Origin of the sequence: Rathayibacter sp. Leaf296 (assembly GCF_001423045.1) — a bacterium.
GTDB classification, from domain to species: domain Bacteria; phylum Actinomycetota; class Actinomycetes; order Actinomycetales; family Microbacteriaceae; genus Rathayibacter; species Rathayibacter caricis.
This window is the reverse complement of the sequence record NZ_LMNR01000001.1, coordinates 655364-701851: the sequence shown is the minus strand read 5'-3', so window position 1 is coordinate 701851 and position 46488 is coordinate 655364. Positions and strand designations below refer to the sequence as shown.

Here is a 46488-nt window from a genome sequence, read left to right as displayed (position 1 = left end):
CTCGAGGATCGGGCTGCCGAGATCACCGGCCGAGCGGGCCGCGACGAGCTTGCGGATCGTGCCCCGATCGGCGCGGATCCACCCGATGCGGATCCCGCCCCACAGCGTCTTGCCGACGGACCCGATCGAGATGACCGTCCCCTCCGGGCCGTACGCCGCGAACGGGAGCGGCGCCATCCGCCGGTCGATGTCGAGCTCGGCGGTGGTCTCGTCGGCGATGATCACCGTGCCCTGGCGGGCGGCCGCGGCGATGGCGCGCTCGCGCAGCTCCGGAGCCATCGAGCGGCCGGTCGGGTTGTGGAAGTCGGGCATCAGGTACGCCAGCGTCGGGCTGGTGCCGCGGAGCGCGGAGATCAGGCCCTCGTCGTCCCAGCCGTCCGCGCCGTCGACGTTGACCGGCACGAGCCGGGCGCCGGCGAGCCGGAGCGCCTCGTACGCGTGGGGATAGGTCGGTGCCTCGATCAGGGCGCGATCGCCGCGCGAGAGGAGGGTGCGCGCGACGAGGGCGATCGCGTGCTGAGCACCGATGGTCACCATGATCTGGCCGGGCTCCGTGCGCAGGCCGCGCTTCGTGTACCGCTCGGCGATCGCGCGGCGCAGCATCGGCAGACCGACGGTGTCGTAGGAGCCGTCGTCGAAGTGCTCGGGCACTCGCTGCGCCGCTCGGGCGTAGGCCTCCCCCAGCTCGGGCACGGCGGGGAGCGCGGCCTTGGTGAAGTCGAGGAAGTCGGGCGCCAGGGTCGGCACGGCGTGCACCGCGGCGCCCGGGAGGCGCGTCACGCTGCCGGAGCCGCGGACGCTCACGAGGTAGCCGCTCTCGCGCAGCTCGCGGTAGGCGGCCGCGACGGTCGTGCGGCTGACACCCAGGCGGGCCGAGAGCTCGCGCTCGGCGGGCAGCCGGCTGTCGGCGGGGATGCGGCCGTCGATGACGAGCAGGCGGACGCGGTCGGCGAGCGCCAGGTACGCGGGGCGGGTGCCGCGCTGCTCGCGCCAGTCACCGAGGAGGGTCTGCAGGGCGCGCACGCCGAAGTGGACATCAGCCATGCGTCCAAGGTAGCGGGATTGGACCGCGCGCGGAAGGCCAATCCTGCGCTGTGATGTCCCTTGTGACCGTTTCGCCCACCTCCAGCACCCTCGCCGCCCCGGCGCCCCTCGACGCTCCCGTTCCGCTCGGACAATGGCGGATCCGAGCCGTTCCCCGGCTGATGGTCGGGCTCGTCCTCTACGGCGTCGCCGACGCGATGATGATCCGGGCAGCCCTCGGAGTGGATCCGTGGACCGTCTTCGCGCAGGGCCTCTCGCTCCGCACCGGACTGGGAATCGGACTGCTCACGAACATCATCGGCCTGCTCGTGCTGCTGCTCTGGATCCCCCTGCGGCAGCGACCGGGACTGGGAACCGTGCTGAACGTGCTGACGGTGGGGCCCGCGATCGAGCTCGGGATGTGGCTGATCCCGACGCCCCCGACGCTCTGGGGGCAGATCCTGCTCTTCACCGCGGGACTCGTGCTGCTCGCGGTCGCGAGCGGCGTCTACATCGGGGCGCACCTCGGACCCGGCCCGCGCGACGGACTGATGACGGGGCTGCACCGCCGCACCGGCCTGCCGATCTGGGTCGGCCGCTCGGGCGTCGAGGCCACGGTGCTGCTGATCGGCTGGGCGCTGGGCGGGAACGTCGGCGTCGGCACCCTCGCGTTCGCCGTGCTCATCGGCCCGCTGTGCACGGTGACGCTCCCGCTGCTGGGCGTGGGGCGGCGGCGCTGAGAGACAGCGCTGAGAGGACCGTGCGCACGTGGAACCGCCCCGCTCGAGGAACCCAGGGGGGTCGGTTCCTCGAACGGGGCGGTCGTCGTGGGGCGGGAGCGGCGCCTACCGCTTGCCGGCGAGCTCCGCGCGGTCGGCGGCGCTGATCGACGCGATGCCCTCGGTGATCGAGGTGCCCGACGCGACCGGGGCGCCGTGGTCGTCGGCGCCGAGCGAGGCCTCGTCGAACGGGACGCGGCCGGCGAGGACCTCGCGGACCTGGGACATGTCGACCTCCTTGGTCCAGGTGCCGACGAGGAGGGTGGCGACCGCGTTGCCGGTGAAGTTGGTGACCGCGCGGGCCTCCGACATGAACCGGTCGATGCCGACGATGACTCCGACGCCGTCGACCAGGTCGGGGCGGAAGGACTGCAGGCCGCCGGCGAGGGTGGCGAGGCCGGCGCCGGTGACGCCCGCCGCTCCCTTCGAGGCGATCATCATGAAGAGGAGGAGACCGATCTGCTCCGAGATCGACATGGGCGAGCCGGTGGCCGAGGCGATGAAGAGCGACGCCATGGTCAGGTAGATGGCGGTGCCGTCGAGGTTGAAGGAGTAGCCGGTCGGGACGGTGATGCCGACGACGGGCTTGGAGACGCCGAGGTGCTCCATCTTGGCGATCAGGCGGGGCAGAGCGGCCTCGGAGGAGGAGGTGCCGACGATGAGGAGGTACTCGCGGCCGAGGTACTTCATCAGCGAGAAGATGTTGACGCCGGTGACGATGCGCAGCAGGAGTCCGAGGATGACGACCACGAAGATCGCGCAGGTGACGTAGAAGCCGATCATCAGGGTGGCGAGGGCGACGACCGCGCCCCAGCCGGTCTCACCGACGACCGCGGCGATCGCGCCGAAGGCGCCGATGGGGGCGACCCAGAGGACCATCGAGAGGATGCGGAAGACGAGCACCTGGAGCTGCTTGATCGCTCCGAGGATCGGCTGGCCCTTGGCGCCCATCTTCTGCAGCGCGAAGCCGACGAGGAGGGCGACGAAGAGGGTCTGCAGGATGCTGCCGTCGACCAGCGACGAGAAGAGCGACACGGGGATGATGCCGAGGACGAACTCCGAGGTGGTCTCGGCCTTCAGGTCGGTCGTGTCGTAGGTGGCGCCCGAGATGTCGAGGCCCTCGCCCGGGTGCAGGATGTTGCCGACGACGAGGCCGATGGCCAGCGCGAAGGTCGACATGACGATGAAGTAGCCCAGGGCCAGTCCGCCGACCTTGCCGACCGTGGCGGCCTTGGCGATCGAGCCGATGCCGATCACGATCGTGCAGAAGATGATCGGCGCGATCATCATCTTGATGAGGCCCACGAAGGCCTTGCCGACGGGCGCGAGCGTCGCGGCGAACTCGGGGGCCACGAGGCCGACGATCACGCCGGCGACGACCGCGATGATGACCGCGATGTAGAGCCAGTGGTTGCGGTCGATCCGCTTGCGGGTCTTCGCGGGGGTGACCGAGGGGCTGAGCCTGTCGGTGCCGTTCCGGTCGGAGGGGCGTCCGGGCGTCTTCGCCATGAGCGTGTCCTGTCTCTTCGTCGAGGGGAGGGTGTTCGCGGGGTGCTGGTGCGACTGTTCGTCGTGCCGGTGAGGTGCGGGGCCGGAGCGGTGAGCGCTCCGGAACTCTCCGATGGTGGACCCGCCGACGTCCGGGGGCGCGGTTGCGTTCATACTGTTCACGCGGAACGGCCGGAGCCCGATCCGCCTGCCGCGAGAGGTGACGAGGAGGTCGCGATGCCCCGAGTGCGCGCCCCGCGTGTACGCCGCGACCGCGGCCCGCGCGGCAGCATCGCCGCGCGGCTCTTCGCGGTGCAGCTGTTCTGCATCCTCCTCATCGCCGCCGCCGCGGTCGCCGTGCTCGCCGTCGACGCCCGCGGGCGCGCCGGCGACGACGCCGCCGCGCGCAGCCTCGTCGTCGCCCGCACCGTCGCCGACAACCCGTTCGTCGTCGAGTCGACGCAGGAGGCGGATCCGTCGCGCCCGCTGCAGCCCTACGCCGAGGCGATCATGGCCGACACGGGCGTCGACTTCCTCACGATCATGAACCCCGACCGCACGCGGTACACGCACCGCGACCGCGAGCGGATCGGCGAGGCCTTCATCGGGACCATCGCCCCGGCGCTCGAGGGCCGCACCTTCACCGAGACCTACACGGGCACGCTCGGGCCGTCGGTGCGCGCGGTCGCTCCGATCCTCGATGAGAGCGGCGAGATCGTCGCGCTGGTCTCGGCCGGAGTCACGCTGCAGGCGGTCGACGCGTCCTTCGGCGCTCGGGTGCAGGTCGTCGCGTGGGGCGCGCTCGGCGCGGTCCTGCTCGGCGGGCTCGGCTCCTGGCTCCTCGCCCGCTACCTGCGGCGGGTGACCGGCGGGCGCGGTCCGGAGCAGATGAGCCAGGTGTTCGCCTACTACGAGTCGGTGCTGCACTCGGTGCGCGAGGGGCTGCTGCTGGTGGACGACCGGGGGCGCCTGGTGCTCGCGAACGACCACGCGCTCGAGCTCCTGGGCCTCGAGGGCGTCCGCACGCCCGTGCCGATCGCCGACCTCGACATCCCCGAGGCGCTGCGCGAGCTGCTCCGCTCGGACGAGCCGGTCACCGACCGCCTCGTCGTCGCCCGCGAGCGGATCCTCGTGGTCACGGAGCAGCCGGCCGCCTCGCCGGGAGCACGCCCGCTGGGCACGGTGACGACGCTGCGCGACCGCACCGAGCTGCAGCGGATGACCGGCGAGCTGGAGTCGATGCGCACCCTCTCGGACGCCCTGCGCTCGCAGACCCACGAGTTCTCGAACCGGCTGCACACCATCGCCTCGCTGATCGAGCTGGGCCGGCCCGAGCAGGCGCTGTCGTTCGCCGCCGGTGAGCTGACGCTCAGCCAGCGGCTCGCCGACCGGCTGATCACCTCGGTGCAGGAGCCGGTGATCGCCGCGCTGCTGCTGGGCAAGACGGCGCAGGCGCGCGAGCGCGGCGTCGAGCTGCACCTCGAGACGCACCTGGAGCCGGGCACGCAGGGCTTCGAGCCGGGCGATCTGGTGACACTGCTGGGCAACCTGATCGACAACGCGCTCGACGCGGCCGCGGCTCCCGAGGGTGCCGACGAGCCGTGGGTCGAGGTCTACCTCGGGCAGGCGGAGGGCGCGCGCGGCGAGCAGGAGCTGGTGATCCAGGTCTCCGACAGCGGCCCCGGAGTGGAGGAGACGGCGGACGTGTTCGCACGCGGCTACTCGACGAAGGAGCAGGACGCGTTCGGCCGCGGCATCGGACTGGCGCTGGTGCAGCAGGTGGTGCAGCGCCTCGGCGGCACGATCGAGGTGTCGCGGCATGTCGGCGCGGTGTTCACGGTGCAGCTCCCGCTGCCGGCGCGCGCCGACCTGGCCGCGGAGGCGGCGCGATGACCCCGATCCGCGTGCTCGTCGTCGAGGACGAGCCGCTCACCGCGAGCGCCCACGCCGACTACGTCCGCCGCGTCGAGGGGTTCGAGGTGGCGGCGGTCGCCGGCACCGGGGCCGAGGCCATCCGCGCGCTGCGGGCCGACTCCGGCATCGCGCTGATCCTGCTCGACATGAACCTGCCGGACATGGGCGGGCTCGACCTCTGCCGGGCCGTCCGAGCGGCCGGGCTCGACGTCGACGTGATCGCGATCACGGCCGTGCGCGACGCGGCGGTGGTGCGCGCCTCCGTCGCCGCGGGCATCGTGCAGTACCTGATCAAGCCGTTCGTCTTCAGCACGTTCGCCGCGAAGCTCGCCAGCTACCGCTCCTACCGCGGGCAGCTGCACGGCTCGGCCGTCGCGAGCCAGCACGAGGTCGACGGCGCGTTCGCGGCGCTGCGGACCTCGAACGCTCCGGGCCTGGCGAAGGGCCTGTCGGCCGAGACGCTCGAGTCCGTCACCGCGCTGCTCGGCGAGGTCGGGCTGTCGGCCGCCGAGCTCGCGACCCGCCTCGACGTCTCGCGGGTCACGGCTCGGCGCTACCTCGAGCATCTGGCCGACACCGGAGTCGCGGAGCGCGCTCCCCGCTACGGCTCGCCCGGGCGGCCGGAGCTGGAGTACCGGCGGCGCTAAGGCCTGGTGAGCACTAGGGCCTGGTGAGCACTAGGCGGCGTGCTCGCGCAGCGACGCGGCGATCTCCTCCTCGATCAGGTCGTAGTTGATCGCGGCGCCCACCCGCAGGCCGTCGGCGGCCGCCGCCATCACCTGCGCCATCGGCTCCACCAGCGAGCCGGCGGCGAACACGCGGGCGACTCCGGTGCGCCCCATCGGGTCGGCCGAGAGGTGCCGCGCGACGCCGGAAGGGTGGTCGACGAGCTCGAGACCGAGTCCGGTGGGCAGGCGCGCCGAGACGTCGGGGGCGACGACGAGCGCGTCGAGCGGGAGGAGCGTCCCGTCGATCACGACACCGACCAGGCGGTCGTCCTCGACGCGGACCTCCTCGACCGCGCCCTCGACGAGCGCGATGCCCCGGGCGGCGAGTCCGCGCGCCTCCTCCCCCGTCGGGGCGTCGACGCCGTTCAGCAGGATCGAGACGTGCGGGCTCAGCTGGCGGAACATCTGCGCCTGGTGCGGCGCGAATCCGCTGCCGAGCACGGCGATCCTCCGCCCGCGCACCTCGAAGCCGTGGCAGTACGGGCAGTGCAGCACGTCGCGTCCCCAGCGCGGAGCCAGTCCGGGGATCGCGGGGAGCCGGTCGGCGACTCCGGTCGCGAGCAGCAGCCGCCGGGCGTGCAGCACGGTGCCGTCGGCCAGGGTCGCCGAGACGGTCCCGCCGGTGCTGGACGCGCTGACGACGTGCCCGGTGACGACCCTGGCGCCGTAGCCCTCGGCCTCGAGGCGGGCCAGGCGGGCGAGCTCGGTCGGCGCGGTGCCGTCGCGGGTGAGGACGTTGTGCGCGCCGGGCGACGGGGCGTTGCGCGGAGGACCGCCGTCGACGACGAGGACGTCGCGGAGGCTGCGGCCGAGAGCGGTGGCGGCGGCGAGGCCGGCGAAGGAGGCGCCGAGGATCAGGACGTCGGCGGGAGCGGGGGTGCGTGTCATGGATCGAGAGTGCGCCGCGCGGGCGCCGGTGTCGCGGATCCGTGCTGTTCCGGCACGACGGCGCCGCCCTTCTGCCACTCTCGGAGCATGACCGACGACTCCCGACCGTCCGACGACGAGGTGCTGGCCGCCGTCGGACCGCGGCTGCGCCGACTCCGACTGCGCCGCGACCGCACCCTCGCCTCGCTCTCGGCCGAGACCGGGATCTCGGCGAGCACCCTCTCGCGGCTCGAGAGCGGGGGCCGGCGCGCGACGCTCGAGCTGCTGCTGCCGATCGCCCGCGCACTCGGCGCTCCACTCGACGAGCTGGTCGGAGCGGCGCCCGAGGATCCGCGCGTGCACGGGCGCCCGATGCGGCGGCACGGGATGCTCATCCAGCCGCTCACCCGCGACTCCGGCGGACTGCAGGCGTTCAAGCACACGATCGCGGGCGGCCCGCTGTCGCCGGACGTCGACGATCTCGAGCAGCGCACCCACGAGGGCTTCGAGTGGCTCTACGTGCTCAGCGGACGGCTCCGGCTGCGCCTCGGCGAGCACGACCTGGTGCTGCCCGCCGGCGAGGCGGCGGAATTCGACACGCGGGTGCCGCACTGGTTCGGCCGGGCCGACGAGAAGCCGGTCGAGTTCCTGTCGCTGTTCGGGCGCCAGGGCGAGCGGATGCACGTGCGCGCCTCCACTCGGCGCTGAGCGCCGCTCACTGCGTCGCGAGCACCTCGCGGACGAAGCCTGCGGACTTCGCGCGCAGCGTCTCGATCCGCTCGGTCTTCGCCTGCTCGACGTCGAAGCCGACGTAGGCGATCGGAGGCCGCGCCCGCACGTTCGCCGAGCACTGGAAATCGGCGCAGACGAGCGTGCCGAGCGAGTCGCCCGAGCGCCCGGCCGCGCCGGCCTTGCGCGCACCGAAGAAGACGACGTCGTTGGGCAGGCGCGTGTCGCGGCACCACGAGCACTGCGCCCGCGAGCGGGGCAGCGCGTCGGCCTGCCGCAGCAGGACCCCGACGACCCGGCCGTCGATCGGCACCACCACGTAGGCGCGGCGCCCGATCTTCTTGTCGCGCCAGCCGAGGAGGTCGATCGAGTCCCAGTCGAGGGAGTCGAAGCCCACCGGCAGCGAGACGTCGGCGACCTCCTTGCGGGAGGCGTTCACGAAGGAGGCGCGCACCGCGTCCTCGGTCAGAGGGAGCATCACAGCACCCTAACCCGAGGGCCGGACCGAGTGGGGGCCGACCGTGGTGAGGGATCGCCGCCGCCGCCTACTCCGCGGTGGTGAGCCGCTCGAGGTAGCCCGCGAACGCGAGCAGGTCCTCCTCGGGCCACGTGCGCAGGGCCCGGTGCATCCGCTGGCGCTGCTCGCCGCCGAGGTGCGCCATGCGCTCGCGGCCGAGGGCCGTCAGCGCGAGGAAGCGGGCGCGCCCGTCGTCGGGGTCGACGGTCATCTCGACCATGTCCAGCTCGGCGAGCTGGCGGACCTGCCGACTGATGGCGCTCCGATCGACGCCCAGCCGCTCGGCGGCGACGCTCGCGTGGATCGGGCCGCCGCGCTCGAGCATCCGCAGCAGCCGCAGGCCGAACGGAGGGAGCGACGGATCGATCGCGGCCGCCGCGTCGCGCACGGCGCTGCGCACCTGCACGGCGAGCGCGGTGATCTGCTCCTCGACCTCGGCGAGCGCGCGCGGGGACGCCGCGCCGGGAACGGATCCCGGCGCGGCGTCGAGGACTCCCGAGGGAGTCATCAGCGGCGCTCGACCACGTCGATCGAGCCGGTCGGCCTCGCCTGGCCCACGGGACGCAGTCCTGCCTGGCCGTCGGCCGTCGCGATGAGCGCGTCCTCCGCGTCCTCGACCACGCGGGTCGAGCCGGTGACGGGGGCACCGGGCTCCGACTTCAGCTGGATCGCGTTCTTGGTGCCGAGATCGACGTTCGGGAGCAGGATCACGGCGATCAGGGTGATGATCGCGAGCGGGATGCTGAAGAGGAACACGTCGCCGACGCCGATGCCGTAGGCGCTCTCGACGACGATGCGGAGCGGCTCCGGCAGGGTGGCGACCTGCGGGATCGTGCCGCTGCCCAGCGTCTGGGCGGCGAGCGCCTGATCCGCGGGCTCGAGGCCGGCCACGCCGCTGCCGATGCGGTCGGCGATCACGGTGCCGAGGATCGAACCCAGAACCGAGACGCCGATCGTGCCGCCGAGGCTGCGGAAGAACGTGACCGCGCTGGTCGCGACTCCGAGGTTCTTCACCTCGATCGAGTTCTGCACGACGAGGACGAGGTTCTGCATCAGCATGCCCAGGCCCGCGCCGAGCACGGCCATGTAGATCCCGACGAGCACCAGGTTCGTGTCGTAGCGCAGCGTGCTCAGGAGGTAGGTCCCGACGACCGCGAGGACGCCGCCCGAGACCATGATCGCCTTCCACTTGCCGGTGCGCGAGATGATGCCGCCGAAGATCGTCGAGGCGATCAGCAGGCCCGCCATCATCGGGATGGTGAGCAGACCCGACTGCGTCGGTGTCGCTCCGCGCGAGAGCTGCATGTACTGCGCGAGGAACACCGCGGTGCCGAACATCGAGACGCCGACCGAGACGCTCGCGACGACCGCGAGGCTGAAGGTGCGGTTCTTGAACATCCCCATCGGGATGATCGGCTCGTCGACCGTGAGCTCGACGATCACCGCGGCCACCAGCAGCACCACGGCGCCGCCGACCATGAGCGCGGTCTCCCATGAGGCCCACTCGAAGTTCTTGCCGGCGAGCGAGACCCAGATCAGGAGGAGCGAGACGCCCGCGGCGATCAGGACCGCGCCGAAGTAGTCGATCTTCACCGTGCGCTTGGGGTGCGCGGGGAGGCGGAGGGTCACCTGAAGCAGCACGATCGCGACGATGGCGACGGGCAGCGCGATGAAGAAGTTCCAGCGCCAGCCGAACGCGTCGGTGACGACGCCGCCCAGGAGGGGGCCGCCGACGGTGCCGACGGCCATCACTCCGCCGAAGAGGCCGGCGTACTTGCCGCGCTCCCGGGGGCTGATGATGTCGGCCATGATGATCTGGCTCAGCGCCGCGAGACCGCCGGCGCCCAGGCCCTGGAAGACGCGGAACACGATCAGCATGTTCGTGTCCTGCGAGAAGCCCGCGGCGGCGGATCCGAGGACGAAGACCGCGAGGGCGAGCTGGATCAGCAGCTTGCGGTTGAAGAGGTCGGCGAACTTGCCCCAGAGCGGGGTCGAGACGGTGGTCGCCAGGAGGGTCGCGGTGACGACCCAGGTGTAGGCGTTCTGGTCGCCCTTCAGGTCCGAGATGATCAGCGGCAGCGAGGTTGAGACGACCGTGCCCGCGAGGATCGAGACGAACATGCCCAGCAGCAGGCCGCTGAGCGACTCCAGCACCTGACGGTGCGACATGGCCCCGTCGGGGCCTGCGGGGGTGTGGCGGTCCGGGGCGGAGGCCTCCGGGACGGTGCGCTGTGCGCGGGACATACGGCTCCTCGAGTGTGATCTGCGGTTCTAGTTGATCGGGGTCAACTATTGACCAAGTGCAACTATATAGCCGAGCGCGGGTTTTCGCCAGAGGAGTCGAGGAACCGGTCGGAGGGGTCGCGCAGGGAGGCGGGCGCGCCGCCGACTGCGCCGGGAGGCGCTCAGCGCGACGAGCGGACGGAGCCCCGCCGACGCAGGAGCACCACGCTCACGACCACCGCCGCGACGAGCACCGCGAGCACGGCCACTCCTGCGGGCGATCCGGCCGCCGCGCCGATCACGGCCCAGAGCACGGCGAAGCCGACCGTGGCGTAGATCAGCGCCCAGGCGGCGCAGCCCGGGATCATCGCGAGGAGGTAGACGAGCCAGCGCATCCGCGCCGCCCCGGCCGCGGCGTTGACCACCGTCTGGAATCCGACCGTCAGGAAGCTCACCGTGACGGCGGGCGCTCCGTACCGGGCGAGCACCGCGGAGGCGCGCCGCATCGCCGGGGACTCCAGCCACCGGCCCCACCGGCGGGCGGCGACTCCCGCCGCGATCGCGCGCGCCAGCCAGTAGGTGGCCTGCGCACGGAGGAACACGATGGCGAAGAGGGCCGCCAGCAGCTCGGCGAACCCCAGCTCGTCGAGGAAAGCGGGCACGGGGGCCTCCTTCTGCTCGAGCGGGTGCGAAGGCAAGGCTACCCTTCCCCGGAGCGCCCGCTCCGTCCTCCCGCCCTAGGCTCGACGCATGGACAACATCGACCGGAAGATCCTCGATCTGCTGCGCCAGAACGCCCGGGCGGGGTACGGCGACATCGGAGGGGTGGTCGGGCTGTCCGCCTCCGCCGTGAAGCGCCGCGTCGACCGCCTCGTGGCCGACGGCGTGATCCGGGGCTTCACCATCAAGGTCGATCCCGCGGTCGACGGCATGGCGACGGAGGCGTACGTCGAGCTGTTCTGCCGCGGCACCGTCGCTCCCGACGAGCTGCGGCGGATCCTCTCGGCGGTGCCCGAGGTCGTCGACGCCGGCACCGTCACCGGATCCGCGGACGCCATCGTGCACATCCGCTCGCGCGACATCCCGAGCCTCGAACTCGCCCTCGAGAAGGTGCGCATCGCGCCGAACGTCGACCACACGCGCTCGGCGATCGTGCTGTCGCGCCTGATCCAGCGCGGCGAGGCGTAGCGGAGGCTCGGCTCAGTGCACCAGGAGCGGCGTGAATCACGTACTCGACAGTGACCGAACATGCGGCGCCAGAAGTGGACGAAACAGCATGCCGATAGCGAAACGGGGTTGGGAACGGCGCGCGTGAGCACTACCGTTCGACCATGACCCCGAGGACGCACCCGTTCATCACGTTCGACTTCCGGACCGCGACACTTCCGGCGGACATCTGGATGATGCTCGGCGAAGCGATGAGCAAGTGCCAGCATCTCGCCGGCGCGCCCCTCAAGCCGTCAGCGGCTTCAGCGATGTCCTCCGTCTACCTCGCGCGCGGCGTGGCCGCAACGACGGCCATCGAGGGCAACACGCTCTCGGTCGATGAGGTGAAGAGCATCGTCGACAACGGCTCCGCCGGGGTCTCCGCCTCTCGGAGCTATCTGGAGCTCGAGGTGCAGAACGTGCTCGCCGCCATCCGGGACATCGACGCTGCTCTCGAGGACGGGCTGCGACCTGCGATCACCGTCGACCGCCTCTGCATGCTCAACCTGCAGCTGCTCCGAGGCATCCCGGACAAGCCCGAGGTCGTTCCCGGCGTGATCCGTGAGCACGACGTCGCCGCGGGGAGCTACAAAGCCCCGCACTGGCCCGAGGTTCCCGAACTCCTCGATCAACTCGTGTCCTGGCTGGCTCAGCTGCGAGGCGCGATCACGCAGGAGTCGCGCGACGAGGAGAAGTTCGTCACTGCAGTACTGGCCGCGGTGCTGGCTCACCTGTACATCGCTTGGGTCCACCCGTTCGGCAACGGCAACGGTCGGCTCGCACGCCTGATTGAGGTGCAGATCCTCTCCGAATCGGGAGTAGTGCCCCTGGTCGCGACGAATCTCCTGTCGGATCACTACAACAAGACGCGGAATGCGTACTACCTCGCTCTCGACGCGGCGCAGCACGATGTCACGGCGTTCATCCGATACGCCCTTCGGGGCTTCGTCGACGAGCTGCGTGAACAGATTCAGGTCGTTCGTCGCGAGAACCTCGTCATCCACTGGGAGAGCTACGTCTACGAGCGCTTCCACGGGCTGCCGAGCACCAAGGCGCGCGACCGTCAGCGGGACGCCGCTCTTGCGATGAGAGCCGGAGAGGTCTACACGCCGGAGCAGGTGACGGACCTCACGACCAACCTGGCGCGTCAGTACGCCATTCAGGGCGAACGGACTCCAGCGCGCGACTTGAACGCTCTGGTGGCGATGAACCTGGTTCAAAAGGTCGGCAATCGGAAGTACCGTGCGCTCCGCGAGATCATCGAAGCCTTCATTCCCCCGACCGCGTCCTGAGTAGACGAGGTCTGAGGACGCCGAGGCGCATCTCGATCGGCTCAGTGCGAGCGGCCGGCGACCACGTCGGCCAGACTCGCGAGCGGCGAGGTGGTCGCCCTCCCCCGGGCCTCGGCGCCGTCGGCCAGTCCGTACGCGGTGTAGAGCGTCGTCACCGCGAGCCAGCGCAGCGGCTCCGGCTCCCACTGCCGCACGCGGTGGTCGACCCACGGCAGCTCGGTGAGCGGCGTGCGCTCGCCGAGCACCAGGTCCCGGAGGGTCCTCCCGGCCAGGTTGGTCGCCGTCACCCCCGTGCCGACGAAGCCGCCCGCCCGGCCGAGCCCCGTGGCGTGGTCGAGACCGACGGTCGCGTGCCAGTCGCGCGGCACTCCGAGAACGCCCGACCACACGTGGTCGATCCCCACTCCCTCCAGCACCGGGAAGAAGCGCTCGAGGATCCCGCGCAGCTTCGGGAGCGTGCGCGGGTCGGTCGCGCCGTCGACGTCGATCCGGGAGCCGTAGCGGTACGGCACTCCTCTGCCGCCGATCGCGATGCGGTCGTCGGCCGTGCGCTGGGCGTACATGTAGGCGTGCGCGAAGTCGCCGAGCGTCTCGCGCCCCGCCCAGCCGAGCTCGTCCCACACCGCGGCGGGCAGCGGCTCGGTGGCGACGAGCGAGGAGTTCATCGGCAGCCACTCCCGGCGGTGACCGGCGAGCTCGGCGGTGAAGCCCTCGGTGGCGCGCAGCACGATGTCGGCGCGGACGGTTCCGCGCGCCGTGACGGCGACTCCGGGGCGGATCTCGTCGACCCGGGTGTCCTCGTGGATCACGACGCCGAGCGCCTCGACGGTGCGCGCGAGTCCGGCCGCGAGCTTCGCGGGATGGATCCTGGCGCAGTGCGGGTGCCACATGCCGGCCGAGGTGCCGTTCACGGCGATCCGCGCCGACGCCTCCGCCGCGTCGAGCAGCTCGACGTCGGTGTGGGCACGCGCCCGAGCCGCCGCGACCGTCGCCTCGAGGCGGCGCTTCTGCGCCGGACCGCGGGCGACCTGGTACTCGCCGCCCTTGACGATGTCGGCGTCGATCCCCTCGGCCGCCGCGACCCGGATCACCTCGTCGACCGTCTCCTTCACCGCGAGCTGGAACCGGTCGACCGCCTCCCGGCCGTGGCTGCGGGCGTAGGAGGAGACGCCTCCGGTGATCTCGTTGGTCAGCCAGCCGCCGTTGCGGCCGGACGCGCCGAACCCGGCGAAGCGCTGCTCGAGCACCGCGATCCGCAGATCCGGAGCGGCCTTCTTCAGGTAGTAGGCCGTCCAGAGGCCCGTGTAGCCGGCACCCACGATGCAGACGTCGACGTCCAGCGGCCCCGGGAGCGCGGGCCGCGCCTCCGGTCGCCCCAGCGAGGACCACCAGAACGACACGTCGCCGTTGACCGGCCCCCGGGACGGCATCGGGTCAGTAGGCCATGCCGGGGAAGGCCGTCATCATCTCCGAGAAGAGCGCGCCGGTCCAAATGATCACGATGAGGAACGTCACCGCGACGACGCCGAGGAAGATCCAGAGCGGCAGGAGGCCGCCCGCGGTGACGCGCTTGACGACGACGCTGCGGCCGATGACGTACACGTACGGAGCCGCGAGGAACGCCCACGCCCAGTGGAACGGGCGCTGGATCCCGGCGCGCTTCAGCTGCCTCCAGTCGAGGAACGCGAAGACGACCTCGGCCGCGTAGATCAGGAACCCGATGACCTGCACCGCACCGAGGCCGAGGAGGTAGGCGGTGGACACGCCCATCGACGACGTCGTGCCGTAGGCCGAGCTCATCGCCGACTCGACGACGAGGCTCGGCGGGAGCAGCAGCACCGACAGGGCCGAGAGCAGCGGCAGCAGGACGACGACCCAGATCCAGGGTGTGGCGCTGACGATGCTCGTGTCGCGCGGCTGCGGCGCGGGGCGCGACGGCGCGGAGGCGTAGGGCTGGGCGGGAGTCTGCGCCGCGGAGGGGTTCTGCTGGGCGTAGGGGTTCTGCGGCGCGTACGGGTTCTGCTGCGCGGGCTGCTGCGCCGACGGCTCCTGCGGCACGGGAGCCTGCTGGCCGTACCGGGGCTGCTCCCCCGGCGCCTGCTGGCCGTACCGTGGCTGCTCCCCCGGCGCCTGCTGGCCGTAGCCACCGGTGGGGGCGACCGGGCCAGGAGCAGCGGGCCCCGTGGCCGACTGCCCCGACGCCGACTGCCCGTAGGTGGTCGTCTGCCCGCTCGACGTCTGGCCGTAGAGCGGCGCGGGCGGAGTCACGGGCGCGGCGGGCGGTGCGGGAGGCGTCGCCGCCGGGGCGTCGCGGAGCGAGTCCGTCCAGCCGGTCCCGTCCCACCAGCGCTGCCGCGGCGATCCGGCGGGGTCGGGGTACCAGCCGGCCCGCGGTCCGGACGAGGCCTGCGCCTCGCCGCCGCCCGCGGTCGACCCGGCCGCCGTGGTCTCGTTCTCGTCGGTCATGGCGTTCTCCGCATCCCCGTCGGGCTCCCTGCCCGCAGTCCTCCTGAAGGCTAGCGTCGCGGAGCCCGCGGCGGCCTGAGCGTGCCCGGCGAGCATCCGAGGAGAGGGCGATGAGGGCGGGCCTCATCAGGAGGGAGGAGATCGGGCCCCGGGCACGGCGCGACGCGGCGGTGCTCGCCTACGGTGAGGCCATGTCCACGCCGCGCCGCTCCCGCCCCCTGCTCGTCGCGCTCGCCCCGGTGCTGGCCGCGCTGTTCACCGCGTTCTGGATCACGGCCGAGATCGGCCGGCTCGCCGCTCCGGGCGCCGCGCTCGCGTTCGCGGTGCTCCTGGGCCCCGTCGCGCTCGCGATCGGGCTCAGCAGCGCCCGCCCGGCGGTCGCCCTCGCCCTCGTCCTGGCCGTCCCGGTCCTGCAGCTCGTCCGCCTGCCCGGCGCCGACTCCACCACCTGGCCGATCCTCGAGGGCTCGCTGGTCGTGGCGTTCGCGGTCGCCCGACGGGCCGGCACGCGGCTGCGCTGGGGCGCGCTGCTCGTCGGCCTCGCGTGGTCGACCGCCGTCGGCTTCTCGCTCGTCTTCTCGGCGGGCTGGCTCAGCTGGATCGGCATCGGCGAGACCTTCGAGCACCCGAAGCTGGCGCTCGGCTGGGCGCTCAGCCTCACCGCCGTGCATGCGCTGCTCTGGGCGGTCTGCTGGACGGCCGGCACGGCCCTCCAGTTCGCCGCGCGCACCGAGGCCGCGAGCGAGCGGATCGAGAGCACCGAGCGCGAGCTGCTCATCGCGGGCTACGAGCTGCGGGCACTGAAGGAGCGGAGCGAGATCGCGCAGGAGGTGCACGACGTGCTGGCGCACTCCCTCGCCGTCGTGATCGCGCTGGCGGACGGGTCGCGGTTCCTGCGGCGGTCCGAGTCGGACACGGCGGGCAGCGGATCGACCGACACCTCGCTCCTGCGCATCGCCGAGACGTCCCGGTCGGCGCTCGTCGACCTCCGCGGCCTGATCGAGGGGCTCACCGAGGAGACCGACCGACCGCAGCCCGGGCTGGCCGATCTGCCGGAGCTCGTCCGCCGCTTCGAGGGCACCGGCGTGCAGGTCGAGCTGCGCGAGAGCGGCGACCCCGCCGACCTGGCGCCCGCGCAGCAGCTCGCCGTCTACCGCATCGTCCAGGAGAGCCTGACCAACGTGCTCAAGCACGGCGGCACCGGACCGCACGCCTCCGTCTCGCTCACCTGGGACGGGCCGGGCCTCCTCCTCGCCGTCGCGAGCCGCCCGGGCGGCGAGGCCCCCGCCGCGCACCCGGCCCGTCGGGGCTTCGGCCTCGCCGGCATGGAGCACCGCGCCCGGCTGGCGGGCGGATGGCTCACGGCGGGCCCCGACCCGGACGGATCGTTCCTCGTCACCGCGTTCCTCCCGACCACCACCGCGGCCCTGCAGCGCCGGGAGGCCCACGCGTGAACGCGCCGATCCGCGTCGCGGTCGTCGACGACCAGGAGCTGTTCGTGCACGGCCTCCGCATGCTGCTCGAGTCGCAGCCCGACCTCGTCGTCGCGGGGACCGCCCACGACGGCGAGGCGGCGCTCGCGCTCGTGGACCGGGAGCCGCTCGACGTCGTGCTGATGGACATCCGCATGCCGTTGCTCGACGGGCTCGAGGCGACCCGGCGGATCACCGGGGGCGAAGGCGCCGAGCGCACGAGCGGCCCGCAGGTGATCGTCCTGACGACGTTCCGGCAGGAGGAGGCGGTGTTCCGCTCGCTGCGCGCCGGGGCGAGCGCGTTCCTCACGAAGGACGCGACGCCGGAGCAGCTGCTCGCGACGGTCCGCGCGGTGGCCGCGGGCGACGCTCCGCCGGTCGCCGCCGACGCCCTGGTGCGCCGGTTCGCGCACGTCCACGGCGAGCGCCGGCCGGAGGAGGTCCTCGCGGCCCTCTCGCCGCGGGAGCGCGAGATCTACGCCCTCGTGGCCAAGGGCCTGACCAACGCCGCCGTCGCCGGAGCGTCCTTCATCAGCGAGGCCACCGTCAAGACGCACGTGCGCAGCATCCTGGTGAAGCTGGGGCTCCGCAGCCGCGTGCAGATCGTGGTGCACGCCTACGAGAACCGGCTGGTCTGAGCCGCGCGCGCCTCCTCCGCCAGGATGGAGGCATGCCGCACCTGATCCGCGCCCGCGCCGCCCTCTTCGACATGGACGGGACGCTGGTCGACTCGACCGCGGTCGTCGAGACCATCTGGCGCTCCTTCGCCGACCGCTTCGGCCTCGACCGCGCGATGATCCTCGCCTCGGTGCACGGCGTGCGCGCCGAGGACAGCGTGCGCCGCTTCGCCCCGCCCGGCCGCGACGTCGCCGGCATCGTGGCCGAGCTGAACGCCTACGAGCTCGAGCACACGGAGGGGACGGTCGAGATCCCGGGCGCCGTCGCGTTCCTCGCGGCCCTGCCCCGCACCCGCGTCGCCCTCGTCACCTCAGCGAGCCCTGCCCTCGCCGCCGGCCGGCTCGCGGCCGCCGGCGTCCCCTCTCCCGACGTCGTCGTCACCGCCGACGACGTCCTGCACGGCAAGCCCGCCCCCGACTGCTATCTCGCCGCCGCGGAGCGCCTGGGCGTCCTCGCCGCCGACGCGGTCGTCTTCGAGGACGCCGAGGCGGGCGTCCGCGCCGGCCTCGCGGCCGGGATGCGCGTCGTCGTGGTCGGCGGGCACGAGAGCCCGAGCACCGCGGGTCTTCCCCGCATCGCGCACTACTCCGACGCCCGGGTGGTCGTCGACGGGGACGACCTGCTGATCGACCTCGGCTGACGGCAGCGGGCCCCCGCGATCCGAGGATCGCGAGGGCCCGCTACCGGGGAGGAGAGGATCAGAAGTCGAACTCGCCGATGTTCTCCGAGTCGAACACGAACGGGTCGCCGAGGAGCACGGTCGCGTCCTCGCCCACCTCGAACGTGCCCAGGTCGCCCGCCTCGAAGGAGTCGCCGGTCTCGCCGGTGATGTCGCCGTCGATCAGGGCCTTGGCCGCGTAGGCCGCGAGGTAGCCGAGGTCTCCCGGGTTCCACAGGGCGAACGCGGTGACGGTGCCGTCCTCGACGTACTCGCGCATCTGGTTCGGCGTGCCGAGACCGGTCAGCGCGACCTTGCCCTTGTAGTCCGAGGTCGAGAGGTAGCGCGCGGCCGCCGCGATGCCGACCGTGGTGGGCGAGACGATGCCCTTGAGGTCGGGGTGCGACTGCAGCAGCGCCGCCGTCTTGTCGAACGAGGTCTGGTCGTCGTCGTCGCCGTAGACGGTGTCGACGAGGGTGACGTCGGGGTGGTTGGCCTCGAGCTCCTCCTGCATCAGCTCGATCCAGGTGTTCTGGTTCGTCGCGTTGGCCGACGCCGAGAGGATCGCGATCTCGCCCGAGTCGCCGATCTGCTCGGTGATCAGGTCGACCTGCGCCTTGGCGATGCCCTCGGCCGTGGCCTGGTTGATGTAGAGGTCGCGGCAGTCGGCGTTCGTGTCGGAGTCGAAGGTGACCACCTTCACGTCGTTGTCGCGGGCCTCGTTCAGCGCGTCGCAGATGGCCTTCGGGTCGTTCGCCGAGATGACGATCGCTCCGGCGCCCTGCTGCGTGAGCGTGTTGATGTAGGAGACCTGGGCGTCGGGGGTGGCCTCCGACGGCCCGACCTCGGCGTAGCTGCCGCCGAACTCCTCGATCGCCTTCTCGCCTCCGGCGTCGGAGGTGTCGAAGTAGGCGTTGCCGAGGTTCTTGGGGAGGAAGGTGATCGCGTAGTTCGCGTCCCCTCCGCCCTCGGAGCCGGAGCCCGCGTCGGAGTCGCCGCCGGCGGAGCATCCGGTCGCGACGAGCGCGAACGCGACCGCCGCTGCGGTCACGGAGCCCAGACGCCGGAGCGTGCGGCCCTTCGTGGGAAACGTCATCGTTTCGTCCTTTCGATGTGAGGTGCGGGGGCGGCGCTCGCCGTCCCCGTGCGGGAGGTGCTGTCGGTGCGGACCGGTCACGGGCGGGCGCCCGCGGCCGATCGGGGTGTCCCGGAGCGGGTGCGCTTCTTCTGCACCCACGCCAGGAGGCTGGTGGTCACCACCGAGAGCACGAGGAGCACTCCGGTGATGATGTTGATGACGTCGGAGGTGACGTTGGCCAGGCGGAGCGCGCTGGCGAGGATCCCGATCAGGACGACGCCGGCGAGCACGCCGTGCAGGGCGCCGCGGCCGCCGAAGATCGAGACGCCGCCGAGCAGCACCGCCGCGATCACCTGGAGCTCGAGGCCCGTGGCGTTGTCGCCGCGGGCGGATCCGTAGCGGAGGGTGAAGTAGACGCCCGCGAAGGCCGACACCACTCCCGAGAGCAGGAACAGGACGAACTTCGTCCGGTTCACGTTCACGCCCGAGAACGTGGACGCCTCGTCGTTCAGTCCGATCGCGTAGATCCCGCGGCCGAAGGACGTGAAGTGCAGCAGCACCGCGAACACGATCGCCAGGATCACGATCGGCACGACGATCGACGGGACCGGCGAGTCGCCGATCTTCGACGTCGCGAGGTCCGTCCAGAACTCCGGGAAGTCGGTGACGGCGGTGGTGCCGAGCAGGCCCACGGCGAGCCCCCGGTAGAGCGCGAGCGTGCCGATCGTGACGGCGAGCGAGGGCAGGCCGACCACCGTGATCAGGAACCCGTTCAGCGCTCCTCCCACTGCTCCCGCCAGCAGCGCCACGAGCGCGGCGACCGCGAACGGGGCGCCGGCCTGGGTGAGGATCCCGGTCAGCACGCTCGCCAGGCCCACCGTCGAGGCGACGGAGAGGTCGATCTCGCCCGTGACGATGATCAGCGTCATCGGCAGGGCGATCAGCAGCACCGGCGCGATGTCGAGGAGGAGGTAGGTCACCGTGATCGGGCGGTCGAAGTTGCGGACCGTGGCCGAGGCGACGAGCACGACGAGCACGAGCAGCACGATGATCGCGGTCTCGCGGGTGAGCAGCAGGCGCCGGAGGCGTCCGTGACCGTAGTCGCGGTACGTCCGCGCCGTCCGCACGGCGGTCGTCTCGGTCGAGAGAGAGCTCATCGCGCGTCGTCCCTTTCTGCCAGGAGCCGGCGGGACTGCCGGATCGAGAGGACGCGGTCGAGCACGATCGCGCCGATGATGAGGACGCCGACCACGGCGCGCTGCCAGAAGTCCTGCACGCCGAGGATCGGGAGCGCCCGGTTGATGGTCAGGAGCAGGACCGCGCCGAGCGCGGCGCCCCAGACCGTGCCGGAGCCGCCGAAGATCGCGACACCGCCGATGACCGCCGCCCCCACCGCGTCGAGCTCCCAGCCGGAGCCGGCCTGCGAGTTGACCGTGCCGTAGCGGGCCGCGTAGAGCACGCCGGCGAGCCCGGTCAGCGCCCCGCTCAGGACGAAGGCGGTGAGGATCCGGCGCGTGACGGGCAGGCCGTAGAGGCGCGCCGCGTCGGGCTCGGAGCCGATGGCGTAGAACTCGCGCCCGGCCCGGAGGTTGCGCATGCAGTACCCGGCGACGACCAGCACCACGAGGGCGATGATCGTGAGGATCGGGATGCTCAGGATCTGACCCGTTCCCAGCGCCAGGAAGTCCTTCGGCATGTCCGAGGCGTTGACCCGGTCGCTGCCGGCCCAGGCCACGTTGATGCCGCGGTAGGCGTAGAGCGTGCCGAGCGTGATCACCAGGGCGGGCACCTTGGCGAACGCGACGAGGGCGCCGTTGATCAGTCCGAGCAGACCGCCGAAGAGGATCCCGGCCACGAAGACCACGATGATCGGCAGGCCCGGCACGTCCAGGAACAGCCGGCCCGTGAGGTAGGCGGAGAGCCCGAGGATCGAGCCGACCGAGAGGTCCACGCTCCGGGTGATGACGACGATCGCCTGGCCGACGGCGACGAGCACGAGGATCGACGGCGTCAGCAGCAGGTCCCGCCAGCCGTCGGGGGAGAAGAGGAAGGACGGGTTCTTGACGGTCGTCACCGCGACGAGCAGCACGATCGCGAGCAGGATGCTCGTCTCGCGCGCCGTCGCGAAGCCGCGGAGTCCGCGGGAGAGGCCGCCGGAGGAGGGCGTCGGCCGTCCCGTCGAGGGCGCGGTGGTCGTCGCGGCGCTCATGCGGCGCTCCCTTCGGTGCGGTGCGGGGCAGTGGGATCGGCGGCGACGGCGCCCGTGCCGCCGGTGGCGGCCAGCATCACGGCCTCGCTGGTCGCGTCCTCGCGGGCGAGCTCGCCGGTCAGCCGGCCCTCGCGCATCACCAGGACGCGGTCGGCCATGCCGAGCACCTCGGGCAGCTCGGAGGAGATCATGAGGATCGCCATGCCCTCGCCGGCCAGCTGCGAGAGCAGCCGGTGCACCTCGGACTTGGTGCCGACGTCGATGCCGCGGGTGGGCTCGTCGATGATCAGCACCTTCGGGTTCGTGGCGAGCCACTTGCCCAGGACGACCTTCTGCTGGTTGCCGCCGGACAGGGTGCCGGCGACCGTGTCGAGCGCGTTGGTCTTCACCTCGAGGCGCCCGGCCCAGATCCGCGCCGCCGAGTTCTCGGCTCCGCGGGTGAGCAGGCCGCCCTTCGTCAGGCCGCGGCGGATGGCCGTCGTGATGTTGTTCGAGACGGAGGCGTCGAGCACCAGACCCTGCTTCCGGCGGTCCTCCGGCACGAGGGCGACCCCGGCGCGCATCGCGCCGGCCGGGTCGCGGCGGGGCAGCGGGGTCCCGTTCAGCGTGACGGTGCCGCTCTGGTACGGGTCCACTCCGAAGACCGCGCGGGCGACCTCGCTGCGACCCGCGCCCACGAGCCCGGCGAGACCGACGATCTCGCCGGCGCGCACGGTGAACGAGATGTCGTGGAACACGCCCGGCTGGGTGAGCGAGTCGACCGCGAGGACCACCTCGCCGATCTCGGCCGGCTGCTTCGGGAACAGCTCCGTCACGTCGCGGCCGACCATCTGGCGCACGATGCCGTCGATCGTGGCCTCGCTCGTCGGCGTGGTCGCGATGTAGGAGCCGTCGCGCATCACGGTGATCGTGTCGCAGAGGGCGAAGACCTCGTCGAAGCGGTGCGAGATGAACACGAGCGCCCGGCCCTCGTCGCGCAGGCTCCGCGCCACCGCGAACAGTCGCTCGACCTCGACGCCCGAGAGCGCGGCGGTCGGCTCGTCCATCACCAGGACGGAGGCGTCGAGCGAGATGGCCTTCGCGATCTCGATGATCTGCTGGTCGGCGATCGAGAGGCCCTCGGCGGGCCGCTCCGGATCGATCGACACGCCCAGGCGGCGCATCAGCTGCTCGACCTCGGTGCGCATCGCCCTGCGGTCGATCCGCCCGAATCGGTCGGTGGGCTGGCGGCCCATGAAGATGTTCTCGGTGACCGAGAGGTCCGGGAACAGCGTCGGCTCCTGGTAGATCACGGCGACGCCCGCCGCCTTCGACTGGGCCGTGGAGGTGAAGTCGACGTCGCGTCCGTGCAGGCGGAACTCCCCCGCGTCGCGGCGGTGGACGCCGGCGATGATCTTCACGAGGGTCGACTTGCCGGCTCCGTTCTCGCCGATCAGCGCGTGGATGGAGCCCGAGTGCAGCGAGAGGGTGCCCGAGCGCAGCGCGATGACGGCGCCGAAGGACTTCACCACCCGGGCGAGCTCGAGCGCCGGGGCGGGCGCGGTGTCTGTCACGGAGGTGCCTCCTCGTCGAGGGCGTCGGGTTCGGCGGCTCAGGAATTCTGAATCGATTCAACCTGTGTTCAGGCATACTCTATGGACGGCGACCGGGTCGGTCAAGACGAGCAGTGCCGCTCGTTGCACGGTCGTGACGGAGGGGAACAGTGGCAGCGAGCATCCGCGACGTGGCCCAGCACGCGGGCGTGTCCGTGGGCACCGTGTCGAACGTGCTCAACCGCCCCGACGAGGTCTCGGCCGAGAACCTGACGCGGGTGAACCTCGCCATCGAGGAGCTCGGCTACGTCCGCAACGACGCCGCGCGGAAGCTCCGCAACGGCGTCAGCTCGACCGTCGGCTTCGTCGTGCTCGACGGCCGCAACCCGTTCTTCGGCGACGTGGTGCACGGAGCGGTCGACGAGGCCTCCCGCCACGGCATCGCGGTGCTCCACGGCAACACCGACGAGGACGTCGCCCGCGAGCGGCACTACCTCGACCTCTTCGAGGAGCAGCAGGTGCGCGGAGTCCTGATCTCGCCGCACGGGGACATCACCCGCCGGCTCGAGCGGCTGCGCGAGCGCGGGATCCCGGCCGTGCTCGTCGACCGCTTCAGCGGCGACGGGCGCTTCAGCTCGGTCTCGGTCGACAACGTCGCGGGCGGTCGGATGGCCGTCGACCACCTGATCGCCACGGGCCGGCGGCGCCTGGCGTTCGTCGGCGGCCCCTTCGAGATCCGCCAGGTCGTGGACCGGCTGGCGGGAGCGCGGGTCGCGGCCGAGGACAGCGCCGCTCCGGTCGACATCGAGGTGGTCGCCACCTCGGCCCTCACGGTGGCCGAGGGCGTCGCGGCCGGCGAGCGCCTCGTCGCCCGCCCCCCTCGCGAGCGGCCCGACGCGGTCTTCGCCGCGAACGACCTGCTGGCGCTGGGCCTGCTCCAGTCGCTGGCGACCAGCGGGCGGATGCTCGTTCCCGACGAGATCGCGCTCATCGGCTTCGACGACATCGCGTTCGCGGCCGCCGCCGCGGTGCCGCTCTCGTCGATGCGCCAGCCGAGCACCACGATCGGCCGCACGGCCCTCCGGGTGCTGCTCGAGGAGGCCGCCGACCCCGAGCTGATCCCCCGCCAGACCGTCTTCCAGCCCGAACTCGTCGTGCGCCGCTCGACGGCGCGCTAGCGGAGGCGGATCGGGCCGCTCAGTACCGGATCGCTCAGTACCGGATCGCGTCGATGACCTTGACCCGCACGGCCACGATCGCGGGCACGAGACCGGCCAGCGCGCCGACGAGGGTCGCCGCGCCGAGACCGAGCAGCGCCGCCTCCGCCGGGAACGGCGGGATGTCCTCGATGCCGTTCTGCTGGACCCAGTCGACGGTGATCGGGTTGGTGACCAGGATCACGGCGATCGCGACTCCGACGACGCCGGCGACGACCGTCGCGACCACGCTCTCCATCATGATCGAGAAGAAGATGCGGCCCGAGGAGGCGCCGAAGCTGCGCCGGATGCCGATCTCGCGGATGCGCTGCCGCACGGTCACGAGGGCGATGTTGAGCAGCCCCAGCGCACCGAGCGCCAGGACCAGTCCGGCGACGCCTCCGATCACCCAGGTGAGCACGGCGAACGGATCGCTGTCGTAGGCGAGGTAGTCCTGGCGGCTCACATCGGCGTCGACGCCGGGGCCGAGCGCCGCGGCGATGTCGCGCTGCACCGCCTGGGCGAGATCGTCCGCGATGTCGAGCGGCACCCACATCTCGTAGGTGGGCGTCGCTCCTCCGCCGAACTGGTCGTCGGCCGGCGTCTGCTCGGCGATCCCCGCGTACGCGTCGACGAGCATCATCATGGACGGCTCGGTCTCCCACTGCGACGCAGGAGTGACTCCCACCACCACCGCTGTGGTGTCGCCCTCGGATCCCAGCAGGCTGAGCGTCGGGTGCGTCCCGGGATCGGGCCGCCCGAGCCTGTCCCACATGATCTCGTTCACCGTCACGGCGGGCGCGAACCGGCGCTCGTCGCGCTCGGTGAACCACGCGCCCTCCTCCATCTCGAGGCGGTGCATCTCGGCGTAGGGCTGGTCGACCGCGGTCACCGGGACGTCGACGGCCCCGTCCGAGAACTGCACGCGCGTGGAGCCGTAGGTGGTGCGGCTCGCGTAGGTGATGCCGTAGCGCTCCAGCACCTTCTTCCACGCCGTCTCCAGGGCCTCCGCGTCGACGACGCCCTCCGGCCCCGTGGCGTAGGCGCTCACGTACAGACTGGCCGGACGGCCGCTCGAGCGCTCCATCTGCTCGACGTTCGCCTGCCGGGCGATGCCGCCCGCCGCGACGACTCCGGTGAGCGCGGCCACGGCCACCGCCACTCCGATCAGCGAGAGCAGCACCCGGCCGCGGTGGATCCGCAGCTCGGTCCAGGCCTCGACGATCGCGCCCGCGACGCCGATCAGGCCGCGCATCAGAGCACGCCCTCGGGGCCGGCGGCGGGAGCGACGGCCGGATCGACGGCGCCGGTCGGAGCGACGGCGACGGCCGGAGCGACGGCAGCCGCGTGCGCGGGCACGCGCTCGTGCAGCGTGCCGGCCGAGGACGCCGTGCCGAGACGACCGTGATCGAGCCGGTAGTGCCGCTCCGCCCGGGCGGCGATCGCCGGGTCGTGCGTGATGGTCACCAGTGCGGAGCCGGATTCGCGGGCGATCTCGTCGAGCAGGCTCATCACGGTCTCCCCCGTGTCGGTGTCGAGTGCGCCGGTGGGCTCGTCGGCGAGGATCAGCCGCGGCCGGCGCACGAGGGCTCGGGCGATGGCGATGCGCTGCTGCTCGCCGCCCGACATGCGGCCGGGCATCGAGTCGACGCGGTGCCCGAGACCGACGCGCTCCAGCATCTCGGCGGCGAGGTCGCGGCGGCGCCAGAACTCGCGCCCGGTCGCGTACAGCAGCGGCGTCATCACGTTCTCGCGGGCCGTGCGGCCGTCGAGCAGGTTGAACTGCTGGAAGATGAAGCCGATGCTGCCGCCGCGGATCCGCGCGCGCGCCCGGGCCGACAGGGTCTCGGTCGGCACCCCCTCGAGGAGCATCCGCCCGTCGGTCGGCTCGTCGATGAGTCCGAGGATGTTCAGGAGCGTCGACTTGCCGGATCCGCTCCGGCCGACGACCGAGACGTGGTCGCCCTCGCCGACCTCGAGGTCCACCCCGTCGAGGATCGTGAGCGGCTCCGCGTCGGGCAGGGGCACGACCTTCCGGATCCCCTCGAGCCGGAGGATCGTCACGGGCAGAACACCGAGCCGTCGGGGTTGGCGACGCACTCGCCCGACTCGAGGCCGGGGTCGACGGCGGCGGCACCCGGCACGAACTGCAGCAGCTCCACACCCTCGTCGACCCCGCCGGTGATCTCGACGTTGACGCCGTCGGTGAGGCCGAGGGTGACGGGGATCTCCTCGGTCGAGCCGTCCTCGGCCAGGCGGAAGACGACTCCGGACTCGGCGGTGCCCTCGACCGCCGTGGTCGGCACGACCAGCACGTTCTCGGCGAGGCCGCCCGCGAGCGTGACCGAGGCCGCGAGGCCCGGGAACACCGTGACCTCGGCGGGCACCTGGCAGCGGAAGCTCGTCCCGGAGCCGGTGGCTCCGGCCTCGCCGGTACCGGCGCCCTCGGTGCCCTCTCCGGCCAGCGGAGTGGTGATCGTGAGCCCCGTGCAGGCGAACGCGGCGGGACCGCCGGTGATCGCGACCTGCGCCTCCGTCGGCCGGTCCTGGATCCGGTAGAGCTGCTGGGCGTCGATGGTGCCGGTGACGGAGTAGCTGGGCGGAGCGACCTGACCGGTCACCTCGCCGACCGTCACGGCCTGGTCGTGGATGACGCCGAGCGCGCTGAGCACGCCCGCCGCCTCGGCGTAGACCCGCTCGAAGCGGACCGCGGGCGGGGGCTGCGAGACGCTGACGGTGCCGTCGGCGGCCGTCGTCTCGACCGGCTCGCGAACGGTCTCGACGCGGATGTCGTAGACGAGGTCGCCCTTCGCGACGGTCGCGCCCTGCTGGATGTAGACGTCGTCGACGGTGCCGACGGCGGTCGCCTTCAGCGGCACGGCGGGGTCGGCGGCGACGGTGCCCTGGAGCTCCAGGTCGTTGGTGACGGTGCCGCGCGCGACGGCCACGACGGGCTCCGTCAGCTCGCCGGTCGGGACCGTCGGATCCGCCTCGGCCGAGGCGTCCGGGAAGAAGGCGATCTTCACGAGCGCGACACTCGCCGCTCCGATGATCACCATCCACACGATCGGGAACACCCAACGTCGAACCGCACTCATCTCGTCCCCCGGCTCCGCGCGACAGCGCACTCGGCGCTCCCCCCGTGGGGCACCGAGGTGAACCTTACCCAGGGCTCGCGGCGGCGGTGCCGCGTTGCGACATCCGGTGCCGCGGAGTCATCCCTGAGGAGGAGGGAGGGGGACTCCGAGCTTCTCGAGGACGCCCGCGAGGCGCCGGGCGCGAGTCGCCTCGGCCTTCGCGCCCTCGACCGCGGCGACGTGCGCCTTGCGCGCGCTCGGGGACAGCGCCGCGAAGCGCTCGGTCAGCCCGGCCGCCTCCAGGGCTCGCGCGAGGTCCTCGGGCACCGCCACCTCGCGCGGAGCGGTGTCGAGCTCGATCTCGACCTCGAGGGCGTCGCCGCCCGCGATTCCCGTGGCGGCGCGCTTGTCGGCCGAGAAGGGGACGAGCGCCCTGCCGCCCATCACTCCCACCGTGCTGCGGTACTCGAACCCGTTCACGACGACGCGGACCGCCGGCCGTCCGCCTCCGCCCAGGGCCGCGATGACCTCGGGCGGGACCTCGATGCCGGTGTTGCGGCCGATCTGGTGCATCGTCGTCGAGAAGCGCATGGCCCGAGGATGGCAGAGCCCTCGACGACAGGCCAGACGTGCTCGGGCTCAGTCCTGCGCCCGGTCCGCCTGCTCCCGGTCGAGGGCCGGGCCGAGTGCGGTCCGGACCGCGTCGACGGTCATCCGCCCGTCGGGATCGAGCCGGGTGAGCATCCGCGCCATGATGTCGGCGAGCTGCGGGATCTGCTCGGGGTCGAGCGGGTCGATGACATCGGCGAGCACCGTCGCCACGTGTCCGGGCGCGGTCTCGACGAGCTTCGCCAGACCCTGCTCGGTGAGCACGGCGTTCGTCGCCCGGCCGTCGGTCGGGCAGGGGCGCCGCTCGAGGTAGCCCCGGGAGACGAGCCGCGTGACGACGTGCGAGAGGCGCGGCAGCGTGGCGTTGGTGCGGGTCGCGAGGGTCGTCATGCGCAGGGTCCGGTCGGGGGCGTCCGAGAGCATCGCGAGGGTCATGTACTCGAAGTGGGTCAGGCCCGCCTCGCGCTGGAGCTGCTGGTCGAGCGCGCCCGGGAGCAGCTCGACGACGGCGATGAAGCGGATCCACGCGCCCAGCTGCTCGGAGGTGAGCCAGCGGGGCTCGGACGGGGTCGAGGACATGGGCGCGAGTCTACACGATTCGTTGAAGCGACAACCTTTTGCCTCGATCCGGCGTCAGATGACGTCGTCCGACAGCGCGATCGGATTGCCGAACCGGTGGTTCGTGATCGAGATCGACTGCTCGCGGAGGAACGGCAGCAGCTCCACGCGGCCCGAGGGGGTGACGGGGTTCGCGAAGATCGCGACGTCCGGAGCGCCGCCGAGTGCCTCGGCGAGCGCCGACGCGAGCGGGATCCTCGACCCGTCGGCCCGCTGCAGCGGGATCGGCTTGCCGGTGCTGCCGCGCGTCAGGCCGGTGACCACGTCGGTGAAGGAGCGTGTCGCGTTCCGCGCGTCGACGGTCGCCGCCGTGTCCGGCCCGACCGAGGGCCCGGTCCGGCCCTGCGGACCGGCGAAGGCGTCGACCCGGTCCGACACGATGTCGCCGACGATGCGGATGCGCGACGCCGTGATGCGCCCGGCCGCCGCGCGCGCCAGCCACTGCGCGTCGGACTCCACGACCACCTTCGGCACCAGTCCGGCCATCTCGGCCAGCTCGTCGCCGCCGAGCATCTCGAGCACGCGCGGCGGCAGCGGGATCGACGTCGAGATGTCCATCCGCGACCGCGTCAGCAGGCCCGCGGCCACCACCCGGAGCAGCTCCCCCAGGTCGCCGCCGTCGGCCAGGCGCAGCGCGATCGGCACCCGCAGGTAGCGGAACAGGTTCCGCTCCACGCCGATCTTCGAGATGTCCGTCACCACTCCGAACTCCGTCGACCAGGCCAGCTGGTCCGAGAGCGCGGAGCGGCGCAGCAGGTCGAACTGCTCGTACTGCAGCGACGACTGCGCGGCCTCGATGAACTGGCGGGCGCGGTCGTCCAGTCCGCGCAGGTGCAGCGTCGAGGACGGGCGGGCGGGCGAGGGCTTCCACGACCCGAGGCCGATCAGGTGGTTCGGGCCGCCCGCCTTCGAGCCGCCGCCGACCGACGAGCGCTTCCAGCCGCCGAAGGGCTGCCTGCGCACGATCGCGCCGGTGATCCCGCGGTTGACGTACAGGTTGCCCGCCTCGACCGAGTCGAGCCAGAGGGCGAGCTCGTCGGAGTGCAGGGAGTGCAGCCCGGCGGTCAGCCCGTAGTCGGTCGCGTTCTGCATCCGGATCGCGTCCTCGAGCGTCATCGCGTGCATGATCCCGAGCACCGGTCCGAAGAACTCGGTGAGGTGGAAGTAGCTGTTCTCGCCGACCCCCTCGCGGACGCCCGGCGACCAGAGCCGGCCCGTGCCGTCCAGGCGGCGCGGCTCGACGAGCCAGGACTCCCCGCCGCCGAGGGTGGTGAGCGCGTGGGCGAGCTTGCCGGTCGGCGCCTCGATCAGCGGGCCCATCGCCGCCGCGGGGTCGTCGGGGTACCCGACGCGGAGCGACGTGACCGCGTCGACGAGCTGCGCGCGGAACCGCTTCGAGCGGGCGACCGAGCCCACGAGGATCACCAGCGAGGCGGCCGAGCACTTCTGGCCCGCGTGGCCGAAGGCGCTCCTCACGATGTCGGCCACCGCGAGGTCGTAGTCGGCGTGCGGAGTGACGACGATCGCGTTCTTCCCGCTCGTCTCGGCGACCAGCGGCAGATTCGGGCGCCAGGAGCGGAAGAGCTTCGCGGTGTCGTACGAGCCGGTGAGGATCACGCGGTCGACCAGCGGATCGGTGACGAGGGCGCGGCCGAGGGACTCCTCGTCGAGGTCGACGAGGGCGAGCAGGTCCTGCGGGACCCCGGCGTCCCACAGCGCCTCGACCAGGACGGCGGCCGAGCGGCGGGCCTGCGGGGCGGGCTTCAGCACGACTCCGGACCCCGCGGCGAGCGCCGCGAGCACCGAGCCGGCCGGGATCGCCACCGGGAAGTTCCACGGCGGTGCGACGACGGTGACCCGGGCGGGCACGAACGTGGCACCGGTGATCGCGTCGAGCTCGCGCGCCCGGGTCGCGTAGTAGTGCGCGAAGTCGATCGCCTCCGAGACCTCGGGATCGCCCTCGGCGAGGGTCTTGCCCGTCTCGGAGGCCATGACCTCGAGCAGGCGGTCGCGGTTGGCGGCGATCGCGAGCCCCGCGCGGTCCAGGATCGCGGCGCGGTCGTAGCCCAGGCGCTCTCCCCAGCGCTCGGCGCGGCGGCCGACCGCGCGCAGGAGCTCCTGCAGCGCCTCGGGCGAGGTGATCCGCGCGGCGTCGGCGGTCGCGGTGCCGATCGTCGAGGCGGCGATCCGGTCGGTGATCAGGCGGGCCCAGCGGCGGTTGCCGGGCAGGGACGGATCCGTGTCCGGCTCGTTGCGGAAGCCAGCGGTCGCCGCGGCGGCACTCGATCCTCGGCTGAGCCCGAGCACGGCCTGGGTCAGCCCCTCCGCCGCCGGATCCAGCGCGTGCTCGCCCGCGCCCGCGTGCTCCTGCACGAGGCGCAGTCCCGAGCCGGAGGACCATTCGCGCAGTCGGTCCTGGGTGCGGTTCGGACGCGGCACGCGGTCGTCGAGCGCCTCGAGCGAGACGCGGAAGCGCTCGAGCTCGCGCTGGAACACGGCCTCGTCCTCGAGCTCGAACACCGCCGAGAGGAAGTTCTCGGGGCTCGAGTTCTCCTCCAGGCGCCGGATGAGGTACGAGATCGCGACGTCGAACTCGCCCGGGTGGACGACGGGCGTGTAGAGCAGCAGGCGCCCGACGTCCTCGCGGATCGCGCGCGCCTGTCCCGTCGCCATGCCCAGCAGCATCTCGATGTCGACCGCGTCGACCACTCCGCGGTCGTTCGCGAGGAGCCAGGCGAACGCGACGTCGAAGAGGTTGTGCCCCGCCACTCCGATCCGCACCGCGTCGGTGCGCTCCGGGTCGAGCGCCCACTCGAGCACGCGCTTGTAGTTCGTGTCGGCCTCGGCCTTGCTGCCGACCGTCGCGAGCGGCCAGTCGTGGATCGCCGCATCGACCCGCTCCATCGGCAGGTTCGCGCCCTTCACGACGCGCACCTTGATCGGCGCTCCGCCCCGGGCCCGCCGGGCGGCGGCCCAGGAGGTGAGCCGCTGCAGCACGCCGAGGGCGTCGGGGAGGTAGGCCTGGAGCACGATGCCGGCCTCGAGCTCGAGGAGGTTCGGGTGGTCGAGCAGGCGCTGGAAGACGGCGACCGTCAGGTCGAGGTCGCGGTACTCCTCCATGTCGAGGTTGATGAAGGTGGGGGTCGGGCTCATCGCCGCGGCCTCGTAGAGCGGAGTCAGCCGCTCGACGACCCGCTCGACGGCGTCCTCGAACGCCCACATCGACAGCTGGCTCGCGATGCTCGAGACCTTGATGCTGACGTAGTCGACGTCTTCGCGCTCGAGGAGCCTCCGGGTGCCCTCGAGCCTGCGCAGCGCCTCGCGCTCGCCGAGCACCGCCTCGCCGAGGAGGTTCAGGTTCAGCCGGTCGCCGCCCTCGCGCAGCTTCGCGATCGAGGCGCCGAGCCGGGCGTCGGAGGCGTCGACGACCAGATGCGCGACGAGCTGCCGCAGCACGCGCCGCGCCGCCGGCACGACGACCCACGGGAGCACGGGTCCGACCGCTCCCCCGGTGGCGACGGCCGCGCGCAGCCAGGAGGGGAGGAACGCGGGGGTCCTGGAGGTGAGCGCCGACAGGTTCTCCGCGGCGACCGAGACGTCCTCCGGTCGTGCGACGCCGTCGACGAAGCCGACGGTGAAGTCGAGGCCGTCGGGGTCCTGCAGCACACCGGCGAGTCGCAGCGCGGCCGGATCGGGCTCGAAGGCGCGGCTGCGCTCGAGCCAGCGCCGCGCCAGCGTCTCGACGCGCACGATCATCGGCTCGGGGTCGTTCCCGGGTACGGCTGGGGACTCCGACTGCTCCATGCCACGAGGCTATGCCCGAGTCGGCATGCAGGCGGTGCGTGTCGTCGCGCCTCTGGGAAGACTCCCGAACCCGGGCCCGTCCGGTGGACGCCGGAGCGGGCGCGCGGGACGATGGGCGCACCCGACCGCTCCCGCTCCTGATCGGAGATCCGATGGATCCGCTGCCCGTCCCGCAGGGCGCGATGATCGCCGCCCAGGCCCTCATCGACAGCACCGCCGCGTTCGACGGGGAGGCGACCGGGCCGATGAACCGCGCCGTGCTCGAGCGCGCCCTCAGCCCCATCGAGGAGGGCGTGGTCGACCTCGACGGCGTGGTCGTGCCGACGGCGTCCGATGTCGCCGGCGCCTCCGTCATCTGCCTGACCTGGCTGACCGGCCGGCTCGCGGAGTCGAGCGGACGCTCCACGGAGGAGATCCTGTTCTCCCTCCGCGAGTTCGTCGCGGAGGCGCTGCGCACCGACGACGCCTGAGCGGCTCCGGACTCGCGCCCCGCCGCCGGGCCGACCACACTGGCCTGCATGGCGCGAAGCACAGCCCGACGCGATCGGCACCGTCCCCGCGACGCTCAGGTCCGCGAGCGCAGCGGCACCGCGCCGGGTCCCCGCACCCCGCTCACCCCGTCCGACGCCGCGGTCGACGTGGTCGTCGTCGGCGCGGGGCACAACGGGCTCGTCGCCGCGGCCTACCTCGCGCAGGCGGGGCTCGACGTCCTCGTCCTCGAGCGGAGCGAGCACACGGGCGGCGCCGCCGTGTCCGAGTCCCCGTTCCGCGGCGTGGAGGCGCGGCTCAGCCGCTACTCGTACCTGGTGAGCCTCCTGCCGCGCGCGATCCTGGACGACCTGCGGATCGACGTGCCACTCGTGCGCCGCCGCTACTCCTCCTACACGCCGGATCCCAGCGACCCGACGCGCGGCCTGCTGGTCGACACCCAGGACCGGGAGGCGACCGCCGCCTCCTTCGCCCGGCTGGGTTCGCCCGAGGACGCCGAGCCGTTCGCCGAGTTCTCGCGCCGCACCGGCCGGATGGCCGCGGCACTCTGGCCGACCCTCACCCAGCCGCTCCTGCGCCGGAGCGAGGCGCGGCGGCTGGTCGGCGACGACTCCGCCTGGCGCGCGATGATCGAACGGCCGATCGGCGAGGTCATCGAGCGGAGCATCGCGAACGACCTCGCGCGCGGCGTCCTGCTGACCGACGCGCTCATCGGCACCTTCGCGGGCGCCGCGGACGCGGACCTCGCGCAGAACCGCTGCCTGCTCTACCACGTGATCGGCCAGGGCACCGGCGACTGGGACGTCCCCGTCGGCGGGATGGGCTCCGTCTCGGGCGCCCTGGACCGGGCCGCGCGGGACGCCGGAGCGAGGATCCTGACCGGCGCCGAGGTGACCGCGATCGGGGCCGACGGCGAGGTCGTCTACCGCCGCGGTCCGCGCAGCCGCCGCGTCCGCGCTCGGCACGTGCTCTCGAACGTCGCGCCGTTCGTACTCGACGCCCTGATGGGCGGCACGTCCGGAGTCGGAGCGGAGCGCCCCGAGGGATCGCAGGTGAAGGTCAACCTGGTGCTGCGGCGCCTCCCGCGGCTGCGCGACGAGAGCGTCGCGCCCGAGGCGGCCTTCGGCGGCACCTTCCACGTGAACGAGGGCTGGGACGCGCTCGAGACCGCCCACACCGCGGCGGCGAAGGGGCGCACCCCCGAGCCGATCCCGTGCGAGATCTACTGCCACTCCCTCACCGACCCCTCGATCCTCTCGCCCGAGCTCGCCGCCTCGGGCGCGCACACCCTCACCGTCTTCGCCCTGCACACCCCCGATCGCTGGCTGACCGCCGAGAACAACGCGGCGACCCGCGAGCGCCTGCAGGAGGAGATCCTCGACTCGATCGACTCGGTGCTCGCCGAGCCGATCCGCGACCTGCTGCTGCGGGACGCCGACGGCGAGCCCTGCATCGAGACGCGCACCACGCACGACCTCGAGCAGAGCCTCGGCCTGCCCGGCGGCAGCATCTTCCATGGACCGCTGTCGTGGCCCTTCGCCGAGGACGACGACCCGCTCGACACCCCCGCCCAGCGCTGGGGCGTCGCGACCGCCCATCCCCGCGTCCTCGTCTGCGGAGCGGGAGCGCGTCGCGGCGGCGGCGTCTCGGGGCTCGGCGGGCACAACGCCGCGATGGCGGTGCTGGAGGAGCGCGGCGCGTAGACGTCACGGCCCGTTCAGTGGCCGCGGTGGTCCTGGATCGTCATCCGGGGGCCGTGGCGGGGCTTCCTCGCACCGCTGCAGCCGATCAGCCGGATGATGCGCTGACGGTGCCCGCGCCACGGCTCGAGCAGATCCAGCATGCCGTCGTCGTCGACGCCCAGCCGCCCCGTCAGAGCGAAGCCCACGGCAGCGGCGAGGTGGTAGTCGCCGACGCTGACCGCGTCGGGATCGCCGTGCGCCCGCATCATGACCTCGGCCGCCGTCCAGACGCCGATGCCGGGGACCGAGCGCAGCCGCGACTCGACCTCCGCTCCCCCGCGGCCGAGCGAGAGGGTGCGCTCGAGGCCCGGAGCGACGAGCGCGGCGGTCAGCAGCGTGCGCGAGCGCCGCGGATCGACGCCGGCGCGGTGCCACTCCCACGAGGGGATGCGGCGCCACTGCTCGACCGTGGGCGCCACGTGGAGGGCGACGGGGCCCGGAGCGACCTCGCCGTAGCGGCGCACGAGCGTGCGGTAGGCGCGCCACGCCTCCGTGCTGGTGACCTTCTGCTCGAGGATCGAGGGCGCCAGCATCTCGAACACCAGCCCGGCGCGGGCGAGCCGCAGGCCCTCGACCCGGCGCAGCACCTCGGCGAGCGGTTGGTGGGAGGAGAGGTCGAGCCCGCTCCAGTCGTCGCCGTGACCCAGCAGCTCCGGCACCTGGTCGATCAGCCACTCGGCGCCCTCGCCCCAGGCGCGAGCGTGCACGGCGCCGTCCGCCGCCTGCACGAGGTGGAGGGTGCCCGCGCCCCGGGGCGTGCGGAACGCCTTCCAGAACCCGGAGGCGTCGATCAGCATCGTCGGGTCGCCCGTGCCGCGCAGCAGCGTCCGCACGGTGAGCGCGAGGCTCACCGGCACGGCCGGCGCGTAGACCGTGGCCCGGGCGGGCACGGGAGCGGGAGGGGCGGAGGTCACGCAGCGATGGTAATCGCGCCCTCCGACAGAGCCTCCGGGGGTGCATCGGGGCTCGCCTCGAAAGCGCCTCCGGCGACCCCGCCCGGCGTTCCTCCGGTGACAGGTCTTCGGAGCCGCGGCCCCGCCGGATTGGACCAGGACCGATGACCACATGCGCAATCTTTTCTCTCCGATTCCGCTGGTCAGAGGTGCATTCCCGGGCGTAGCTTCACGCTGTCGCGACGGCGCGTTGAGTCGTCCGGCATCCCGCCTATCACTGGAGATGCGCACATGTTCGACACTTCCTTCATCCGCAACGCGATCGTCAAGAGCTCGGAGACCGCTCTCGACCGTCGCCGCTTCTTCGAGGCCACCGGCATCGCCGGCCTGGGCATCGGAGCGGCCGCCCTCGCCGCCCCCGCGGCCTCCGCCGAGGAGGTCGCTGCCAGCGGCCCCAGCGACGCCTCGATCCTCAACTTCGCCCTCAACCTCGAGTACCTGGAGGCCGAGTTCTACCTCCGCGCCGTCTACGGCACCGGCCTCGGCGGCTCCGACGTGACCGGAAAGGGCACCCCCGGCGGCGTCATCGGCGGCCGTCCCGTGCAGTTCAAGACCCCGTGGCTCAAGAGCTTCGCCACCGAGGTCGCGAACGACGAGAAGGCGCACGTCAAGTTCCTCCGCGCCGCGCTGGGCACGGCCGCGGTCGCGCGCCCCGCGATCGACCTGAAGGCCAGCTTCAACGCCGCCGCAGCCGCGGCCGGCGTGATCCCGGCCGGCGGCACGTTCGACCCCTTCGCGAGCGAGGCCAACTTCCTGCTCGGCGCCTTCGTCTTCGAGGACGTGGGAGTGACGGCGTACAAGGGCGCCGCGCCGCTCATCCAGTCGAAGACGTACCTGGACGCCGCCGCAGGCATCCTCGCGGTGGAGGCGTACCACGCGGGCGCCATCCGCTCGGCCATCTACGCGGCCGACCTGTCCGACCCGGCGAACAAGCTCTCGAACGCGCGCGACAGCCTCGACGGCACGAGCGACCTCGACCAGGGAGTGAAGGTCGACGGGCAGACGAACATCGTCCCCACCGATAAGAACTCGATCGCCTTCAGCCGGACCCCCGGCGAGGTCCTGAACATCGTGTACCTCACCCCCAAGGCCTCGCGCGTCGGAGGATTCTTCCCCCGCGGCGTCAACGGCACCCTGAACACCAGCAAGGCCAACTAGCTCGGCACGCGACGGGCCCTTCCTCGAGGCGGCGAGGAGGGGCCCGTCGTCGCGTCCGGGACCCGGACCGGCGAGCGGGGTGCGCCGGTCGCTCCGTCGTCCTCTACTCTGAGCGGGTGAAGATCGGGATCCTGACCTCCGGGGGCGACTGCCCCGGCCTCAACGCCGTCATCCGCGGTGCCGTGTACAAGGGCATCAAGGTGTACGACCAGGAGTTCGTGGGCTTCCGCGGCGGCTGGCGAGGGGTGGTCGACGGCGATCTGATGCCGCTCGAGCGCTCCGACATCCAGGGCATCGCGAAGCAGGGCGGCACGATCCTCGGCACGAGCCGGACGAACCCCTTCGAGGGCCCCAACGGCGGCCCCGACAAGATCGCCGCGATGATGGAGAGCAACGGCATCGACTCGATCATCGCGATCGGCGGCGAGGGCACCCTCGCCGCGGCGAAGCGACTGACCGACGCGGGCCTCAAGATCGTCGGCGTCCCGAAGACCATCGACAACGACCTGGGCGCCACCGACTACACCTTCGGCTTCGACACCGCCGTCGGCATCGCGACCGACGCGATGGACCGCCTCCGCACCACCGGCGACTCGCACGGTCGCTGCATGGTGGCCGAGGTCATGGGCCGCCACGTCGGCTGGATCGCGCTGCACTCCGGCATGGCCGCGGGCGCGCACGTCATCCTCATCCCCGAGAAGCGCACCTCGATCGACCAGATCGTCGAGTGGGTGCAGAGCGCGCAGGACCGAGGGCGCGCCCCGCTCGTCGTCGTCGCCGAGGGCTTCTCCCTCGACACCATGGACGACGCCCACTCCGAGCGCGGGCTCGACGCCTTCGGCCGCCCGCGCCTGGGCGGCATCGGCGAGATGCTCGCCCCGATGATCGAGGAGCGCACGGGCATCGAGACCCGCGCGACCACGCTCGGCCACATCCAGCGCGGAGGAACGCCCACGGCGTTCGACCGGGTCCTCGCGACCCGCCTGGGCATGGCCGCGATCGACTCCGTCGTCGCCGAGCACTGGGGCCGGATGGTCGCCCTGCGCGGCACGGACATCTACCACGTCGGCTTCGCCGAGGCCCTCGGCACCCTCAAGACCGTCCCGGACGCCCGGTACGAGGAGGCGCGCACGCTCTTCGGCTGAGCGGCGCGCCCCTCGGGCGACTCAGCCCTTCGCACCGTCCGGCGTCGCCGTGGCGACGATCTGCGCGCGGCCCAGCGTGTGGAAGTGGACGTTGAAGCCCAGGATCGCGGGCGTCGACTCCGGATCGAGGTCGAGCCGCTCGACGTCGAGAGCGTGCACGACGAAGAAGTAGCGGTGCTCGCGGTCCGGCGGTGCCGCTCCGATGAACTGGCGCAACCGCATCTCGTTGGGCAGCGTCTGCGCCCCGGGCGGCAGGAGCTCGAAGCCGGCGGCGCCGGCGCCGGTCGGCAGCTCGGCCGTGTCGGCGGGCAGGTTGTAGAGCGCCCAGTGCCAGAAGCCGGAGCCGGTCGGCGCATCGGGATCGAAGACCGTCACGGCGAAGCTCTTCGTCTCCTCGGGCGCTCCCGACCAGGCCAGGTGCGGCGAGACGTCCTCGCCGCCCGAGCCCTCGCCGTAGTGGCGGGGATCCAGCGGGGCGCCGTCGGTGATGTCGTCGCTGGTCAGCGCGAAGGACGGCACCTCCCCGAGGCGGGCGTAGGGGTCGTAGTTCCAGTCGGACATCGGGTTCTCCGTTCGGACGGGGCGACCCGCGATCGCGGGCCCTCTCCAGCGTACGAACGCCCGCGACGAGGGCCAGGGCTTGCGGAGCGGGTGCTCAGGAACCGAGGTAGCGGCCGGGCCGGTGGTTGAAGGCGAGCACGAGGTTGAGCACCACGACGCCCGCGGCCGAGATCAGCACGTTCACCGGCGGCACGACGAGCAGCGCCGCGACCACCACGCACGCGTCCAGCGCCATCATCACGTAGCCGGCCCGCCAGCCGAGCCGCTCCTGCGCGATCAGCGCGACGATGCTGAAGCCGCCCAGGCTCGAGCCGTGCCGGAAGAGGATCAGCAGCCCGATGCCCGCGAGCACGTCGCCCGTGATCACTCCGTAGACCGGCTCGATGCTGAGGGTGCCGAAGGCGAGCGGGTGCAGCCCCGCCAGCACCGAGACGAGCACGATCGAGAACATGGTGCGCAGGGTGAAGCGCCAGCCCTTCTTCCACAGCGACAGCGCGAGGAACGGGATGTTGACGACCACCAGGATGACGCCGAACGGGATCGGCAGCGGATAGCCCAGCAGCAGCGCGAGCCCCGCGGTGCCGCCCGTCACCGCCTCGCTCGCGCGCAGGAGGAACAGGCCCAGCGAGACGACGAACGCCCCGGTCACGAGTCCGAAGACGTCCTCGATCCGGGAGTGCGGCACGGTGGCGGAGGCGTCGGTCACCCGCCGATGCTGCCACAGCCGTGTTGCGGAGCCGTTTCGCGCGGTGGCGACGCCTCGTAGGATGTGCCGGTGCTGCCGAAGATCCTGCTGTTCTACCGCTTCGTGCCGCTCGCCGACCCCGAGGCGATCCGCCTGTGGCAGCGCGAGCTGTGCGAGTCGCTCGGGCTGCGCGGTCGGCTGATCGTCTCGAAGGACGGCCTGAACGGCACACTCGGCGGCGAGATGGGCGCGCTGAAGAAGTACGCCCGCCGGACGAAGGAGCATCCCGCGTTCCGCGGCATGGACGTGAAGTGGAGCGCCGGCACCGGGCTCGACGAGGACGGCGCCAGCCTCGACTTCCCCGGTCTCTCGGTCAAGGTGCGCGACGAGATCGTCTCGTTCGGCGCACCCGACGAGCTGCGGGTCGACGAGGACGGCGTCGTCGGCACCGGGACGAGGCTGCAGCCCGACGAGCTCGACGCGCTGGTCGCCGAGCGCGACGACGTCGTCTTCTTCGACGGCAGGAACTCCTTCGAGGCCGAGATCGGCCGCTTCGACGGCGCGGTCGTCCCGGGGGTCGCGAGCACGCGCGACTTCGTCGAGCAGCTCGACTCCGGGGTCTACGACCACCTCAAGGGGCGCCCGATCGTGACGTACTGCACCGGAGGCATCCGCTGCGAGGTGCTCTCGAGCCTGATGACCGCGCGCGGATTCGGCGAGGTGTACCAGCTCGACGGCGGGATCGTCCGCTACGGCGAGGCGCGACGCGACTCCGGACTCTGGCGCGGAGCGCTCTACGTCTTCGACGGCCGCGGCTCGCTGACCTTCTCGCCCGACGCCGAGGTGCTGGGGCGCTGCGCCGGCTGCGCCGCGCCGACCAGCCGGATGCGCAACTGCCTCGACCCCTCCTGCCGCACGCAGCTGGTGGTCTGCGGGGAGTGCGACGTCCTCGCCTGCGCGGCGCACGAGGGGGCCTCTAGGGTCGGGGCATGAGCATCGAAGCGCGCGGACGCACCCTCGTCGACCTCCACACCGACCCCGAGCTGCTGAGCGTGGTGAACGTCTGGGACGCCGTCTCGGCGACCACGATCGCCGCGCTCCCCGCGACCCGGGCGCTCGCCACCGCGAGCCACTCCATCGCCGCGTCCTTCGGCTACGAGGACGGCGAGCGGATCCCGCTGGACCTGCACCTGGGCGTGATCGCGCGCATCGTCGCCGCGGTCGAGGTCCCCGTCTCGGCCGACCTCGAGGCGGGCTACGGCGACGCCGGCGAGACCGTCCGCCGGGCGATCGAGGTGGGCGTCGTCGGCGCGAACCTCGAGGACCAGGCGAAGCCGCTCCCGGAGGCTCTGCGTGCCGTCGAGAAGGCGGTCGCGGCGGCCGAGGCCGAGGCGGTGCCCTTCGCGCTGAACGCCCGGACCGACGTGTTCCTGCGCGCAGGCGAGCGGAACCGCTCCGAGGTGCTCGCGGACGCCGTCGAGCGCGGCCGCGCCTACCTCGACGCCGGGGCCACCTGCTTCTTCGTGCCGGGACTCCTCCAGGACGCCGAGATCGAGGCGCTCGTCGCCGCGCTCGGCCGGCAGCGGATCAGCGTGATCGGCATCCCCGGGTCGCAGTCCCCCGCACGCTTCGAGGAGCTTGGCGTCGCCCGCATCTCGTACGGGCCGTGGACGCAGCGCGTGGCGCTGACCGCCCTGCAGGACGCGGCGAGCGCGCTCTACGCGGGCGGCTCGCTGCCCGAGGGGACGCGCGCGCTGAACTGAGCGATCGGGCGGACTGAGTGATCGGGCGGGACGGCGACCGCCTCCCGGGCGTAGCGTGGGCCCATGTACCGAGCCATCGTCGTCGAGCAGCATGACGCCTCCGACACCGACACCCCGAACCGCGCCGCGCTGATCGAGCGCGACGAACCCGATCGGTCGCACGGCGACGTGGTGATCGCGGTGGAGTACTCGAGCGTCAACTACAAGGACGCCCTCGCGCTCGCCGGGCGGCCCGGAGTCGTCCGCCGACCGCCGCTGGTGGCCGGGATCGACCTCGTCGGCACCGTCGAGTACGCGGACGGCACGGCGGCCGAGCGCTTCGACTCCGGCGACCGGGTCGTGCTCACCGGCGCCGGCCTCGGCGAGCGCGTGGACGGCGGGCTCGCCGAGCGCGCCCGGGTCGACTCCGCCTCGCTGCTGCGTCTGCCGGGGGCGATCTCGTCGGCCCGGGCCGGCGCGATCGGCACGGCCGGTTTCACCGCGATGCTGGCGGTGCTCGCACTCGAGAGGCACGGCGTCCGCCCCGGCTCCGGTCCCGTCCTGGTCACCGGCGCGGCCGGAGGGGTCGGCTCCCTCACCGTGGCCCTGCTCGCGCGCCTCGGCCACGAGGTCGTGGCGTCGTCGGGTCGAGCGGTCGAGGAGGGCGACTTCCTGCGCCGCCTCGGGGCCGCCGAGGTGATCGACCGCGCGGAGCTGCAGGAGGCGGGGAAGCCGCTGCAGTCCGAGCGCTGGGCAGGGGCGGTCGACTCCGTCGGCTCGCGCACGCTCGCGAACGTGCTCGCGCAGACCCGCTGGGGCGGCGCCGTCGCCGCGTGCGGACTCGCGCAGGGAGCCGACCTGCCGACGACCGTGATGCCGTTCATCCTGCGCGGAGTGACGCTCGCGGGCGTCAACTCGGTCGAGGCGCCGCGGAAGCTCCGCGAGGAGGCCTGGCGCCGGCTGGCGCACGACCTCGACCTCGAGCTGCTGGACGGGCTCACCTCGACGGTGTCGCTGAGCGGCGCGCTCGACATCGCCGGGGACGTCCTCGCCGGGAAGGTGCGCGGGCGCACGCTCGTCGACGTGCGGGCCTGATCCTCCGGCTCCCGATCGCACCGCGGCCGGTAACCGCGTCGAAACAGCGTCTGCGTAGGGTCGGCCCATGACCGCAGTCGACAAGAGCGCCGCCGGACTGGGCGAGCGCCAGTACCACATCGGGGTCGCACCGGGAGAGGTCTCGACCGTCGCCCTCCTCCCGGGCGACCCGTTCCGCGTCCCGATGATCGCCGAGTTCCTCGAGGACGTGCGCGAGGTCGCGCACAACCGCGAGCACCTCACGATGACGGGGACCTACAAGGGCCACCCGATCACCGCGACGAGCACCGGGATGGGCTGCCCCTCGACCGCGATCGCGGTGGAGGAGCTCGCGCGGGTCGGGGTGACCTCGTTCATCCGCGTCGGGAGCTCGGCAGCGACGCAGCGCGGCATCGAGCCGGGCGCGCTGCTGGTGAGCGAGGGGACGCTGCGCAACGACGGCACGACCGCGGCGTACGCGCATCCGGGTTTCCCCGCGGTGCCCGACCTGGCGCTCACCTCGGCGCTGCTGGAGGCCACGCGGGGGATCGGCGACCGGGAGGGAGTGCCGGTGCACTCCGGCATCAACGCGAGCGACGACGCGTTCTACGCCGAGACTCCCGAGTGGATCGCGACGCTCGAGCGGCACGGGGTGCTGAACGTCGAGATGGAGTCGAGCGCGCTGTACGTCGTCGCACGGCTGCGGGGGCTCCGGGCGGGCATGGTCTGCGCGTGCTCCAGCAACCTGGTCGACGGAGCGAGCCTCTACTCGGGCACGAAGGACCGGCTCGCGCAGGGCTGGCGACTGAGCATCGAGGCCGCACTCGAGACGGCGGTGCGGCTGAAGCTCTGAGGGCCGCTCGCGAGGCCGGAGCCGCTACTCGGCGGCCTCGGTGGCTCCGCTCGGCTCTGCGGAGGCGTGACCGACGGAGGAGTCGGGGCGCGGGGTGCGGGCGCGGGGCTTCGGGGCGGGCTTCTCCGGGGCGGGCGCCTCGGACGGCTCCGCGGAGGGCTTCGCCGTCGCCGGCTTCTTCGCAGCGGGCTTCCTCGTCGCGGCCGGCTTCTTCGCGGGCGCCTCCTCCTCCCCGATCGCCTCGGCCACGGCGGACGTCTCGGCCACCGCCTGCTGCGTGTCGAGCGACGCGTCCTCGGCGGGCGAGGCGGGCGGCACGGCCGGACGGTCGTCGTCGGCCGCGCCGACGGCCTCGGTCTCGCGGGCCGTGGCGGAGTCGTCGACCGCGGCGAGCCGGGCGGCGGCCTGCTCCGCCACCTCGGGCACCACGACCAGGTCGTCCGTCTCGATGATCGGGATCGCCGCCGTCGTCGGCCCGAGCTGCAGGGCCGCGATGAGCTCGGGAGCGTGCTTCGTGCTGATGATGAGGCGCGACCAGTCCTCGTCGACGAGGTCGAGCACGACGGCCGACGCGGTGCGCTTGATGAGCAGGAAGTCCTTGCCGCCGTGGAACTTCCACGTGCCGGCGGCGATGGTCAGCGGCACGGCGGTGCCCGGGGCGCGGATGCCGCGGACCCAGATCCAGGGATCCTCGGTGACGGTCGCGGAGCGGATGCTCGATCGGTCGATCACGACGTCGCCGCGGTGGAAGGCGAGCAGCCGCTCGGCCCTCGTCAGGCGCAGTTCGAGGCGGTCGGGGAGCACGGTCACGACGGGCATGCCTCTAGTCTGCCCCGAGTCGCGGTGCCGTCGGGGGAACGGATCGTGCGGCCGGTGCGACCATGGTGGGATGCCGATGGACCAGGAGGAGCTGCGCCGGCTCGACGCGCTGCTCGCCGAGCGCCAGGCCCAGGCGCGCAGCGAGGCCGTCCGGCTCGACGAGGCGCTGGCCGAGCTGCTGCTCGCGCGCGGCGACGGCACGGCCGACGACGAGCACGATCCCGAGGGCACCCCGCTCTCGGCGGAGTGGTCGCGGATGGCCGGAGTGCGCGACGCTCTGACGCGGTCCGAGCGCGAGCTGGCCGACGCCCGCCGCCGGGTCGGGCAGGGGGCCTACGGCGACTGCCTCCGCTGCGGTCGGCCGATCGGGGCCGACCGCCTCGCCGCCCGCCCGACGGCCGAGCTCTGCATCGACTGCGCCCGCCTCGCCGAGCGCGCCCGCTGACCCTCGAGCGCGGGCCACGGATCTGAGGGCGTGCACAGACGGCGGCTCGGGGAAGCGCGGCTGCGTCTGCGAGAGTTCGGAGGTTGTGCCGCCGTGCCCCCGCGGCCCGTCGCCCCCTCCGCGCTCCCCCTCCGCTCGAAAGGCCCCTCCCATGACCGAGACGTCGACCGATCGCGGCGCGACCGGCGCCCCTCCCGCCCCCGACCGGCGCGCGTGGCGCTCGCTGGTCGTCCTGCTGGCGGGCATGTTCATCGCGCTGCTCGACACCACGATCGTCAACGTCGCGCTGCCGACCATCCGCACCACCCTCGACGCCTCCGAGTCGACGCTGTCGTGGATCATCTCGGGCTACGCGCTCGCGTTCGGGCTCGCCCTCATCCCCTCCGGGCGCCTCGGCGACCGCTTCGGCCACAAGTGGGTCTTCGTCAGCGGAGTCGCGCTGTTCACTGTCGCGAGCTTCGCCTGCGGACTCGCCGCCGACGACCTGCAGCTCGTCATCGCGCGCGTCGTGCAGGGCCTCGCCGGCGGCATGTTCGTGCCGGCCGTCAACGCGTACATCCAGCTGCTCTTCCGCGGACCCGCTCGCGGCAAGGCCTTCGCGATCATGGGCGCCGTCCTCGGCGTCTCGTCGGCGCTCGGGCCGATCATCGGCGGACTGATCATCCAGGCGTTCGGTGACGAGAACGGCTGGCGCCTGGTCTTCTGGGTCAACCTGCCGATCGGCATCGTGACGCTGATCGCCGCGGCCCGCCTGCTCCCCGCCCGCCGCGAGCTCGAATCGGGCGATCGCGCACCGAGCGGAGGTGTCGACTGGCTCGGACTGGTGCTCGTGTCGGGCGGTCTGGTCGCCCTCCTCGTGCCGCTCATCCAGGGCGAGGACGAGGGCTGGCCGCTCTGGACGATCCTCTCGATCGTCGGCGGAGTCGTCCTGCTCGCGGCGTTCGGCGCCTGGGAGGTCCTGTACGTCCGCCGCGGCCGCACTCCGCTCGTGCCCCCGTCGCTGTTCCGGCACCCCGCCTTCACCGGCGGCGTGATCCTGGCGCTGGTCTACTTCGCGGCCTTCACGAGCATCTTCTTCACCATCTCGCTGCTCTGGCAGTCGGGCCTCGGGCACACGGCGCTCGAGTCGGGGCTCGTCTCGATCCCCTTCGCGATCGGCAGCATCATCAGCTCGTCGCAGAGCAACCGGATGACCGCGCGGCTCGGCCGCAACGTCCTCGTCATGGGCAGCGGTCTCCTCGCGATCGGCCTCGCCTGGGTGTGGCTCGTGCTCCTCACCGCGACTCCCGACTCGATCACCAACTGGCAGCTGCTCGCTCCGCTGCTGATCGCCGGGCTCGGCAACGGCTTCTTCATCGCCCCGAACGTCCAGTTCATCGTCGCGACCGTCGACCCGCAGGACGCGGGAGCGGCGAGCGGAGTGATCTCGGCCATCCAGCGCATCGGCTCGGCCGTCGGCATCGCCGTGATCGGCAGCGTGCTGTTCGGCGGGCTCGTCATCACCGGGCCGGACACCGTGGCGTCCGGATTCCTCGACGCCGCGGCGCCCGCCATGCTGCTCAGCACGCTGATGGCGATCGCGGCCTTCGCCCTGGTGTTCGTGCTGCCGAAGTCGGTCTCGCGCCGCTGAGACCGGAGGGGGCGGCTCGCGCCGTCCCCTCTACGGGCGTGCGGCCGCCGCCGCCTTCGCCGCGGCCGGCAGCGCGCCGACGATGCGGTCGATCGCCGCGTCGTCGTGCGCGGCCGAGACGAACCAGGCCTCGAACACCGACGGCGGGAGCGAGACCCCCGAGTCCAGCATCGAGTGGAAGAACGCCGGGTACCGGAACGCCTCCTGCGCCTGCACCTCGGCGTAGTCGCGGACGGGCCGGCCGAGGTCGGTGAAGACGAAGCTGAACAGGTTGCCCGCCGTCTGGACCGTGTGCGCCACGCCCTCGGCCGACAGCGCCGCGGACACCTCGCGCTGGAGCGTCGCCGCGGTCGCGTCGAGAGCGGCGTAGACCGCGTCGTCGGCGAGCTGCAGGGTGCGGATGCCCGCTGCGACGGCCACCGGGTTCCCCGACAGCGTCCCCGCCTGGTACACGGGGCCCAGCGGAGCGAGGTGGTCCATCACGTCCGCGCGGCCGCCGAGCGCGGCGACCGGCATGCCGCCTCCGATGACCTTGCCGAACGTGTAGAGGTCGGCGCGGTACGGAGTCTCGGACGCCCGGTTCTCGAGCCCCCACCAGCCGCCGGCGCTCACCCGGAAGCCGGTGAGCACCTCGTCCATGATGAGCAGCGAGCCGTTCGCGTGCACCAGCTGGGCGAGGGCCGCGTTGAAGCCCGCCTCGGGTGCGACGACGCCCATGTTCGCGGCCGCGGCCTCGGTGACCACCGCGGCGATCTCGGAGCCGCGCTCGGCGAGGACGGCGCGCACGGCGTCGAGGTCGTTGTAGGGCAGGACGATGGTCTGCGCGGCCGTCGCGGCCGTCACTCCGGCCGAGGCGGGCAGCGACAGGGTCGCCAGACCCGAACCGGCGTCGGCCAGGAGGCCGTCGGAGTGGCCGTGGTAGTGGCCCGAGAACTTGATCAGCAGGTCGCGGCCGGTGACGCCCCGAGCGAGGCGGATCGCGGTCATCGTGGCCTCGGTGCCCGTCGAGACGAGCCGCAGCTTCTCGAT

Annotated in this window: 44 protein-coding genes; 20 read left to right on the top strand and 24 right to left on the bottom strand. The window is 72.7% G+C overall.

Annotation, left to right across the window (positions count from 1 at the left end; all coding sequences use genetic code 11):
* Positions 1-1044: PLP-dependent aminotransferase family protein (locus ASF46_RS03150; RefSeq protein WP_235576839.1), on the bottom strand; the 1044-nt coding region annotated here is incomplete at its 3' end.
* Between the two features lie 161 nt (positions 1045-1205).
* Between ASF46_RS03150 and ASF46_RS03145 the strand changes: the two genes are divergently transcribed.
* Complete coding sequence (locus ASF46_RS03145; RefSeq protein WP_056866387.1) at positions 1206-1763, top strand: YczE/YyaS/YitT family protein; 558 nt, start codon at positions 1206-1208, stop codon at positions 1761-1763.
* A 105-nt stretch (positions 1764-1868) separates the two neighbouring features.
* Here ASF46_RS03145 and ASF46_RS03140 read toward each other — a convergent pair whose 3' ends face one another.
* Positions 1869-3311 (bottom strand): cation:dicarboxylate symporter family transporter, encoded by a 1443-nt coding sequence (locus ASF46_RS03140; protein WP_056866386.1) that lies wholly within the window; start codon positions 3309-3311, stop codon positions 1869-1871.
* 216 nt (positions 3312-3527) lie between these two features.
* Here ASF46_RS03140 and ASF46_RS03135 point away from each other — a divergent pair, with 216 nt between their 5' ends.
* Both ASF46_RS03135 and ASF46_RS03130 read left to right on the top strand, forming a co-directional pair.
* Positions 3528-5183 (top strand): sensor histidine kinase, encoded by a 1656-nt coding sequence (locus ASF46_RS03135; RefSeq protein WP_056866385.1) that lies wholly within the window; start codon positions 3528-3530, stop codon positions 5181-5183.
* Positions 5180-5851, top strand: a complete 672-nt coding sequence (locus tag ASF46_RS03130) for a response regulator (protein ID WP_056866384.1) — start codon at positions 5180-5182, stop codon at positions 5849-5851. The genes ASF46_RS03135 and ASF46_RS03130 overlap by 4 nt, the downstream gene beginning before the upstream one ends.
* Before the next feature lie 30 nt (positions 5852-5881).
* Here the strand turns inward: ASF46_RS03130 and ASF46_RS03125 are convergent, their stop codons facing one another.
* Entirely contained in the window at positions 5882-6820 is a 939-nt protein-coding gene (locus tag ASF46_RS03125; RefSeq protein ID WP_056866383.1) for an NAD(P)/FAD-dependent oxidoreductase, read from the bottom strand.
* 87 nt (positions 6821-6907) lie between these two features.
* On the opposite strand from ASF46_RS03125, the gene ASF46_RS03120 reads away from it, so the two are divergent.
* Positions 6908-7507, top strand: a complete 600-nt coding sequence (locus ASF46_RS03120) for a helix-turn-helix domain-containing protein (RefSeq protein ID WP_056866382.1) — start codon at positions 6908-6910, stop codon at positions 7505-7507.
* Between the two features lie 7 nt (positions 7508-7514).
* Here ASF46_RS03120 and ASF46_RS03115 read toward each other — a convergent pair whose 3' ends face one another.
* The 4 genes from ASF46_RS03115 to ASF46_RS03100 form a co-directional block, all read right to left on the bottom strand.
* Positions 7515-8006, bottom strand: a complete 492-nt coding sequence (locus tag ASF46_RS03115) for an FBP domain-containing protein (RefSeq protein ID WP_056866381.1) — start codon at positions 8004-8006, stop codon at positions 7515-7517.
* A gap of 67 nt (positions 8007-8073) precedes the next feature.
* On the bottom strand, positions 8074-8553 hold the full coding sequence (locus ASF46_RS03110) for a MarR family winged helix-turn-helix transcriptional regulator (RefSeq protein WP_056866380.1): 480 nt from the start codon (positions 8551-8553) through the stop codon (positions 8074-8076).
* Positions 8553-10214: an MDR family MFS transporter gene (locus ASF46_RS03105; RefSeq protein WP_056867413.1), complete on the bottom strand. Its 1662-nt coding sequence runs from the start codon at positions 10212-10214 to the stop codon at positions 8553-8555. The genes ASF46_RS03110 and ASF46_RS03105 overlap by 1 nt, the downstream gene beginning before the upstream one ends.
* Positions 10215-10450: 236 nt before the next feature.
* Complete coding sequence (locus ASF46_RS03100; protein ID WP_056866379.1) at positions 10451-10930, bottom strand: DedA family protein; 480 nt, start codon at positions 10928-10930, stop codon at positions 10451-10453.
* Between the two features lie 88 nt (positions 10931-11018).
* Between ASF46_RS03100 and ASF46_RS03095 the strand changes: the two genes are divergently transcribed.
* Positions 11019-11456 carry an Lrp/AsnC family transcriptional regulator gene (locus ASF46_RS03095; protein ID WP_055786568.1) on the top strand — a complete coding sequence of 146 codons (438 nt, stop codon included), beginning with the start codon at positions 11019-11021 and terminating at the stop codon, positions 11454-11456.
* A gap of 143 nt (positions 11457-11599) precedes the next feature.
* Positions 11600-12766 carry a Fic family protein gene (locus ASF46_RS03090; protein ID WP_056866378.1) on the top strand — a complete coding sequence of 389 codons (1167 nt, stop codon included), beginning with the start codon at positions 11600-11602 and terminating at the stop codon, positions 12764-12766.
* Positions 12767-12807: 41 nt separating this feature from the next.
* Here ASF46_RS03090 and ASF46_RS03085 read toward each other — a convergent pair whose 3' ends face one another.
* Positions 12808-14196, bottom strand: coding sequence for an NAD(P)/FAD-dependent oxidoreductase (locus tag ASF46_RS03085; RefSeq protein ID WP_056866377.1), 1389 nt, complete (start codon positions 14194-14196; stop codon positions 12808-12810).
* A 4-nt stretch (positions 14197-14200) separates the two neighbouring features.
* The gene (locus ASF46_RS03080) at positions 14201-15232 is read right to left on the bottom strand and encodes a DUF2510 domain-containing protein (protein WP_056866376.1); all 1032 of its coding nucleotides are present in this window, start codon (positions 15230-15232) and stop codon (positions 14201-14203) included.
* Between the two features lie 110 nt (positions 15233-15342).
* Between ASF46_RS03080 and ASF46_RS03075 the strand changes: the two genes are divergently transcribed.
* Genes ASF46_RS03075 through ASF46_RS03065 form a run of 3 tightly spaced genes read left to right on the top strand, consistent with a single transcriptional unit; the run spans position 15343 to position 18022 of the window.
* Complete coding sequence (locus tag ASF46_RS03075) at positions 15343-16686, top strand: sensor histidine kinase (protein ID WP_056866375.1); 1344 nt, start codon at positions 15343-15345, stop codon at positions 16684-16686.
* Positions 16683-17342: a response regulator gene (locus ASF46_RS03070; protein ID WP_056866374.1), complete on the top strand. Its 660-nt coding sequence runs from the start codon at positions 16683-16685 to the stop codon at positions 17340-17342. Before ASF46_RS03075 ends, ASF46_RS03070 begins: the two co-directional genes overlap by 4 nt.
* A 32-nt stretch (positions 17343-17374) precedes the next feature.
* The gene (locus ASF46_RS03065) at positions 17375-18022 is read left to right on the top strand and encodes an HAD-IA family hydrolase (RefSeq protein WP_235576838.1); all 648 of its coding nucleotides are present in this window, start codon (positions 17375-17377) and stop codon (positions 18020-18022) included.
* A 58-nt stretch (positions 18023-18080) separates the two neighbouring features.
* Here ASF46_RS03065 and rhaS read toward each other — a convergent pair whose 3' ends face one another.
* The 4 genes from rhaS to ASF46_RS03045 form a co-directional block, all read right to left on the bottom strand.
* On the bottom strand, positions 18081-19136 hold the full coding sequence (gene rhaS, locus ASF46_RS03060) for a rhamnose ABC transporter substrate-binding protein (RefSeq protein WP_055786551.1): 1056 nt from the start codon (positions 19134-19136) through the stop codon (positions 18081-18083).
* Between the two features lie 77 nt (positions 19137-19213).
* Entirely contained in the window at positions 19214-20275 is a 1062-nt protein-coding gene (locus ASF46_RS03055) for an ABC transporter permease (RefSeq protein WP_056866373.1), read from the bottom strand.
* On the bottom strand, positions 20272-21327 hold the full coding sequence (locus ASF46_RS03050) for an ABC transporter permease (protein ID WP_056866372.1): 1056 nt from the start codon (positions 21325-21327) through the stop codon (positions 20272-20274). Before ASF46_RS03050 ends, ASF46_RS03055 begins: the two co-directional genes overlap by 4 nt.
* Positions 21324-22880 carry a sugar ABC transporter ATP-binding protein gene (locus ASF46_RS03045; RefSeq protein ID WP_056866371.1) on the bottom strand — a complete coding sequence of 519 codons (1557 nt, stop codon included), beginning with the start codon at positions 22878-22880 and terminating at the stop codon, positions 21324-21326. The genes ASF46_RS03050 and ASF46_RS03045 overlap by 4 nt, the downstream gene beginning before the upstream one ends.
* 149 nt (positions 22881-23029) lie before the next feature.
* On the opposite strand from ASF46_RS03045, the gene ASF46_RS03040 reads away from it, so the two are divergent.
* On the top strand, positions 23030-24037 hold the full coding sequence (locus ASF46_RS03040; RefSeq protein ID WP_056866370.1) for a LacI family DNA-binding transcriptional regulator: 1008 nt from the start codon (positions 23030-23032) through the stop codon (positions 24035-24037).
* A gap of 34 nt (positions 24038-24071) precedes the next feature.
* On the opposite strand, the gene ASF46_RS03035 is transcribed toward ASF46_RS03040, so the two are convergent.
* The 6 genes from ASF46_RS03035 to ASF46_RS03010 all read right to left on the bottom strand — a co-directional run bounded on the left by ASF46_RS03035 (position 24072) and on the right by ASF46_RS03010 (position 32115).
* On the bottom strand, positions 24072-25310 hold the full coding sequence (locus tag ASF46_RS03035) for an ABC transporter permease (RefSeq protein WP_056866369.1): 1239 nt from the start codon (positions 25308-25310) through the stop codon (positions 24072-24074).
* Positions 25310-26119: an ABC transporter ATP-binding protein gene (locus ASF46_RS03030; RefSeq protein ID WP_056866368.1), complete on the bottom strand. Its 810-nt coding sequence runs from the start codon at positions 26117-26119 to the stop codon at positions 25310-25312. Before ASF46_RS03030 ends, ASF46_RS03035 begins: the two co-directional genes overlap by 1 nt.
* Positions 26116-27114: a hypothetical protein gene (locus tag ASF46_RS03025; protein WP_157602177.1), complete on the bottom strand. Its 999-nt coding sequence runs from the start codon at positions 27112-27114 to the stop codon at positions 26116-26118. Before ASF46_RS03025 ends, ASF46_RS03030 begins: the two co-directional genes overlap by 4 nt.
* Positions 27115-27270: 156 nt before the next feature.
* Positions 27271-27723, bottom strand: a complete 453-nt coding sequence (locus ASF46_RS03020; protein WP_056866366.1) for a YdeI/OmpD-associated family protein — start codon at positions 27721-27723, stop codon at positions 27271-27273.
* Between the two features lie 48 nt (positions 27724-27771).
* Positions 27772-28320 carry a MarR family winged helix-turn-helix transcriptional regulator gene (locus tag ASF46_RS03015; protein WP_056866365.1) on the bottom strand — a complete coding sequence of 183 codons (549 nt, stop codon included), beginning with the start codon at positions 28318-28320 and terminating at the stop codon, positions 27772-27774.
* 54 nt (positions 28321-28374) lie between these two features.
* Positions 28375-32115, bottom strand: a complete 3741-nt coding sequence (locus tag ASF46_RS03010) for a bifunctional proline dehydrogenase/L-glutamate gamma-semialdehyde dehydrogenase (RefSeq protein ID WP_200919685.1) — start codon at positions 32113-32115, stop codon at positions 28375-28377.
* Positions 32116-32315: 200 nt separating this feature from the next.
* Here ASF46_RS03010 and ASF46_RS03005 point away from each other — a divergent pair, with 200 nt between their 5' ends.
* Together ASF46_RS03005 and ASF46_RS03000 are read left to right on the top strand one after the other, a co-directional pair.
* The gene (locus ASF46_RS03005) at positions 32316-32633 is read left to right on the top strand and encodes a hypothetical protein (protein WP_157602175.1); all 318 of its coding nucleotides are present in this window, start codon (positions 32316-32318) and stop codon (positions 32631-32633) included.
* A 48-nt stretch (positions 32634-32681) separates the two neighbouring features.
* A complete protein-coding gene (locus tag ASF46_RS03000; protein WP_082485190.1) occupies positions 32682-34355 on the top strand; it encodes a phytoene desaturase family protein in 1674 nt (557 codons plus the stop codon).
* 14 nt (positions 34356-34369) lie between these two features.
* Here ASF46_RS03000 and ASF46_RS02995 read toward each other — a convergent pair whose 3' ends face one another.
* Positions 34370-35308: a DNA-3-methyladenine glycosylase family protein gene (locus tag ASF46_RS02995; protein WP_056866362.1), complete on the bottom strand. Its 939-nt coding sequence runs from the start codon at positions 35306-35308 to the stop codon at positions 34370-34372.
* Positions 35309-35578: 270 nt separating this feature from the next.
* Between ASF46_RS02995 and ASF46_RS02990 the strand changes: the two genes are divergently transcribed.
* Both ASF46_RS02990 and ASF46_RS02985 read left to right on the top strand, forming a co-directional pair.
* Complete coding sequence (locus ASF46_RS02990) at positions 35579-36505, top strand: ferritin-like domain-containing protein (protein ID WP_056866361.1); 927 nt, start codon at positions 35579-35581, stop codon at positions 36503-36505.
* A gap of 116 nt (positions 36506-36621) precedes the next feature.
* On the top strand, positions 36622-37650 hold the full coding sequence (locus tag ASF46_RS02985) for a 6-phosphofructokinase (protein WP_056866360.1): 1029 nt from the start codon (positions 36622-36624) through the stop codon (positions 37648-37650).
* A gap of 21 nt (positions 37651-37671) precedes the next feature.
* Here ASF46_RS02985 and ASF46_RS02980 read toward each other — a convergent pair whose 3' ends face one another.
* Both ASF46_RS02980 and ASF46_RS02975 read right to left on the bottom strand, forming a co-directional pair.
* Entirely contained in the window at positions 37672-38211 is a 540-nt protein-coding gene (locus ASF46_RS02980; RefSeq protein WP_056866359.1) for a YbhB/YbcL family Raf kinase inhibitor-like protein, read from the bottom strand.
* 94 nt (positions 38212-38305) lie between these two features.
* Positions 38306-38917 carry a YitT family protein gene (locus ASF46_RS02975; RefSeq protein WP_056866358.1) on the bottom strand — a complete coding sequence of 204 codons (612 nt, stop codon included), beginning with the start codon at positions 38915-38917 and terminating at the stop codon, positions 38306-38308.
* A gap of 72 nt (positions 38918-38989) precedes the next feature.
* Between ASF46_RS02975 and ASF46_RS02970 the strand changes: the two genes are divergently transcribed.
* The 4 genes from ASF46_RS02970 (at position 38990) to ASF46_RS02955 (ending at position 42565) form a co-directional block, all read left to right on the top strand.
* Positions 38990-39889, top strand: coding sequence for a rhodanese-related sulfurtransferase (locus tag ASF46_RS02970; protein WP_235576902.1), 900 nt, complete (start codon positions 38990-38992; stop codon positions 39887-39889).
* Positions 39886-40659: an isocitrate lyase/PEP mutase family protein gene (locus ASF46_RS02965; protein WP_056866356.1), complete on the top strand. Its 774-nt coding sequence runs from the start codon at positions 39886-39888 to the stop codon at positions 40657-40659. The genes ASF46_RS02970 and ASF46_RS02965 overlap by 4 nt, the downstream gene beginning before the upstream one ends.
* 63 nt (positions 40660-40722) lie before the next feature.
* Positions 40723-41733 carry an MDR family oxidoreductase gene (locus tag ASF46_RS02960; RefSeq protein ID WP_056866355.1) on the top strand — a complete coding sequence of 337 codons (1011 nt, stop codon included), beginning with the start codon at positions 40723-40725 and terminating at the stop codon, positions 41731-41733.
* Positions 41734-41800: 67 nt separating this feature from the next.
* A complete protein-coding gene (locus ASF46_RS02955) occupies positions 41801-42565 on the top strand; it encodes a nucleoside phosphorylase (protein ID WP_056866354.1) in 765 nt (254 codons plus the stop codon).
* Between the two features lie 24 nt (positions 42566-42589).
* On the opposite strand, the gene ASF46_RS19545 is transcribed toward ASF46_RS02955, so the two are convergent.
* Entirely contained in the window at positions 42590-43384 is a 795-nt protein-coding gene (locus ASF46_RS19545; RefSeq protein WP_200919655.1) for a hypothetical protein, read from the bottom strand.
* A gap of 70 nt (positions 43385-43454) precedes the next feature.
* On the opposite strand from ASF46_RS19545, the gene ASF46_RS02945 reads away from it, so the two are divergent.
* Complete coding sequence (locus ASF46_RS02945; protein ID WP_056866353.1) at positions 43455-43829, top strand: TraR/DksA family transcriptional regulator; 375 nt, start codon at positions 43455-43457, stop codon at positions 43827-43829.
* Positions 43830-43980: 151 nt separating this feature from the next.
* Positions 43981-45459 carry an MFS transporter gene (locus ASF46_RS02940; RefSeq protein WP_056866352.1) on the top strand — a complete coding sequence of 493 codons (1479 nt, stop codon included), beginning with the start codon at positions 43981-43983 and terminating at the stop codon, positions 45457-45459.
* A 30-nt stretch (positions 45460-45489) separates the two neighbouring features.
* Here ASF46_RS02940 and ASF46_RS02935 read toward each other — a convergent pair.
* The coding region (locus ASF46_RS02935) for a glutamate-1-semialdehyde 2,1-aminomutase (RefSeq protein ID WP_235576837.1) at positions 45490-46488 on the bottom strand (999 nt) is incomplete at its 5' end.

Coding starts and splice junctions, on each gene's coding strand:
- ASF46_RS03145 (WP_056866387.1), top strand. CDS start 1,206: ATGGTCGGGCTCGTCCTCTACGGCGTCGCCGACGCGATGATGATCCGG.
- ASF46_RS03140 (WP_056866386.1), bottom strand. CDS start 3,311: ATGGCGAAGACGCCCGGACGCCCCTCCGACCGGAACGGCACCGACAGG.
- ASF46_RS03135 (WP_056866385.1), top strand. CDS start 3,528: ATGCCCCGAGTGCGCGCCCCGCGTGTACGCCGCGACCGCGGCCCGCGC.
- ASF46_RS03130 (WP_056866384.1), top strand. CDS start 5,180: ATGACCCCGATCCGCGTGCTCGTCGTCGAGGACGAGCCGCTCACCGCG.
- ASF46_RS03125 (WP_056866383.1), bottom strand. CDS start 6,820: ATGACACGCACCCCCGCTCCCGCCGACGTCCTGATCCTCGGCGCCTCC.
- ASF46_RS03120 (WP_056866382.1), top strand. CDS start 6,908: ATGACCGACGACTCCCGACCGTCCGACGACGAGGTGCTGGCCGCCGTC.
- ASF46_RS03115 (WP_056866381.1), bottom strand. CDS start 8,006: ATGCTCCCTCTGACCGAGGACGCGGTGCGCGCCTCCTTCGTGAACGCC.
- ASF46_RS03110 (WP_056866380.1), bottom strand. CDS start 8,553: ATGACTCCCTCGGGAGTCCTCGACGCCGCGCCGGGATCCGTTCCCGGC.
- ASF46_RS03105 (WP_056867413.1), bottom strand. CDS start 10,214: ATGTCGCACCGTCAGGTGCTGGAGTCGCTCAGCGGCCTGCTGCTGGGC.
- ASF46_RS03095 (WP_055786568.1), top strand. CDS start 11,019: ATGGACAACATCGACCGGAAGATCCTCGATCTGCTGCGCCAGAACGCC.
- ASF46_RS03090 (WP_056866378.1), top strand. CDS start 11,600: ATGACCCCGAGGACGCACCCGTTCATCACGTTCGACTTCCGGACCGCG.
- ASF46_RS03085 (WP_056866377.1), bottom strand. CDS start 14,196: ATGCCGTCCCGGGGGCCGGTCAACGGCGACGTGTCGTTCTGGTGGTCC.
- ASF46_RS03080 (WP_056866376.1), bottom strand. CDS start 15,232: ATGACCGACGAGAACGAGACCACGGCGGCCGGGTCGACCGCGGGCGGC.
- ASF46_RS03075 (WP_056866375.1), top strand. CDS start 15,343: ATGAGGGCGGGCCTCATCAGGAGGGAGGAGATCGGGCCCCGGGCACGG.
- ASF46_RS03065 (WP_235576838.1), top strand. CDS start 17,375: ATGCCGCACCTGATCCGCGCCCGCGCCGCCCTCTTCGACATGGACGGG.
- rhaS (WP_055786551.1), bottom strand. CDS start 19,136: ATGACGTTTCCCACGAAGGGCCGCACGCTCCGGCGTCTGGGCTCCGTG.
- ASF46_RS03055 (WP_056866373.1), bottom strand. CDS start 20,275: ATGAGCTCTCTCTCGACCGAGACGACCGCCGTGCGGACGGCGCGGACG.
- ASF46_RS03050 (WP_056866372.1), bottom strand. CDS start 21,327: ATGAGCGCCGCGACGACCACCGCGCCCTCGACGGGACGGCCGACGCCC.
- ASF46_RS03035 (WP_056866369.1), bottom strand. CDS start 25,310: ATGCGCGGCCTGATCGGCGTCGCGGGCGCGATCGTCGAGGCCTGGACC.
- ASF46_RS03025 (WP_157602177.1), bottom strand. CDS start 27,114: ATGGTGATCATCGGAGCGGCGAGTGTCGCGCTCGTGAAGATCGCCTTC.
- ASF46_RS03020 (WP_056866366.1), bottom strand. CDS start 27,723: ATGCGCTTCTCGACGACGATGCACCAGATCGGCCGCAACACCGGCATC.
- ASF46_RS03015 (WP_056866365.1), bottom strand. CDS start 28,320: ATGTCCTCGACCCCGTCCGAGCCCCGCTGGCTCACCTCCGAGCAGCTG.
- ASF46_RS03010 (WP_200919685.1), bottom strand. CDS start 32,115: ATGATCGTGCGCGTCGAGACGCTGGCGCGGCGCTGGCTCGAGCGCAGC.
- ASF46_RS03005 (WP_157602175.1), top strand. CDS start 32,316: ATGGATCCGCTGCCCGTCCCGCAGGGCGCGATGATCGCCGCCCAGGCC.
- ASF46_RS03000 (WP_082485190.1), top strand. CDS start 32,682: ATGGCGCGAAGCACAGCCCGACGCGATCGGCACCGTCCCCGCGACGCT.
- ASF46_RS02990 (WP_056866361.1), top strand. CDS start 35,579: ATGTTCGACACTTCCTTCATCCGCAACGCGATCGTCAAGAGCTCGGAG.
- ASF46_RS02980 (WP_056866359.1), bottom strand. CDS start 38,211: ATGTCCGACTGGAACTACGACCCCTACGCCCGCCTCGGGGAGGTGCCG.
- ASF46_RS02965 (WP_056866356.1), top strand. CDS start 39,886: ATGAGCATCGAAGCGCGCGGACGCACCCTCGTCGACCTCCACACCGAC.
- ASF46_RS02960 (WP_056866355.1), top strand. CDS start 40,723: ATGTACCGAGCCATCGTCGTCGAGCAGCATGACGCCTCCGACACCGAC.
- ASF46_RS02955 (WP_056866354.1), top strand. CDS start 41,801: ATGACCGCAGTCGACAAGAGCGCCGCCGGACTGGGCGAGCGCCAGTAC.
- ASF46_RS19545 (WP_200919655.1), bottom strand. CDS start 43,384: ATGCCCGTCGTGACCGTGCTCCCCGACCGCCTCGAACTGCGCCTGACG.
- ASF46_RS02945 (WP_056866353.1), top strand. CDS start 43,455: ATGCCGATGGACCAGGAGGAGCTGCGCCGGCTCGACGCGCTGCTCGCC.
- ASF46_RS02940 (WP_056866352.1), top strand. CDS start 43,981: ATGACCGAGACGTCGACCGATCGCGGCGCGACCGGCGCCCCTCCCGCC.